Origin of the sequence: Sphingobacterium sp. MYb388 (genome assembly GCF_037479535.1) — a bacterium.
Lineage (GTDB): Bacteria > Bacteroidota > Bacteroidia > Sphingobacteriales > Sphingobacteriaceae > Sphingobacterium > Sphingobacterium anhuiense.
The window spans coordinates 1095756-1144300 of record NZ_JBBGYV010000002.1 but is presented as its reverse complement, the minus strand read 5'-3'; the positions used below and the strand labels follow the sequence as shown (position 1 = coordinate 1144300).

Genomic DNA, 48545 nt, shown 5'->3' with positions numbered 1-48545 from the left:
CTGTTTCTGCGTTTAACCTGAATTAAACCCTTCTTTTTTCAGTGCCTATCCTTTCGGATCAGCCGTTCCTCCCTTGCGGAGTGGTGCAAAGATAGGGACTTTTTATAATCACTTCCTAATCTTTTCCGGAAATAGTTTGCCGCGAAACGGTAAACAGCTTATAACCTGACCGATAAATTTACCTCTGACCTGTTCTCGGGGCTGAGAAACGGACAATCCTGGCTTTGAACTGTAAAAAAGGGTAGCGGGGGGATTGTTCGTTCTGGGCCATCTTTTATGGATGCAGTATGCTTTTACGGAATAGCCAAGTGGAAATGATATCTTTTTCGGTACAGCGGCATCATCGACACTATTACTATTACTATTACTATTACTGATAAGGTGATCCATGTCTCCTCATGCTTTCCGCCGGGCCGACATCTTTACTTTATACTATATTACTATATACTACAAAAGGGGTCCAGAGAAGTCGGGGTGTTTTACTATAGCCAGCTCCCCTCCGTACAGATACTCCGGAATAAGGCATATTATAACCTGATCCGGAACTGACAGGGAACTGATTATTATTTAAGATGGGATTTATATAGAGATTACTGAGATTTTATAGGGGGGTTCTAGGGGTTTACCTCTACTAACCCCCTGTAAACCCCCTCTTATCCCTCTGTTATACCTCCATTATATGCGAACAAGATTCCTACTTGCTTATAATATGGTATCACCCTGCTAACAACAGCAGTTTTCTCCAGATTCAATTGGTTTAAAGAGCTGCTTTATCATTATACTGACGAACACAAATCCAATCCCTATTATTAGGTCCAATTGCTGTAAGCACCTCGCCCATCTCTTGCTTACTATAAAGCTGATTTTTCACATACTCACTATCATGGTATTGAAGACCACTATACCTAATACACAAAAGTGAAATAAACCGATATATAACAAAGGTTTTGCATTTTTTTTATAACTTTAAAATCAACAAGAAATCAAAAAAGTTTTGATGGAAATTTTCAAAATATATCAAGTCGATGTAGCTGAAGCAAACCGCATCGCCCAAAGCGAAAATAATGTTCATCACCATGATTTCGAAGAGTTAATTATTGGTATTGAAGGAGAATTAGAACATTTTATTGATTTTAAATCCGAAACTTATGCAGCACCATTTATAAGTTTTGTTACCAAAGGAAAAACACATCGCGTAAAACCTACGCTAAAAGCAGGAAAATGTCTATTTTGGGTATTGCGATTCAAAAGTGAATTTATTGCCGAAACGACTTTTCAACTGTACAATCATTTTCATGACCAAGCTACATTTAGCATCACTCCATCCACTTGTTTTCAAAGGATAGTTCATATAGCTCAAATGATAGCCGATGAAATGCACGAAATCCAAAGCGATTTGGGTATCGTACGACAATTATTAAGTACCTTATTTACGATGATCGAATCCGAATATCGTAAACAGTTTCTGGAAGGCCTACCCTACTCATCGACTTCCAGTACAACATTTAAAAACTTTTTAACCATATTAGAAGAAAATTATCATCGCCCAGAATCAGTAAATTTTTATGCGGAAAAACTCTTTATGAGTGCACGTGGTCTTAATATGATCTGTCATCAAATATTACAGCAAAGTGTTTCCGAAATTATTGAAACGAGAAAATTGATAGAAGCTAAAAATTTGTTGATGAATACCGATAAAACAATTTCGGAAATTGGATTTGAATTAGGATACAGTGATAATGCCTACTTTACAAATGTATTTAAGCGAAAGTCGGGACAGACGCCTACAGAATTTAGGACTGATATAAAAGCGATCATTTCCAAATAGTACAACATTATTACCAAAAAACAATACCTATCCTCCTGTTATACTTCCGATATTTGTTTTAACTATTAAAAAGCTATCAACAAGAATATATCATCAGGAGTTAATAGCATGAATCGAAAAAAATTTATAACCGCTATGGCTGTATTACCTTTAACAGGAGCTGCTTTAAAAGTAAACTCCTTACGCAACTTATCTAAAAATTTTGAAGCAACCGAGAAGTTTCCCGTGTTATTTTTGGGACATGGAAGTCCTATGAATGCGATCGAAGAAAATGAATTTGTGGACGGATTCCGAAATATCGGTAAGACTTTTCAAAAACCAAAAGCAATATTAGTTATTTCAGCGCACTGGGAAACGCGTGGTACATTCGTTACTGCAATGGATAATCCTCCGACAATTCATGATTTTGGCGGATTTCCTCAAGCATTATTTGATGTACAGTATCCAGCTCCCGGAAGCCCTGAACTTGCACAGGAAACAAAAAGAATCATCACAAAAACTGATGTATTATTGGATGATAAATGGGGTCTTGACCACGGGGCATGGTCTGTTGTCAAGCATCTATACCCAGATGCTGAGGTTCCGGTTATTCAAATGAGTATCGATTATACGCAACCTGCGTCTTACCATTATGAATTAGCACAGGAATTAGCTTCCTTACGTCATAAAGGTGTATTGATAATAGGCAGTGGCAATATGGTCCACAACCTGCGTATGGTAGCCTGGGATAAATTAAATGAGGCGGGATTTGCATGGGACTGGGCTCAGGAAGCAAAAGAAAAAATGAAAAATTACATTTTAGATGGTAATCACAAAGCTTTGATCGACTTCCGGAATCAGGGAAAAGCATTTGATTTAGCTATACCCACACCAGAACATTATCTTCCCATGATCTACAGCCTGGCACTAAAAGATAGACAAGATGATTTACTGCTGTTTAACGACAACTCTATAGGAGGATCTCTTGCCATGACTTCATTCAAAATTGGCTGATAAACACGACAATTATCCGTATTGCTGCACAGTAAATAGTAATAGTACAGTTTAAGAATATAAAAATAAATCCCTTATATTCGCCATATAAGCTATATAGAAAGATGGATATATCAAAACCTACAATTTCAGTTGAATACTGTCCGAAATGTAACTGGATGTTACGCGCGGCCTATATGGCGCAAGAAATTTTAAGTACTTTTACAGAAGATATTCATGGTGTCTTACTGATTCCGAGTGAAATAGCGGGTAAATACTCCATTTCAATCGATCAGCAACCCATATTTGACCGTAAAGAAATGGGAAGGTTTCCTGAAATAAAGGAATTAAAACAATTGATAAGAGATCACATTAACCCGGATAAAGATTTAGGTCACTCTGAAAAGAAATAGTTATATTTTGCATTTTTAAGTATATTACAAAAACTATAAACGAACAGTATTGTTTTAGCTCTTAAAACAATACAAAAAATGCAAAAGTACATACATTAATACATCACGTTTTTAGAAATAAAACATATTATAATGAAAAAAATCTTCATAGGCTTATTCGTAATTACTGCTTCATTTACATCTTGCCAAAATCCAACACAAACAAAAGAAAAAACAGCACAAGACAGCAGTACAGTTGCTACTAAACAAGATACGGCATTTCACGATGAGCATAATACACAAAACTCTGTTGATTGGGCTGGAACCTACGAAGGAACTCTTCCATGTGCAGACTGTTCGGGCATTCATGTCATCTTAACCTTAAATATGGATGGAACTTTTGAAAAATCTGAACAGTATCTTGAAAAAGGTGGACCTTTTAAAGAAACTGGCACGTTCACATGGACTCCAGACGGCGGCTCGATTATTTTAAAGGAGAAAGATGGCGAAAGCAAATATAAAGTCGGTGAAGGTATGATGAAGAAATTAGATATGGAAGGTAAAGAAATTAAAGGAGAATTAGAAGAATTCTATAACTTCAAAAAGATAAAATAGATGCTGATCATCAGCGTCATATGACATAAAAAAAGCTCCTGAATAGTATTCAGGAGCTTTCTTTTTTAGACTTTAAGATCTATTTTGCATCTGGTAACAAAATAAATTCAAACATGCGGTCTTCTTTTAAATATTTATCAGCGACAGCTTTTACACTTTCTACAGACACTTTACTCAGGTCATCTAATTTTCTCAAGATTTCCGTTACATCCTCTTGATTTTGATAAGATCCTGATAGATAGCTAACCCAAAATCCATTCTCTTTAAGCTGTAGCTCTAATTGACGCTTTTGTTCAATAACAAATTTATCAATATCCTCTTTTACAGGTCCACTTTTCTTAATTTTAGAGACTTCATCTACAGCAGATTTTATCAGCACATCCACTTTATCCGGAGCCGTGCCAAAGCCGATACCAAAACTATAGCGTTGACGTGGCAACTTGCCGTAATTAGCAGAAGCGCCCACACTGTAAACCCCGCTTTCGGCTTCACGAAGACGTTCTAATAATTTAATGGTCAAGATACTTTCTAAGGCTTCCATATTGATATTTTCGCTTTCCGAATAAGTATAATCACCATAATAAGCTAATTGTACAGAAGCTTTATCCTCTTTCCCTTTATGAACAACAACACGCTTTCCTTGAGCTGGTTCTACTATACCTAAATCTTTATAAGACTCTTTACGTCCAAGATTCGGCAAGGCCGCTAAGTAATTTTCTAAATAAGGTTTAATTTCTTCTTCAGTAAAAGAACCTACGATGGTAAAGGTGAAGTCCGAAGCATCAGCAAATCGCTCTTTATAAATTTGAAAAGCTCGATCTTTGTCAATAGTTTTCACTAAATCGGCAGTCGCATTTTTTCTGCGGATATTATCCCCATAAAGCGTTTCTTTCACTTTATCGGAGAAAACATTTGACGGATCACTATCTCTATTTTCTAAACTTCCTACAGAACGGGCGATGATACTTTGGTAAACATCCTGATCCAGACGAGGTTCAGTAAAATAGCCATAAATCAATTCAAAAGCATTTTTTAAACCTTCTTTGTCCGAACTTCCATAGATTCCTTCATATCTTTCTGAAATATACGGTGTGATCCCGATATTTTTACCTGTGAGATACTTTTGTAATTCAACATTATTCAATTGACCCACACCACTCGCATCCACTAGACCCGCAGCATTACTCGCTGAATAATAATCTGCATCTGGATATAAAGAAGAACCACCTGGACTAAATGCCGAGATACGTATTTCATCATTCTTGAAATTGGTAGGTTTCAAAATTACTTTGACACCATTGCTTAAGGTCAATTCTTTTACATTGATCTCTTTTAATTCCTTATTGGAAACAACAGATCCTTTAACAGGTTCCTTCGATAATAATGGCAATTTAGAAACCTTATCCTCATAAGCTGTTAAGTTCTGAGACTCCACTTCCTTTATCCAATTATTGACTGTTTGTTCAGCAGGTAAAGTAGCTTTATCTTTCTCCGGCCCCATGATGATGATATCACGATTCAGATCAGTATAATATTTTGAAATCAGTGCATTAACTTCTTTCAAGGTCAATGTTGGTAATAGCTGTTTTGTTATTTTATAACTATCATCGTTACTTAATGCGGCATCATCTTTTAAGAAGTTATTCAAATAACGACCCACATAACTATCCGATTTTTTCTTGCTCTTTTCTATATAAGCAGTCTCATTACCTTTATTCATTGAAACGATGGCTCTATCCAATTCAGACTGTGTAAATCCAAATTTTTGGATGCGCTCAAATTCTGTCATCATCTTTTTAAATCCTACTTCCAATTGGTTTGGTTTAGGAACTACCATCAACGAAAACACATCTAATCCAGCAATGAAACCAGATATACTGCCTCCAGCTTGCATAAAAGGAGCATCTGCCTGTTGCATGATTTCAGAAAAACGATCGGCAACGATCGAGTTAAATGCCGAAATCAGTAACTGTTTGCGATAATCTTTTACGGTCACTGTTTTTTCCTCTTTACTTTTGATCATAATCTGAGCAACTGTATAAGGAAGTTCAGGATCTGTAATGGCAATAAATTGATTTTTATTCAATAAATCAACATTATACTTGGTACGTTCCAGCTTTTTAGCAGGAGCTTTTAAATCCGAAAATAAGGCTTTAACTCGAGCTTCCATATCTTTCACGTCGATATCACCAACAATGATGATAGACTGTAAGTCCGGTCTGTACCAGTCTTGATGAAATTTCCGGATCGTCTCCGGTTTGAAAGTTGTAATAATTTTTTCTGTTCCGATCGGTAAACGTTTAGAATAGCGAGATCCATTTAAAACAATTGGAAAATATTGATCCTGCAAACGTTGACCTACACCACGTCCGCCACGCATTTCCTGCATCACAATACCGCGTTCTTTATCAATCTCATCATCAGCAAGCAATGCATCTTGTGCCCAGTCGCGCATCACCTGTAAACCATTTTTCAACAGTTCAGGATCATCAGATGGAATGGGCAACTGATAAACCGTTTCATCAAATCCGGTATAAGCATTCAAATCGGAGCCAAAACGAACACCAGCTTTTTGTAGGTAATTGACCAACTCGTTTTTAGGAAAGTGTTTTAGACCATTAAAGTTCATGTGTTCTAAAAAGTGAGCCAAGCCTAATTGGTCATCTGTTTCTAATATAGAACCTACTTTGTTTGCTAAATACATCGTAACCCTTTTTTCTGGTTCTACATTCCGACGGATGTAGTAAGTGAAACCATTTTTAAGTTTACCTGTAAGCACCTCATTGTCAAAAGGAAGTTTTTGATTCCAACTAACGGTGTCTTGTGCTAAAATTGCTCTCGCTTCAGCACGAAGTGATGTTGCCGCAGTACTAGGGGTTGTACAATAAAGAGTTGGCAACAAAAATGTTAATGCAATTGGTTTAATAAATCTCATGTTTTTGATTTACCTTAAGTTTTTAATTTAGTTGTTTTATAAAATTAATGTTCGAAAGTACAATTAATCTATTGTATTTTTGTTATGCATGAAGGAAGAAAATAATTGGTTGCTTTTAAAACGAGAATTCGGCCGTTTTTTGAAATTTGAACGCGGTCTGTCCGATAATTCTATTGAAGCTTACCTCAATGATGTTTCCAAACTGGAAGTATACAGTGAAGAAAATAAATTGACATTGCAACAAATAACCAGTAAGGATATACAGCGCTTCCTGATCTGGATAAATGGATTTGGTATTTCTCCCTTCACGCAGTCACGCCTATTGTCAGGACTTAAAACATTTTATAATTTCCTACTCTTGGAATACGATTGGGAAAATAATCCAGTCGAATTAATTCAAGCCCCTCGAATTGCACGAAAGATACCTAGTGTGCTTAACATCCAAGAAATCGATCAACTTATCAATGCCATCGACTTATCAACTCCCGAAGGTATGCGCAACAAAACAATTCTGGAAGTGTTGTATGGATGTGGACTTCGAGTCTCGGAGCTGGTAGGTCTTAAACTATCAAATCTTTACTTAGACGTAGAATTTATCAAAGTTGAAGGAAAGGGTAATAAAGAACGTCTGATTCCAATCGGGAGCCAAGCCATTAAATACTTGAAAATTTATATCAATGAAGTCCGACCGCACATTAAAGTCAAGTCGGGGCAGGAAGATTTTGTCTTTCTAAATAAGCGTGGAGCTGCTTTATCTCGTGTTATGGTATTCATTGTCATAAAAGAGCTGGCTACAAAAATTGGTCTTCAAAAAAACATTAGCCCGCACACTTTTAGACATAGCTTTGCTTCTCATCTTGTGGAAGGTGGGGCAGATTTACGCGCCGTACAAGATATGCTGGGGCACGAAAGTATCACAACTACAGAAATCTACACCCATATCGACCGCGATTATCTACAGAGCGTGATTACCCAATATCATCCCCGTTCCTAATCGGATATTTACAACTCTAAAATCACAACCCTAATTTTTTACAGTTAACTTATTCGTTAGTTGATAACTGTACCACTTTGATTATTTGGACCAATCTCCACGGTTCAAAAAAATAAAGGGGTAATCCATTTGTACTATAAAACGGTATAAACCATGACTTTTTAAATTATATACAACATTGTTGCATTATTATTTTAATTTAATGCAACAATGTTGTATTTTTGAGGCGTAATTTAATTTAAGCATGACAAAACAGTTCAGCGTCATCTCTATATTGGCACCCGTATTCATCTCATTATGGCCTTCATACAGCCTATTTGCGCAAAAAAGACAAATAAGCGGAAAGATCATTGCGCTAGAAAACACCAGTCCCATTCATGGAGCTAACCTTCACTACGAAGGCCATAAGAAAGCGATAACTTCCAACTTTTCGGGTGAATTTCAATTTAGTACTGAACAGAACTTCCCGATAAAATTAGTGACTTCACTCGTTGGCTACGAAAATGACACTACTTATGTGAAAAATGACCGTCCCGTACTGATAAGACTAAAAAAAGACGTTAAGAGACTCGCCGAGACACAGGTTTACGGTTATCAGGTTGCCGCCAAAACACAGATTGCACAACAGGTCAATGCGACAGCTTTAACTGAAAATAAAAACCGTTCGCTAGCAGAAGTTTTAAAAAACATCTCCGGAGTCCATCTCCTACAGACCGGATCTACCATCAATAAGCCCATTATTAACGGTCTTTATGGCAATCGCTTGGCGATACTTAATGATGGTATGAAACTCGAAAGTCAGCAATGGGGTAATGACCATGCTCCAGAAATTGATGTGTACGCGGCGAATGCGATTACGGTCGTAAAGGGAGCAGAAAGCTTACGTTATGGTGGCGAAGCATTAGGTGGAGCAATTCTGCTATCCGCCAAACCCTGGAATAAAATTGATAGTCTTAGAGGGCAAGTCAGTCTAAACGGTTTCACAAATGGCAGAGGTATGCAAAGCGCATTAAACCTGGAGGGCATCACTCCCATAGCGGGACTGAAATGGTCTTTCAATGGAAACTACAGCAAAAGTGGTAATCGAAAAACTCCCGATTATTATCTGAACAATACCGGGCAGCGCATTTACAACCTAAATGCTGCAGTAAATTATCAATACAAAGACGCTAATTTTGAAGCTTCCTATAAACAATATCACAATGAAGCGGGCATTTTATCTTCTACTCATATCGGCGATATTACTTCTTTTCAGGAACGTCTAGCCTATGGGAGACCGTATCCCAGCGAACTCTTCGGATTCTCATACCAAATTGATGCTCCCCGTCAAGAGGTTAAACACGAGGTATTTCAGTTTGCTTACAGCCAGCGCTTGAGCGATGCTAAAACCTTATCCATAAAATATGCTTACCAGAACAACCACCGCCAGGAATATGATAAAAGACGTGCAGGCCGTAGCGCAATTCCAAGCATGGATATGGTTTTACGGACACATGCACTTGATGCATCTTATACTATTGAGGGCTTAAATCAAAAATTTATTACAGGCCTTCAGGGGCAGACACAAGTTAACAATAATATTGCTGGGACTTTTAATACCCCATTAATTCCTAATTACAATGCCTTTAATATCGGAGCATACGGTATATATCAATGGCAAAAAGACCGATTGGCCTACGAATTAGGAGCTCGTTATGATTTTAAGAATTTCGATGCTGCAGGGTATGACTTTTATGGTAAAGCTTATGGTGGCGACAATCAGTTTCATAACTTGTCGACCAACCTCGGTTTATCCTATACTGTCGACAACCATATGACTCTTAAATCAAACTTAGGACTTGCCTGGAGAGCTCCATCTGCACAAGAACTGTACAGCCAAAACGTACACCAAAGTACAGCACGCTATGAAAGAGGAGATGCAGCATTAAAAGCAGAGAAAGGATTAAAGTGGATCACCAGTTTAAATATCCATGAGCAGAAAAATTTCTTAAACATTGACATCTATGCTAACTACATCAATAATTACATTTACGTAAAACCGACCGAAGAATACGTACAAAATCTTTCAGGTACATTTCCGATCTGGCAGTATAGTCAAAACAATGCATTATTGGCCGGGATTGACGTACAGGGAAAATATGCCATCAGTGAACATTTAGATTACAGTGCAAACACATCATTTATCTACGCCCGTAACCTAGATGACAAAAACTATCTGCCTCTTATTCCGCCCCTATCGTATACACATGAAATCGCTTTTACAACAAAGGGAAAGACGAACTGGATGCATGACGTGAAATTTGCCTTAGGTCAAGAAATCTATGCCAAACAGTTTTTAACAACAGCAAGTATGGAGATGGCTCCCGCACCATCGGCGTATCAGCTTATCAATGGTTCCATTAGTTTAGGCTCTCTTATTGGCAACAATAAATTGCAAACTCGCCTTTTGGTAGAAAACATATTCAATAGCACCTACAAATCTTACACAGATCTATTCCGTTATTACAGTCATGGTGTAGGCCGAAATATACAGTTGACAATTAATTACACATTCTAATCATAACAAATACAGCTATCATGAAAAAAATCATTAACAGCAGCAAATTAGTACTGATCGCAGCAGTTCTCCTTTTCAACTCATGTAAAAAAGACGATCCTGTCCACGAACATGATAATGAAGAAATGAAAACCATGACTTTAAGTTTTACAGAAAAAACAACAAATGCCAAAGTCGAAGTTATCATCGATGCTACCGATACAAAACCACAGTCGCTAAACTTAAAAAAAGGCAACTATGATTTAGATATCAAATTAAAAGATTTTGATGGACATGAGGTACAACAGGAAATTTCTGACGATGCCGATGAGCATCAGTTTTTCTTCGTAGGCCCTACAAAGGAGCAGATCACCTTTACGTATTTAGATCAACAGGTAGGTTTAAAAAGCAACTGGAAAGTATTAGACAAAGCAAGTGCTATTCCAATGAAAATTGTCTTGATGCACGGTCTAAATAAAACGAAGGTTACCGCAGCAGACTGGAACAATTCAAGCTACCAAAGCATTGGTGGCGGTACTCCAGACATTTCAGTAAATGTAACTTTAAATCTTATTGACTAAAGATGAGGATGTTGGCAAGAGATTGCATTTAGCTATTTTCATTTTTCATGAAATAGTATATCTTTGCTAGCATGTCCCTGTAGTTTAATGGATAAAATTGCAGATTCCGGTTCTGTTGATATGGGTTCGACTCCCTTCGGGGACACACAAAAGCAGCGTTTAATAGTATTAAACGCTGCTTTTTTTATAATTTCTAACGCACATATTCCCCATTTCATTCCATCCAGCATCTTTAGGTAAATCCTATATTACGGTGAAACAGCCCACAGCAGCACCCTGATATTTTTTTGTGACTAAAACTAAAAAACCTCATCATCAAAAATCTAAAATCACTGCGTATTGCAAATAATAGTAAAGCAATTTGCGCAATGAACATGAATTGTCAAGCCAGTACTTTGGATATAAAAGACAATATTATTAAGTTTGACTCATCAATCAGCAGTACATCATATCAATAAAAAGAATGGTCTAGAGTAGCCCATACAATCAAAGGAAAAACATTATACCAGTATATTTTGGAAAAAATTACGTTTAGATTTGGCACCCTTCATGATATTGTTTCCCTGCAGGAACTGTTTGTCGATACTATTAAGCGCATTTGCATCCAAGATTATAGCGCAGAGCAGGTAGCGGTTTGGAGCTCCAGCAGTGAGAATATGCAACGATGGACTCAGGTGTTAACTGAGCAGTATGTACTCATAGCAGCGTTAAACAACAGTATTGTCGGCTTTTGCACCTTAGCTGAAGGTGGTTATATTGATTTATTTTTTGTTCATAAAGATTACCAGGGTCAAAAAATAGCATCCCAGCTCTACCAATATATAGAAGCAGAGGCAAGGCGACTGAACACCGATCGTTTAACGGCAGATGTAAGCAAGACGGCAAAACCATTTTTTATAAAAATGGGATTTACAACCGTAAAGGAGCAGGAAGTGATTTTAAAAAATGTACCATTTATCAATTACAAAATGGTTAAAATGATCAGGCCTAATCAAAACTCCGCATGTTTCGGATTGTAAACAGCGACAATCATGATGAAATTTGGGTATAAATTAAAATGAAAATGGAAACACAATCAAATCTCAACTACAATCGAATAGCTTCAGCTATCGAATATATTCAACATCATTTTAAGGAACAGCCAAACTTGGATGAAGTCGCTGAAAAAATTCATTTAAGCCCCGCTCATTTTCAACGGCTCTTTACTGACTGGGCAGGTACAAGTCCTAAAAAATTTTTACAGTACATCAGTTTGCAATATGCCAAGAAACTGCTTGATGACAACAAAGAACTTACACTCTTTGATGCCGCATACCATACCGGACTTTCGAGCAGCAGCCGTTTACATGATCTATTTATCAATATCGAAGGTATGACTCCTGCTGAATATAAAAATGGAGGTCAATTTCTCAAGATCAATTACCGTTATGCAGACAGTCCTTTTGGCCCAATAATTATTGCATCTACAGTCAAAGGAGTATGCTATATCGCATTTGAAAGTAATGAAGCAAAAGCTTTCACCGATTTACAGGCTAAGTTTCCAAATGCCCTATTTCAGCAACGGGATGATGATCTGCAACAAAATGCCCTCTCCATTTTTCAAAACGATTGGTCTGCTCTTTCACAGATTAAATTACATCTCAAAGGCACCGACTTTCAATTGCGTGTGTGGGAGAGTTTACTCAAAATTCCCATGGGGAAACTGGCTACATATGGAACAATAGCAGAACAGATCGGAAATCCAAAAGCAGCTAGAGCTGTTGGCACAGCTGTTGGCAGTAACCCCATTGCATTTCTTATTCCGTGCCACCGCATTATCCAATCTTCTGGCATAACAGGAGGATACATGTGGGGACCAACTCGAAAAACAGCTATTATAGGATGGGAAAGTGCCAAAACACAGCAGGAATTATAATACGAAGCACCACCATTTAAACATTATGTATGGAATTATTTGAATATCCGATTGATAGTACGAAAAATTGGCTTCCAAAGGACGGAACAGTACATTATTATGGGAAAGTAGTGGGACAGGAACGTGCAGATTACTTTTATGAAAAACTATTGACAGCCATCGAATGGCGTAACGATGAAGCCGTTATTTTTGGTAAACATATATTAACGAAAAGAAAAGTCGCTTGGTACGGTGAGAAACCTTTTGAGTATACCTATTCCAATACAACCAAGCATGCTCTTCCTTGGTCAATAGAATTACTGGAATTAAAAGAAATAGTTGAAAGAACAACGGGAGAAACGTTCAATTCTTGCTTATTAAATCTCTACCATAACGGGGATGAGGGTATGGCATGGCACAGTGATGGCGAAAAAGATTTAAAGAAAAATGGTGCTATCGGATCATTGAGTTTTGGGGCTGTCCGTAAATTTGCTTTTAAGCATAAACAAACGAAAGAAAATGTAGGATTGATCTTAGAACATGGCAGTTTATTGGTCATGAAAGATGAGACGCAATCCCATTGGCTACATCGACTGCCACCTACTAAAAAGATTCACTCTCCAAGGATTAATCTCACTTTTAGAACAATTGTCGAATAAAATACCGTTATTTCAATTGCGTGTTTCTATTTTTTATAAATTTTTATACCAAACAGCGTGTGCTGTGCTCAGCTTTTAAGATATAGTCGTTAGCATTATGCGTAAGAAAAACAGTTCCATTCCTATTAAAACAATGACTGATGCTTTCAGTTCGGGAATTATTATAGCCAAAGCATCTTTCGATGAACAGGACCTCATGAATCTGGATGATGCAAGACGATCACATCGGGATGACTATCACTCCTTCTTTCTGTTGGAAAATGGCACCACCGAAATCGAAATTGATTTTCAGCAATATACGATAACCCCCTACTCCATCCTCTATATTCACCCACATCAAGTACATCGCATTGTGGCGATGAAAAAAGTAGGTGGCAGTTTTTTGGGGATTAATAGTGAACATATAAATCCAGAATATCTGCAATTGCTGGAAGAAATGACACCATTAAAACCGCTTCGACTTTCTGAGGAAATATTTTCTATTTTGGAAACTAGCGTTTCTTTATGCATTACATTATCCGACCGTAAACAAAAGCAGTTACATCAATCCTTGCTAAAAGATAGCTGTAATACTTTGATCGGGCTCTTGACTTCGATGTACCTCGAGGGCGCTATACCTGTCGACAAACTTTCCCGATCTGAGATTATCACAAAAGCATTTAAGGCTTCCCTGCAACGTGACTTTCTCGCTATAAAAAGACCTGCTGCATATGCTATGCGTCTCAATATCTCTACCCCCTATCTGAATGAATGTGTCAAAGACGTCACCGGCTACCCTGTATCCTATCATATCCAACAGCGTATCATTTTAGAAGCCAAACGCCTGCTTTATCATTCTGACAAGTCAGTAAAAGAAATCGCCGATGCCCTAGGTTTCGAGGATTACCCCTACTTCTCGAGATTATTCAGCAAAGTCACCGGAATGTCGGCACTATCCTTTCGGAACAAAAACCGCGATTAGTCCAATACGCTCTTCCTTTGCTCCATTGTTTGCGTTACAAATTAGCTGTTTCTTTGTCATGAACAAAAAAGCAATACCATGATATCAACACTACCCAAATGGGCAGGCGGAATACTAGAGAGTCTCGTTGGCCAGCGTGCTGAAGTGATCGGCACCACTTACCTCAGCCCCCATCTTAAAAAGGTGCGTTTTCAGAGCGACCTTTCCAAAATGAATTTCCAGATTGGCTATGCGAGTGTGATCCGTGTAAACGAAATCGAATACCGGAATTATACGATTGCCTATCATGATATGCAACTGGGTATTGTGGATATTATCTTTCATATTCACAATAATGGTCCCGGAAGCAGTTATGCAGACGCTTTAAGCGTTGGTGATCATCTCTATATCAGTAGTCCGAGGGGGCATAAAGTGTATAACCCAAAATTTCAGCATCAGTTACTCTTCGGCGATGAAACTTCGCTGGGATTGGCCTGTTCGCTACTTCCCACACTCAAAAAAAACAATCATTCCTTCCAGTTCTATCTAGAACTAGACGATTCAAATCAAGAAGTTCCTGAGCTGTTGGGCTTAGAAAACTGTAGTATCTTTCCAAAAAATGGATCGTTTGCCAATGCGGAATGGATCGATGATCTCCCTATTTTTCATCATGAAAACTGGCTTCATGCCAGCTACACTTTAGTTGGCAATGTCACTTCCGTTCAAGCTTTTCGAAAGGCCCTTAAAAGAAACGGTGTAAACCGTATAACTACTCAAGGATATTGGCTAAAAGGAAAAAAAGGATTATAACAGATTGTATTAAAAATTTAAAATTAAAAACTGCATGATTTATGTATTTAAAACCTCAGTAGAAACTGAAAAAGACATTCTCATTTTAGAATATGGTTTAAATGAACACTGCACACCGGGCAGATGGAATTTCGATCTACAGGATTGCGATCGTATCTTACGCATCGATACTTTAAAGGAAAATCCACAATCTATCATTGGACTATTGCAGGATAAAGGCTTTCACTGCGAAGAGCTTCCCTATTAACAAGATCAAATATGGAATCGTGTAGCTAAACTAAATATCAACATATTTACGCTAGTTACTGATCTAGATTTTTTATCAGGATAAAGCTCTCTGTTGCAGCAACGATAAAATTGTTATAGTTCGAGCAGTATGCTGTTCTCAAATCAAAGATTTATGTAACGGAGTCAAGAATCAAATCGTAAGATCAGTTGATGAAAATTAGCAATTAGCAGGTATATGATTTTTGGAAATAAGATAGAATATCTACGAATTACAAATAAACATGCGGAATTTTGTGCTTTACATGACATCAATAAATTCACTTTGTAGATTGGTAGTTCCAACTTCGATAGGTATATTTAAAACCTCATGACAACATATGGTTTGTTTTGTAAACGTTTATCTTTTATAGATACTCCTTATGTTGCAATGCGTTCTTACGCAAGCGGTAAAACCGGCACTTGCAAGTTTTAATAATATAGGGAAGTAATACAGAAAATATGAATTTATTAATCCAACAGCTAAAAAAATACGGACCAATTCATACTGATCTTGAGGAAGAATTGATTAAGAGAACTAAATTCATGACCAAACAAAAGGGTGATTTTTTTCTTAAACAGGGTCAAGTTGTATCCAATATGTTTGTTATTGAAAAAGGAATTGTGCGCGCATTTTACAATAAAGAAGATCGGGAGATCAATGTTTGGTTTGGTATCGAAAATATGATATTAGGTTCAGTGATTCCTCTTTTCTTCAATCTTCCTTCTTTAGAGAGCATTCAGTTTTTAGAAGATTCCTCTATTTACTATATTTCCAGAGAAGATATGAATGAGCTTTATCAAAAATATCATCAAATGGAAACCATTGGGAGAAAATTAGCGGAAGAATATTGCAAAATATTAGAGGAGCGTGCCATTTCTTTACAGACTGAATCTGCTGAAGAGCGTTACAATACGCTGCTGAAGAATGAAACCGCAGCGGCACAGCGCATTTCGCTAGGACATATCGCTTCTTATCTTGGTATTACTCAGGAAACATTAAGCCGGATCAGAAAAAAATAATGATAGTTTGTATTGAAATTTTAACTGAATTTGATATATATCAAAAAAAACAATCTCAATCTACCGTTCCTTTGTATGATTATTAATCATATAAAAAATGAAATATTTATTTTTAGGCTTAGCTATTGCATTTGAATTACTTGGTAGTAGTTTTTTAAAAGTATCCAATGGGTTTTCAAAGTTAATTCCATCTATTGTCACTATTCTGGCCTTTATAGCTTGCTTTTATTTTCTTTCCCTGGCGCTTAAATTTATTCCTCTTAGTATTGCTTATGCAGCTTGGGGTGGTATCGGTATTGTTTTAACAACTGTTATCTCGGTTGTTATTTTCAAACAATCACTAGATCTTCCAGCAGTAATTGGTATTGTTTTGATTGTTGCCGGAGTCATTATAATGAATTTCTTTTCAAAAGCTGCTTCACATTAAGCGATAGCATTTGAAATATATTTTTTTTCAACCATAAAATATACCTTGAGTGGCACGATGGAGCTACCGAAAACTACTCATCGTTCTTGGTTTAATGTTAAAAAAAGGTCCTTATTACTTAAGTAATAAGGACCTTATAAAATGAAAAGGTATAACCCTTATTTCAATTTTTTTACTCTGATATTTTTAAAGAATACTTCCGAACCATGTCCTAAGAAGGCAAGATGACCCGTTGTACGTTTTAAACCGGGATGATCTTTACCATCCAAAGTACCATTTTTGCTTGCCGCTGCAATATCAGCATCAAGAATCACTGTACCATTCAAAGTAACTTTAACACGGTTACCCTTTACAACGATTTCTTCCGTATTCCACTCGCCTACTGGTTTTAAAAATCCTTTTTTTGCCGTTACAACACCATAAACCGAACCATGGTATTGGTAAGGTTTCAAATCTTTATAGATATCTGCAGTGTTATCCAACACTTGGATTTCCATACCAGCATAAGCGGCATCCCCCTCTAAAGGAGCTCTGACGCCCACACCATTGTTTGCACCTTCCGTCAATTTGAAATCAAAACGATAGATGAAATCTCCATACTCTTCTTTTGTATAAAGATTACCGCCGAATTTAGCGTCTGGCACCACCCTAAGATATCCTTCATCATTGATCACATAACCATCATTCTTCGTCCACTTATCTAAGTTTGTACCATCAAATAACACCTCAAAACCTTCTTTCTTTTCTGCGTCACTCAATTTAAATACATTTTTTCTAGCCAGCTCTTTTACGTAGATATCTCTATAAGACACCACCGTACCATGAGCCTGCAACTCAATCTGCTCGGTAGGGAAAATAGATTGATTGCGATCCCAATAATTTTCTAAAGGCACATTATCGGTAACCAATTTACCATTTAAGTAAACTGTCACCTTGTCGTCAACCATCTTAATTCTGAACGTGTTCCACTCACCAAGGGCATTATCCGCCACCAATAATGGTTTTGATTCAGCCTTTTGGTTATTATAAAGACCACCAGAACCCACTTGAGCACCATCTTTTACGCGAGAGATGTCCCAGATCTGAACCTGTGGTGTACCACGAAGATAAATCCCCGCATCACCTTCTTTACCGTTTTTATCCAGTTTCCAGTCAACCAACATCTCAAAATCGCCATATTGTTTAACCGTAGCAATGTTATCTCCCTTACCGTTGAAGATCAATTCACCATTATTAGCAGCCCATCCCTGACGCATTTGCTCATCAGCTTTTACCTGCGCAGCAGCCAATTCCTTCTCAGTCATTTGACCTCTTTTAATCGGGTTTGCGACTAGACCTTTCCAGCCCGTCAGATCCTGTCCATTAAACAGGCTTACAAAACCTTCAGATTTAGGCATTTCTGCAAGGTGCTTAACAACAGCTTCTCTTAAGTATGCACTTTCGCTTCCGCTTAAATTGTTGATCACCTCATTCAAGATGTTGCGGACGTCAGAACCTATAAAAGATTTATTATCTAAAGCAATGTTCATTGCAGTGTTAACGGCAGTACCCTTCAGTTCCGGATCTTTCAAAAACTTACCTGAAAATACAACTGCCTGGTAGGTGCCCGTACTTTGTAGAGAACCTAAAACAGTTCTTTTTTGGTTGTTATTTTTAGCAACTGCAAAAGCATCTTTCAATAAAAGGGTCTTCTGATCGTTTGTTTCGCTTGATCTATTGATATTCTTGATCAATCCAGCAAATACTCTTTCACTTAAACCACCTGATAAGTTTGTTCTTGACAACTGGATGAGCTCATTTAATGCTAAAGGAGTCGACCAGTCTGCGATCGCTAAAACAGCGGCATCACGAAGAGCAGGATTATCAGATTTCAAATAATTCGTAACCGCATTCAAAGACTCCTGATCGCCAAGTCTGGCAAAAATTGGAAAGAATTTGGTTGCACTAGGTGCTGCAGAACGGGAAATATTCGCGGCAAGTTTTTGGATATGTTGTTCTTTGTTAGGACTAGACTGGATCACATTTGCAATCGCAACCTCTAAATTCCTGCTTGAAGCCTCATCCGCTTTTGTCAATAAATTAACAAGTATTTCTAGATCTTTCTCCTGTGCAACATTTGGTAAAGCCTTGTTGATGGCTTTATTTACATCAGCATTGGTGCTATTCAAAGCCAATACAGCTTGCGAAGAATTAGCATTTGCCCTTGTGCTCAAAATGTCCAATAATTGGATTTTCTTAGCATCATCAACAGTTGCTAATGAATTGTTGATCACGTCCATTGTCTGTTCATTTTTTGAACTTAACAAAAGTGCTTTGATCGATTCATTCAGTTGCGCATCTGTAGACAAATTATCAATTAAAGCTTTCGAGTCAGCACCTTTAGAAAGGAGGTTGATCGCCGAGAGACCCGCTAATTTAGCATGTGCATCTGTAGACTTACCAACAATTTTTTCGATTGCTTTTAATTGAGTTATCGAACCGTTTTGAGCAATATAGTTCAATAATGATTCTTGCACAGTAGGGCTTGATTTCGCTGCTAATCCTAATAGTTTTTTAGTATCATTTGCATCTCCGTATTTGTGCAATAGATTTAAAGCAACGTGACGGTAGACATTATTTTCGTTTTGAGCCGCCGCAAACAAGTTTTTCTTTTGTTTTTTAGCATCCAATCCTGTCAATAAAGTTAACGATCCTACTTGTGCATTGATTGCTTTCAATTTAGAAGCCTCAGCAAACAAAGTATTTAAATAAGCAATTGCTTCTTTATTTTTTTTGTTCTCAATTAGAGATTCGGCATAGTCCAGACCTAAACCGATACCATTCAGGTTATCATAACTATAATTTGCAGTTTTAAGCTCTTTTTCAAAGATCGGAAGCGCTGCTGTTCCTCCAATTTTGCTCAGGGCAATCAAAGCAGTACGTTTGAAGCTATCCGATTTGAACTTATCGATCAAAGCGATGATAGCCGTCTCGGTATCTTGATTTTTAACATCTCCCAAAGCGGTCACGAGCGCAACTGCACATTTTTCATCTGTTACTTTCGCTAATCCTTGTGCTAATGCATCGCTTGATTCTTTCGTATTGATTGAGACCAATGTGCGTGCCGCACCATCAGCTAAATACGGTGTATTTAAATAAGTAGCTACTTTACTCACAGCAGCGTTCGTTGCACACTGACGTAAAAGACGCAATACAAAAGCTTTGTTGGTATCCTCTTTCACCGTACCCAATGCATCCAATAGACCTTGTACAAATACTTCTTTCTGTTTTTCTTTGCCTGGTTGGTTAACAAAGAAAGAATAGCTATTTGTGGCATACTCTACTTGCGCATTGTTTTGGCCCTGCGGTTTCAATTGATTTAGCATCGCCGCGATTTCACTTGATGTAAAGTTTTCCAACTCGTTCATCGCGTATAAAAACTTAGCCTTTTCTTCGGCAGGTTGTTGCCCCAGTACATCAGCTATTTTAGTAGCAGTCGTTCTATTTTGGGGTTGTTGTGCATATGCTGCCACTTGAAGTATTAATAAGGCAGATATCGTATTAAAAACTTTTTTCATTTTAGATAGATTAGAAAATTACATTGACCAAGGGCCACGCATCGGTTGATAAACTAAACGGTTTGCTGCATCGTCATTGATAAACTCATCTTTTGTAGAATCAAATTTCAATGAGCGGTTTAAACGTAAGGCGATCAAGCCCATGTTGACCAATGTACATGAACGGTATCCGTTCTCTTCATTTAATGCAAATTTCTCGCGTGTACGTACCGATTCCAAGAAATCTGTAATCTGTGGTGCTGGCTCAGGAAATTGTGCCAGTTTTCTTTCCATATCCGGTATATCAGACACAAAGCCTTTATACAGCTTCCCTTTAGGTCCCTCTATATAAGCCATGCCTTCATCTTTACCTTCACCATCTAAAATAATCTGACAGCCATCAGCATATGTATAAACAATTCTTCTCCAGGTACCGACCGCATCACTATGTTGTTGCGGCGCATCAACTTCTACCGATACAGGACTTTCGCCATCTTTTCCTAAGAAATATTGAACAGGATCCAAATAATGTTGGCCCATATCACCAAGACCACCGCCATCATAATCCCAGTATCCTCTAAAAGTTGTGTGCACGCGATGCGTACTATAAGGTTTGAAAGGTGCAGGACCTAACCATAATTCATAATCCAATTCTGCTGGTACCGGTTCAACAGGAAGGTTTTCTTTCCCTACCCAGAAAAATTTCCAGTCAAAACCAGTATGCTTGCTGATCGTTACTTTCAACGGCCAACCCAACATACCTGTATCTACCAATTTTTTAATTTTTTTAACCGGAACATTCATTCCGTAGAAATTATCGGCAAAACGGAACCAGGTATTTAATCTAAACATATTACCATGTTGTGCGATCGCTTCTTTGACACGTTTTCCTTCACCGATAGTACGTGTCATCGGCTTTTCACACCAGATATCTTTTCCTGCACGCGCTGCTTCCAAAGACATCAAACCATGCCAATGCGGAGGAGTTGCAATATGCACGATATCTACTTCAGGGTTTTTAATTAAATCACGAAAATCATGATGTTCTTTAACTCCGCCACCTAAAGCCTGTTGCGCTAGAGCCAAATGTCTTGTGTCGACATCACATATCGCCACTGTTTTTGTTCCCGCGTATCCAAAATGACCACGCCCCATTGAACCTACGCCAATGATGCCCTTCGTTAAATGGTCACTTGGAGCCAAATATCCTTGTCCCCCTAATACGAATCTAGGGACAATTGAAAATGCCGCTGCTCCTGTGATGGATTTCTTTAAGAAATCTCTTCTGGAGCTATTTTTTTCTTTCATACTTATTTAATAAATGATAGTTTGGTTGTGTTAGATTTAATAATCTGTTAAAATACAACTTTTCACTAAAAAGCAGGCCAAAAAAAAGCTTCGTCGGGTAACAAAGCTTTTACAATCAAAATAATACGGTATCCTAACCCTTAGAACGTCGGTCGTTCATATAATGTTCTCGTCGCTATTGACCTTCCTAAGGTCAATTCATCGACATATTCAAGCTCACCGCCGAAAGCAATACCACGTGCGATAGTGGTGACCTGGATATTAAATTCTTTGAGCTTACGATACAAATAAAATATCGTTGTATCTCCTTCCATCGTAGCACTTAATGCCAATATCACCTCCTTGACATCTTGCTTACGCATACGGTCGACCAAACCGTCAATCTTCAAGTCAGACGGTCCTACCCCATCCATTGGTGAAATAAGTCCCCCTAGTACATGGTAGATTCCTTGGTAAGAATTGGTATTTTCAATCGCCATCACATCACGCGTATCTTCCACGACACATATAATGGAATGATCCCGCTTTGGAGAGGTACAAATTTCACACTCATGATAGTCTGAAATATTAAAACAGATATGGCAATACTGAATTTCTTCTTTCAATTGATTAATAGTAGATGTAAATCGTGCAACTTCAGCATCCGATTGCTTTAACAGGTGTAAAACAAGTCGCAATGCAGTTTTTTGACCTACTCCAGGTAAACGTCCAAACTCGGATACAGCGTTTTCTAATAATTTAGAAGAAAAATTCATGGCACAAATTTAACAATATAATAGTTAAAGAAACTGTTCAAATTAAAAATATTCCTTATCTTGTATTCCCTTCAAATGAAAAGGAACAGTAATTTTTATAATAAGAGTATAGCATGGATATTACAAAAGACGACAAAATAAGAAGTGCCTTTGAAAACAAAACGTGGCAGGAGATAAAAGTAAAAGATTCGTGGCAAATATTTAAGATCATGTCCGAATTTGTAGATGGATTTGAAAAATTAGCTAAAATTGGTCCTTGTGTTTCCATTTTTGGATCTGCAAGAACTCCACAAGATCATAAATACTATCAAATGGCTGTCGATGTGGCAAGTTTATTAACTGCACGTGGCTATGGAATTATATCTGGAGGTGGCCCCGGTATCATGGAAGCTGCAAATAAGGGAGCTTATGAATCCGGCGGTAAATCAGTAGGATTAAATATAGAATTGCCGTTTGAACAATTTCACAACAGATATATTGACCGTGATAAACTTCTTGAATTTAACTATTTCTTTGTTAGAAAAGTCATGTTCATGAAGTATTCGCAGGGGTATATTGTTATGCCGGGCGGATTTGGAACAATGGATGAATTATTTGAAGCAATTACATTAATCCAGACAGGTAAAATCGCACGCTTCCCGATCGTGTTAGTGGGTTCCGAATATTGGTGTGGCCTTTTCGACTGGATCAAGAACACAATGCTAGGTGAACGCTACATCAGCGAAGAAGATCTAAAACTCTACCGCATCGTTGATACGGCGGAAGAAGCCGCAGATCATATTTTCAGATTCTACGACAAGTATTTATTAAAACCAAACTTTTAATAATAACCGGTATCGATATACAACGGGTTCCATACATATGTATGGAACCCTTTTTTTTTGTTATAACAAGGGATTTTGCAAAACGACCATACGCTACGCTATCACAACTTCGCAATCTTAAGCTTTAAAAAATGGGAACATGCAAAAACTCATCTCATCTCCGTGTCCGATAATTGACACTGAAAACACCTCTATTTAAACCATCCCAAATGATTAGTGGCATAGCTAAGACCCTACATCAAAATTAAGGCTAAAGCCAGTTGTTACTTTGGACTTGATCGGTGCAGTATGCCACAACCTGATAATGATAAAAAAGTAACATTATTGGCAAATATAAAGGTAGTATTTTGAAAAAATATATTGAATCTTTATATCGGTTCTAATAGTTCCAAAACTTATAACTAAACTCTAAATTCCCTACTACTGTAACCTCTCAAAATATAATGAAGATAAAAAGAAATCTAACCTGTTGTATATTATTATTAAGTTTTTCAAGTCAGGCGCAACAAAACGTCAATTCATCTCATAATATAGGCAGTCGTGCACAATCACAGCAAAAGAGAAGTTTGATAAAAAATTCTGATGCAGATAATCAATTCTTTTTAAGTAAAAAAAACTTAATGACTGCCGTCTGGAACGCACCTTTTAGCTATGAAAGTATCCGCAGTAATCATGCACCTATTGGACCTTATATAGGCAATGGTGATGTTGGTGTGGTGTGCCATACTGCTGAAAACAGCCAGACTTTCAGAATCTCAAAAGTCGATTTTGTAACAGATGGCTGGTCGGACTGGGCCGGATCCGGCCCCGCTGCCCTTCCTGTTGGCGGGGTTAAAATAACCGTAGAATCACCGATAAGCGCTGGTTTTAAGTATGAGATGGACCAACTAGGTAATGAATTGCGCATGCGTACAGCAACAACACAACCTGTGCATATGAAAAGCTGGATATCTGTTAATGAAAATCTTTTAGTCACTGAACTGGTAAATAACACAAAAACTCCAATCAAAATATCTGTAGATACTTATGCCGATAGCATATCGGCAACATATGGCACAACAGCCGATGTGAACAGTAACGTAACGCAGGTAACTAGACAAACTAAAACTACAGATGTAAGATGGGTCTCTAAAGCCGGTATATCGACTAAGGTTCTTGGCGCATCATCAATTTGCAGTAGAGAATCCCAAGCCCAGACCAATACGCACTTTACTCTTAAAGCTGGAAAAACTGTCTATGTACTGTCTTACATATCGGGTGGCGGTATGAAGAACGATGCACAGATGGAAAACGCATATAAAACACTTCATGATTTGCAAAATAACCGTTTAAATGCTTTAAGAAATACAAAAATAGCATGGTGGAAGGATATGTGGAATAGGTCATATGTGGAAACAAATGATGAATTGATCAACAGACAGTACTTAAGTTCGATCTATTTTCTAGCTTCTGCCTATAACGAACATTCCCCGGCATGTGGCGGCATGTATGGTGTCTGGAATATGGATGACAAAATGATGTATCATGGTGATATCCATTTAAATTATAATAGCCAAGCTGGATTTTATAGCGTCTTCTCCGCGAATAGACCCGAAATTGCAAAACCTTTTTACAACTTCATTGAAGCAATCTTACCTGATGGAAGAAGACGTGCGCAAAATGACATGGGAACTGTCCATCCTTCTTTAGCTGGGAAATCATTTAGAGGAGCTGTTTTCTTAGTTGGTGGACTGGGAATTGGCATACCTTACAATTATTACTGGCAACAAACGATGAATGCGCCGTTCAATGTACCACTCTTCAGCTGGTACTATGAATATACTGGTGATTTGGATTTTTTAAAAAACAGAGCTTACCCCTTTATTAAAGAATGTGGTGATTTCTATGAAGATTACCTGAAAAAGGAGCCATATGGTGATACTTATCGATACAGTATCACTACTGGCGCACATGAGAGTTCCTGGGATCTCAATCCTCCCTCCGATCTAGGTTTCGTCAAGCAAACCTTCAGCTTACTTCTCAAGTATAGTAAGTTATTGGATGTGGATGAAAACCGGAGAATGCTTTGGCAGGATATTCTCGATCACCTCCCTAAATACAAGGTAGTACAGCCGACCAAGACACCGAATAAAGGCTTGCCTGTTTTTGCAAAAAATGAAGCAGGATGGGATCTGCCAAACCACATGATACAAATGCATCCGGTCTACCCCTGCGAAGTCCTCGATTTACTTTCAGATCCAGATTCTTTACAGATAGCTAAAAATACGGTTGAATACTATGAAGTTGACCAAAATGGATTTCAAGGATCAATGAATGCGTTAGGTCTAAGCGGTTATATTATGGCTGCACGCGTTGGCTTCTCCCCTGAAATAATTATTAAAAACCTAAGCATATTGGCCAGCGGTGCTCAAAAAAACTTCTTGATTACAGATGGCCATCATGCTTCGGAAAAAACAGCCCTAGTTGAAACGGTCAACTCAATGATGCTTCAAACACTTGATAACACGTTGTACATATTTCCCAACTGGGTAAAATCAAGCGCTTCATTTACGCGCCTACGGACTAAAGGTGCCTTTTTAGTTTCTGCAGATTATGATGACACTACCATAACAAATCTGTCCATTTATAGTGAAAAAGGCACAAAATGCCAGATCCACAATCCTTGGAAAGAAAAAGAAATACAAGTGATGGAAAATGGTAAGCAAATAGCCGTAAGTAAGACAGGAGAAAGGTTTTCATTTGAAACAAAAATAGGTCGCCACTATATAATCAAGCCTATAGGTGCTTAAGCTCAATAAAATTAAATTTATGCCGGTTCATCGCCGGTATAAATTTAATTTATATAAAGCACACGATCTATAAATAATTGGGCATTAAATCTTTCGATCAGTATAAACACAAAAAAGGTCAATCTTTTTGAGATTGACCTTTTTGAGCCTCCTATCGGAATCGAACCAATGACCTACTGATTACAAGTCAGTTGCTCTACCAGCTGAGCTAAGGAGGCATCATGTGTGAAAGTTAAAAAAGAGCCTCTTATCGGAATCGAACCAATGACCTACTGATTACAAGTCAGTTGCTCTACCAGCTGAGCTAAAGAGGCTTTTTTAAATAACCCTTTCGAATTATGATGGTGCAAATATCGAAACCTTTGACAACAAAATCAAACTTTCCTGGCATTTTTTTTCATATTTTTAATAATTTTCTGAAAATCAAGCCATTTATTTTCAATTCAAATCGGAACCCATCGCGGCAAAACACACAAACATGAAATTTTGTCATTTCACAATAAAAATACAAGACATTTTTTCCGAAAAAAGAATAAAAACAGATATGGCATTTTGATTGTTATCCAATTATCAAATCAAAAAGCAAATAAAACCATGAATTTCAATAACTATACAATTAAAGCACAAGAGGCGATTCAAAAAGCTTCGGAGATTGCCACAGGCAATCAACAGCAGGCTATTGAGACCGCACATATACTTAAAGCCTTGCTAACAGTTGATGAAAATGTAATCAGTCATCTGTTAAAAAAATTAAATGTAAATATCCCTTACTTAAGTGGAGAACTGGATAAGCAAATTCAGGCATTCCCGAAAGTCAGCGGCACAAATGTCTATTTGAGTAACACCTCAAATTCGGCCTTGCAAAAAGCGCAAAGCTACTTGAAGGAGTTTAATGATGAGTTTGTATCTGTAGAGCATCTACTTCTAGGTATTCTAAATGCAGGCGATAAAACATCTAGTCTACTGAAGGATCAAGGTGTAAATGAAAAGGATCTTAAATTAGCGATCAAAGAACTACGTGGCAACACAAGAGTGACGGATCAAAATGCCGAAGCTACCTACAATGCTTTGGGAAAATATGCCCGTAATCTAAACGAGTTTGTTGAATCGGGAAAATTAGATCCTGTGATAGGCCGTGATGAAGAAATTCGTCGCGTGATGCAAATCTTATCCCGTAGAACTAAGAATAACCCCATCTTGGTGGGTGAACCAGGGGTTGGTAAAACCGCTATTGCCGAAGGTATTGCACACCGCATCATCAATGGTGATGTGCCCGAGAATTTGAAATCAAAAATCGTATTCTCTTTGGACATGGGGGCTTTAATAGCCGGTGCAAAATACAAAGGTGAGTTTGAAGAAAGATTAAAAGCTGTTGTCAAAGAGGTTGCAGACAGTAACGGTGAAATCATCCTGTTTATCGATGAGATCCACACCTTAGTTGGTGCTGGTGGTGGTGAGGGTGCAATGGATGCAGCCAATATCTTAAAACCGGCGTTAGCACGTGGAGAACTTCGTGCTATTGGTGCAACAACATTGAACGAGTATCAAAAATACTTTGAAAAGGATAAAGCATTGGAACGTCGTTTTCAAAAAGTAATGGTTGACGAGCCAACGACTCAAGATGCAATTTCAATCCTGCGCGGATTAAAAGAACGTTACGAAACGCACCATAAAGTGCGCATTCTTGACGAAGCAATCATTGCCGCTGTCGAATTGTCAACCCGCTACATCTCGGATCGTTTCTTACCAGATAAAGCGATTGACCTAATGGATGAAGCGGCTTCTAAATTACGTCTTGAAATGGACTCTGTTCCTGAAGCTGTAGATGAACTGAACCGCCGTATTATGCAACTCGAAATTGAACGGGAGGCAATAAAGCGTGAGCATGATGAAAAGAAAGTCAGTGAACTTTCTGAAACGATCGCTAATCTATCTGCCGAACGCGATTCTTTACGTGCATCCTGGCAGTCAGAAAAAACGTTGGTGGACAGTGTCAACCAGGAGATTGAAAATATAGAAAATTATAAGCAGGAAGCTGATCAGGCGGAACGTGCAGGCGATTATGGAAAGGTAGCTGAGATTCGCTACGGCCGTATCAAAGATGCGCAGGATAAGGTCGAAAAATTAAAAGCAGAATTAGCTGAAAAGCAAGATAGCAAACGGATGTTAAAAGAGGAAGTGACTTCTGAAGACATTGCTGATGTGGTATCTAAATGGACCGGCATTCCTGTAAATAAGATGATCCAGTCTGAGCGCGATAAGCTTCTTTCTCTAGAAGAGGAATTACATAAACGGGTTGCCGGACAGGAAGAGGCGATTGAAGCGATTTCTGATGCTATCCGCCGTTCAAGAGCGGGACTTAGTGATGCTAAGCGTCCCATTGGTTCTTTCATCTTTTTGGGAACTACCGGTGTGGGTAAAACGGAGTTAGCAAAAGCACTAGCTGAGTTCTTATTTGATGATGAACATGCGCTTGTCCGAATCGATATGTCCGAGTACCAAGAGCGTCACGCAGTGTCCCGACTTATCGGAGCGCCTCCAGGATATGTAGGTTATGAAGAAGGTGGACAATTGACTGAAGCTGTTCGCCGCCGTCCATATTCTGTCGTACTTTTGGATGAAATTGAAAAAGCACACCCTGATGTGTTCAACATTTTACTGCAAGTACTCGACGATGGTCACTTAACAGATAACAAAGGTAGAACGGTGAATTTCAAAAACACGATCATCATCATGACTTCCAATACCGGATCGCATATCATTCAAGAGAATTTCTCGCAGTTGAATGATAATAACAGAGATGAGGTTATTGCAAAAACAAGAGGTGAAGTCTTTGAGCTTTTACAAAAATCAATTCGCCCAGAGTTCCTGAACCGTATTGATGAAATCATCATGTTCACACCTCTAAGCAGAAATGAAATTGCAAGCATCGTACGGATGCAATTTAGCCATATTCAAAAACAATTGGCTGAGCAAAATATCTTCATCACTGCTTCGGATGATGCTATGGATTGGCTAGCGCAATTAGGATATGATCCGATCTATGGTGCAAGGCCATTGAAACGTGTTATGCAAAAACGCATCCTGAATGAACTTTCGAAAGAAATCCTTTCAGGAAAAGTAAATAAAGATGCGGTAATCCAATTGGACGTATTTGATGGTCAATTTGTCTTCTTGAATAAAAATGAGGTTGAATAAAGGTCAAAGCACCTTTTAAAATTAAAAAAGTGGCTACTCGCAAGAGTTAGCCACTTTTTTAATTTTAAAGAATAGTTGAAAACAATTTTCATTTATCCTTAACGCTGAACATGATTTTAGTTCATCAGAAAGTCATGGATAAGCCTTACTTTTTCCAGACAGTTCTTGTTGTATTTGAACTTTTATATATCGTGTAAGTAAAGTATGCGAAACCAGAAAACAATACTATAGCTAATGCAGCACTGCCCATAAAACCCAACTGCTCTGCAATAGCAGCTAAAACACTTTTGAAACCCGATCTGTTACCACTCGTATCAGGCACTTCGCCATTTTCTAATTCCCTTGCCATCATCACCAGCGAAAAACCGAAAAAAGCAATTGCAATTGTATAAAGCAAATTACGTATCCAGGTTTTGTCTTTTATAACTTCTACTGTTTCTCTAAGCCCTGATTGCTCTTCAATTGCCTGAATGGCTTCTTTCAATTGGGCTTTATTCTCAAAGTCTGCAACTACAGCTTGATAATCTTTTGGATCTAATACATCAATATCAAGCAATGGTGGCTGATTATCAAAAAGTGGTACAGCTCTTTTTATTTGACTAAAAGGGATGAAAATAATATGTTCTTCTGATTCTTCAGAATTATTTAAATATGCTGTTAAAGATGCTTCTGGCAATTCCGCTTCGGCGAAGTAAAATCCAGTTGCTGTCATCCAACGCGTTTTAAAAACTAATTCTTTATTTTGATAATACTTATCCATAATTTTTTCAGTAAAAATTCGTCAAGTTGCTAAAATAGCAGATTAATTCAATACATCTGCTACTAATTTCCGTTAGAATTTCATGTTATATTAACTATTCGCCCAAATCCCACTCCCAAACACTATGGTAGCTTTGCATGGTATCTACATATTTAATAAAATTATCATAAAACTCATGCTTACCCACAGTGGCACTATCCCCCACCACAATGAGCTTTTTCTTTGCCCTTGTCATAGCAACATTCATCCTACGCACATCGGAAAGGAAACCGATTGCCTGCTGATCATTGCTCCTTGTTAAACTGATATATATGATATCTTTTTCCTGCCCCTGAAAACTATCGATAGTGTTAATTTGGATATGATGACGAAAGGGAACAATCTGCTCATCATTTACTAATAATTCATTGAGCACTGTCGCTTGTCTCCGGTAAGGAGTAATAACTGCAATCGCCGGAAAATCACTTTCATCATAAACCTGTTCAAAAGATACCAATGATTGTTTCAAATGATTGATAACAAAACGAGCCTCCCCTACATTAAATGTTGCTGTACCATCCTGTTCTTCCTCAAAACCCGCCCCTGCAGTGTCAATAAAAACAACAGGTTCCGAATCTTCTTTGAGCGTCCAATGCTGTACATGATCTCCTGCAATGAGATGATCATCATATAGTGCCGTAGAAGGGTATTGCATAATCTTTTCATTCATCCGATACTGAACGTTTAATAAAGAAACATGTTCAGGATAACGTTTTACTAATTTTTCAAACAACGTATGATAAAGACCGATATTCATCTGGGCATTTGACTTCACCGTGGGAGGAAGCTGACAATGATCACCTGCAAGCACCACCTTATTTGCTTTTAGAATCGGAATCCAACAAGCGGGTTCTAAAGCCTGTGCTGCCTCATCGATAATAACAACCTGATATACTCTATTTCTGACTGCGTACTGATTGGATCCGACTAAAGTAGCAGTAACAACCTGTGCTTTATCCAGAATATCTGCGACCATAAAATCTTGTATATCGCCAATTTCTTTTCCTATTTTTCTAGCTTCATCAAAAAGTGCTTTACGCTGTTCCCGTTCAGATCTTCCAAAACTTCGTTTATACTTCTGAGCCATTTCGGTGTAAGCCCGTGCTTTTTTCTTGAGTAACTTGACTTCCTTGTTTGCCGGATGCTGATCCACTTGGGCATCAAGTGCTAATTCTTGTAAATGTTCTGAAATTTTGACGGGATTTCCAATACGTGTCACTAACACTCCTGCGGCATCTAATCGTTCGGTCAAAACATCAACTGCCGTATTACTCGGTGCCACAATTAAAATTTGCTTATTTTCCTTTTTCAGTAGGGCTTGTACTGCTTTGACCAAAGTTGTCGTTTTTCCTGTACCGGGAGGGCCATGTATAATGGAAATCGGATTCTCACTTAGAATATGAACTATGGCTTCATTTTGACTCTGATTTAAAGTACCGTTATCGTAATTAATTTCTTTTTTATATCCCTTTAACTCCTCCTCACCTATTATCTCGCGGATCAGTCTTCCTTCATTTAAATCTAAACGCTGTTCTTTGGCTTTCCTTAATGCTTCATGCATTTCTTTATATGAATTTTCATCAAATAAAAGATCCACCCCAAGTTTACCTCTTCTCGTCCAGTCAGGCAGTTCATCGACCCGCAATGCAATTTTCATTGTATCTCTATTCACAAAAGAAATCAGTCCTTCTGCCCGATCAACCAGGGGATCATGATTCGAGAAAAGAGCGACCGGCATACCAAAACGAAAACGATGTTCATCCTCCTGGTTATTTGTTTTGGATAATGTAATGGTCAGATAATCACCACGCCCCATCTCTTCACCTTTAATCTGAATCGGAAACCAGGTCACACCTTTTAACTTTCTTTCATTCAAGCTTGACTTTAGCAAAAGGGTTTCATATTGCTCACGATCAAAGTCTTGTTCTATATTCAAGAGCGTTTTAAGCTCATCAAAATAATTCATATTTTAAAATCCTACTCTATTATATACAGCAAAATAACCATTTTTTAATTTGAATAAGGGTGGAATATGATAAATAAAAATTAAATTGGCTATGAGAAACGATCACATTATTTATAAGCTTAAAGATCTTGGAACTATGGAAACAGTCATTCTAGCAGGAGGTACAGGAACTATTGGTCGACATTTAACAAAATTGCTTGTTAGCGAAGGGTTTCATGTCATTATATTCAGTCGAAACCCCAGCGTAAATAAAGACAGCAATCATATTGAACATTTACACTGGGATCCAGATACTAAACGTATAAACAATGATGCGATAAAACGGGCAGATTATATTATCAATCTTGCTGGAGCTGGCATTGCTGACAAGCGATGGACGAAGAAGCGTCGTCAAGAACTGATCTCCAGCCGGGTTAATAGTGGTAATTTAATCGCAGAAGCGCTACAGCAACTTCCTAACAAAATTAAAGCTGTCATTTCAACATCGGCAGTTGGCTGGTATGGAGCAGACAAAAAACCCGGACATGCTTTTACTGAAAATGAAGAACAGGGTACGGATTTTTTAAGCTGGACCTGCAAGCTATGGGAAGACAGCGTAAAACCTGTTGAATTATTGCATAAAAGAGTGGTCATTTTCAGGTTAGGCGTAGTTTTCAGTAAAGATGAGGGTGCTTTAAAAGAATTGACCAAATCATTAAAGTTTAAAAGTGCAACTTACTTAGGTTCGGGAAAACAAAAAATGAGCTGGATCCACATCGATGATTTGTGCAAGTTGTATTTAACAGCCATACGTAACAATGAAATAGTAGGAATTTACAATGCTGTATCCTCAGAAGTACTGGCACAAAAAATAATAATCGATCGTATCGCTAAACAAAAAGTAGGTTCAATCTACCTACCGATTTACGTACCTGCTTTTCTTTTAAAATTTGCTCTTGGACAAATGGGCGAAGAAGTTTTGCTGACAAGTACAACAGCGAGCAACCAAAAAATAATTGATACAGGCTTTAATTTTAAATACCCATTTCTAACTGAAGAATGCATCAAAACCCTGTAATGTGAATATAAGTATTGTGATTTAGGGCTACTTTTGATACATTTGCGCTAAAATATAGTAATATGCCTTTGTTTAATATGGCCATTACTGAATATCCATTAGCCTTTCAGGACATGTTTGAAAGGTTTTTTTGTAAGATTAGTTTTTACTATACATAAATGATAGAATTAATTAACATTTCCAAGACATTTGCAGTAAAAAATAAGTTTACGAAAGCATTGGATCAAGTAACACTTGCTATTCCAAAAGGGCAAATATTTGGTGTTATAGGTAGCTCAGGTGCAGGAAAAAGCACATTAATCCGATGCGTCAATTTATTGGAAAAACCCGACGAGGGACAAATTTTGATTCACGGTGTCGACCTGATGAAATTATCCAATCAGGATTTAATTCAGCATCGACGCAAGATCGGTATGATCTTTCAACATTTCAATTTACTTTCCTCCCGTACGGTATATCAGAATATCGCTTTTCCGCTGGAACTGACCGGCACTTCGAAAAATGATATTCAGCTAAAGGTAATGGAGCTACTGGCTTTGGTAGGACTGGAAGACAAAGCACATGACTATCCTGCAAGTTTATCTGGCGGTCAAAAACAGCGTGTTGCTATTGCTAGAGCCCTCGCAAGTGATCCTGAGATTTTGTTATGTGATGAAGCAACCAGTGCTTTGGACCCTGCTACAACTAAATCTATTTTGCAGTTGCTAAAAGCAATCAATAAAAAATTAAATTTAACCATCTTGCTGATTACACATGAGATGGAAGTGATTAAGATCATTTGTGATCAAGTTGCTGTCATTGATGGCGGAAAATTAATCGAAACTGGCACAGTGGAACAGATCTTCACATCACCTAAGCAGACATTAACAAAGCACTTCATTCAATCGTCACTTCATGCCGAATTACCGACAATCTATCAAGAGCGTCTGAAAGAGAGTGGAAATCCCATCGTCCAGATTTATCTTGCAGAACATTCTAATCAAACTTCTGTTATCAAGCATCTGCATGAGCAATATGCAATTGATGTGGCTATTATCAGTGCGCAGATTGATTATGTAGGTTCAATCAAATTTGGCATACTTAATCTGGAACTTATTGGTGATGCTGATAATATCAGCAACAGTCTCCACTATTTAAAATCAAATTACTCACAAATAGAAATCATAGGATATGTCTGATACAGTTATTGATTTATTGATAAAAGGTACTATCGAAACTATCGTCATGACTTTTCTGTCTGGCTTTTTTGGTTTTCTGATTGGCCTCCCTACTGGTATTTTTCTTTTTTTAACACGAAGAAACCAATTACATGAAAATAAATATATTCATCAATTACTTGCCATACTGGTCAATATATTTCGATCCATACCTTTTATTATCCTGATCGTTTGGATGATACCTTTTACCAGGCAGCTTGTAGGCACTTCTATTGGTGTTACTGCAGCTTTGGTACCTTTAAGTTTCGCTGCCGCACCTTTCATTGCCAGGTTAGTTGAAAACAGTCTATTAGAAATTCCGCATGGTCTAATTGAAGCTGCGCGTGCCATGGGAGCCACTACATTACAGATAATATACAAAGTTTTACTCCCCGAGTCTCTACCATCACTCGTTAATAATCTGACAATTACATTGATTACCTTAGTCGGTTATTCAGCTATGGGCGGAGCAGTAGGTGCAGGTGGACTTGGACAGATTGGATACCAATATGGTTATATCGGTTATGATACTTTTATTATGAATGCTGTATTAATTTTACTAATTTTAATTGTATTTATTCTTCAATTTACAGGAGATTACCTGTCTAAAAAAGCTAATCATCGTTAACATCTATTTTAAAAAACTATGAGATTACATTCTAAAATTTGCGTTGTAGCATTGGCTCTATTTGGCTTAACAGCTTGTAACGGAAAAAAAACAGATTCAAAAGTCCTTAAAGTAGGAATTGTCGCCGGTCCAGAGCAAGACATTGCTGAAGAGGCAAAAAAGGTGGCAAAAGAAAAATTTAATCTTGACGTCGAGCTTGTAACTTTTAACGATTATGTAGTCCCTAATGAAGCGTTGAACCAAGGTGATATTGATGTTAATTCATTTCAGCACCTTCCTTATCTTCAAGAACAATCGAGACAGCGCGGATATAAATTAGCCGCAGTCGCCAATACCTTTGTCTTTCCTATAGTTGCTTATTCTAAAAAAATCAAGTCAATCAATGAATTACAGCCAGGAGCAACAATTGTCATTCCTAATGACCCAACGAATGGGGGCAGATCGCTGTTGTTACTTCAAAAAGAAGGATTAATAAAATTAAAAGATGATGTGGGCCTTCTGCCAAAAAAGACAGATATCATAGAAAATCCGAAGAGATTAAATATTATGGAGCTTGAAGCTCCCCAATTACCACGGGTTTTAGATGACAAAGAGGTTATCATTGCTATTATTAACAATACTTTTGCTGCTCAGGCTGGTTTAGACCCTGAAAAAGAAGGTTTATTTGCTGAAGACAAAGAATCACCGTATGTGAATCTAATTGTATCGCGAGAGGATAATAGAAATGATGAGCGTATCAAACAATTTATAGAAGCTTATCAATCACCGGAAGTAGAAGCCATCGCTAAAAAAGTTTTCAAAGGCGGAGCGATCAAAGGGTGGTAATCAACTTTAATTGATTAACGATAAAAGCCAATATTCTGATGCAGAATATTGGCTTTTATTTTTTTATCCCCTTTAGGTTTGCTTCCTTTGCAGCATGTTATCCAAATCTTTACAAAAAGCGGCGCAGGACTACCGCTTTCAGATTGCTAGCTATGCGATTCTAACCTTCTACGGTTACTTCACCATTGGTCTTTCGTTAGCAGTCCTTCCTATATTCATCCATCAAACTTTGGGATTCAATACCATTATCGCTGGTGCAGTAATTGGCTCACAATATATTATGACCTTTTTTATGCGTGCTTATGCCGGGACAATTGTGGATAAAAAAGGTCCTAAGCCTGCTATCATCATCAGTATGATCTGCTTTATCCTTACAGGGATACTTTTATGGGCTGCATTCTCCAATAGCTCATCTCCGCTTCTTGCTTTAAGTTTGTTGGCTGTCTCCCGATTACTTACTGGCTGTGGAGAAGGAATGGTCGGTGCCAGTCCGATCAACTGGGCAATCTTACGTGTTGGGGAACAACATACCAGTACCGCAATTTCATACAATGGAATCTTCAATTACAGCTCAATGGCCATAGGAGCTCCGCTAGGCGTCTTAATGTCGCTGCATCTGGGCAATTGGTCTATCGCACTTTTAACTACCTTGGTCGGGCTTATTGGCCTTATTACAACCATTAATAAAAAAGCACTGTATGCTATATCGAAAGAGGTTCGGAATTCGTTTTTTTCGGTTCTCAAATCTGTTGCTCCTTTTGGGACAGGACTCGCATTGGCGGGTATAGGTTTTGGAACGATATCAACCTTCATTACCCTGTACTATAATTATAAAGGTTGGGAGAATGCTGCAATTTGTATCACCTGCTTCAGTACAATGTTTGTTTTAGGTCGATTTGTCCTCACGGGAAGCATTAATAAAATTGGAGGCGTCAAAATAGCCCTCTACTCCATGTTGATCGAAAGTGTTGGTTTATTATTAATCTCCTTTGCCCCTACACCTTTTGTAACCATCATCGGTGCGGCTATTACAGGATTGGGATTTTCAATGGTTTTTCCAGCGTTAGGAGTAGAAGCTGTAAAAAGTGCTTCGAGCGCAAACAAAGGTGCGGCCTTGGGCGCATATGGCTTGTTTATTGATATTTCACTAGGCATCTCCGGTCCACTTGTAGGATTGGTGGCAAAGCAATTTGGGATGAATTATATATTTCCTTTTAGTTTAATTCTCGTATTATCTGGAGTTGTTGTCTGCATTTTTCTACAAAAATCAAAAAGAAATTCTTAGCAAAATTTTAGCATTTATATAAATAAAATTTTTATATAAATGCTATTAAATAGCTGATAATAAGATATTAATAAATATCACGAACATCGAGATTACCTTCAAAATGCTGTTTTAATATTCGGCCATCTCCATGCAGTGTCCAGACCTCCTGTGGTTTTACCTCTTTAATAAAATACAAAATGTCATTCCAGTCCACATGATCGGATATGAAGAGCGAAAGATCATTATGTTGCTGCAACCTCTTCCATCCGGATGCAAAAGCACGGACAACGTTGGTGGCACGAATATAACTATTGAATGTCATAGGTGGCACCATATAAACCTTATTAGGTTCGCCCACTTTCATCTCCCGTCGATTATACTGCTCGTACACCAGCTTTTTAGGTCCCAGATCATCATAAATACGGTGAAGTGGCAGTATCCCATGATGAACCAGTACTCTTCGATCAGGGCAATGTTTATTAATCAGATCGGTCAACCGCTGTGCCTTCCCAAGTGCATATGTTCCTAAGAGAATATTAAAAGGTTGCTCGTTTAGTTTTTTTATTTCCGCAATGGGATCAGGATGGATAACATCTGGATCGGCAAAAGTACATTCTGTAATCAGTACATCTGCTTGTACAATCTCTATAGGCTCGCAGGTTTCATCTTCCTGCAATTTGTAATCTCCAGTATATAGATACCTCACCCCCTTGTACTCCATCAAAATTTGAGCAGATCCTAAAATATGTCCTGCTGGAATAAAGGTTAATTCAACTTGGCCAATGTGAAAACTACTTTTAAAATCTATTTTTCGGTAGCTTAATAGTGGCTGCTGCGCATAGCGATAATGCATAATAGCGCCTGTAACAGCTGTGCAGTAAATAATACCGTGACCGGGTCTTGCATGATCTCCATGACCGTGAGAGACAACATCTACCGGAACGGGTAACATTGCGTCAATATAGAAGTCACCATATTGACAATAATATCCTTCTGGTCTTCGAACCAGAAAGTCTGATAATATATTTAACATAAAAATTTATTTCTGAAATTGATGGTGCAATGCCATCACTTGTGGAATTATTGGGGTAATGCGGTCATTGATAATGACAAAATCCGCTAATTTCGTCTTTTCTTCGTCAGACATCTGATTATTCATCCGCGCAAGGACTTGCTCTCTAGTAACCTGATCGCGCTCCATTACTCTAGCAATGCGTATTTCTATCGGAGCTGTAACCAAAATACTGTAATCAACTTTTTTATAAGAGCCGCTTTCAAACAAAATAGATGCTTCTTTTAACGAATATGGAGCTGTCTGTGCATCAGCCCAATCCTCCGCTGCCTGAATGACTGCCGGATGAACGATGCGATTTAATTGCGCAAGCTTAGCAGCATCGTTAAAAACCTGAGCTGCGAGAAACGCTCGGTTTAACACGCCATTACTGTAGGCTTCATCACCGAATTCCTGCATCACTGCCAATCGCACTTGATCACTCTTATTCATGATCAATTTTGCTTCTAGATCCGCATTGTAAACGGGAATACCTAAAACCTTAAAAACATGGCATATGATTGTTTTTCCTGAACCGATACCGCCAGCTATTCCTACTTTTATTCCCATATTACTTCCGTACAAAAAAATCAACATTCTGAGGTTCTATTCTCAGAACAGAACAAAAATCAGGAACTTTAGTCAAAATAACTGGTAAATATTTGACTTTTGCTTCTTCCCAATCGTTGATATCAACAACTGCTTCAAAATCCCGGGCAGTATAATTATTATAATCTTTTACAGACATTAGAACCGTAATTGCAACCTTACTAGGCATCGTTCTTACCGACTTAAAATGTGTGTTATTTTCAACCTTTAAGGGTAGTTCTATAATTTTCTCCGTCAATTCGCCTACTGGCATCAGTACTTCAACTGAAGTTGGATACACATTGATGTTCGCCCTTTGATTCTTATTAAGATAGGCTACTGTTCTTAAATCTGTTGATACATCTTTTCCTCTGATTGTATCTGTTTCCCAATATTCAATGTTCGCCACATCCTCATAAGGACCAGAAATTGTCACATATTTGGGATTCACGAGCGTCTCCCCTATAAAACCATATTGCTTTCTAAATTGAATATCTGCCATTGCTTTTACAGGCACTTTACGTTGTGTCTGTTTTGAAAAATCAAAATAAAGGGTATCAGGACTTACGGAAACCACTAGCTGTTCATGTGGGAACTGACGATTAATGAAACCGATCTGATTGGAGAAAACGATCCAATTTTTATTTTTTAAACCGCTGATATCAACATGCACCGTCGGAATTTGCGATTTTACTTTTGAAAACAACACCTGCCAGCCGGTCATCTTTAACTTAATATTAACAGTATCCGATTGTTGCGGATGAAAAGCACGCTTTTCTGGCAAATTTACATATTCAATTCCTGCCTTAACAGTAATAACATATTCATTTGAGATGGAAAATAACAGCCAGGCAAATAAAGAAATAAGAACACACCGCGTGAATGTGATTAATTTCCTTTTTTGTGATTTACTGATACGAATAATATTTGCCATACTACAAACTTAAACATTTTGTATTTCATATCCTGATGAAATATAGGGCAATTTGAATGTGATTAAATAAGAAGGCCGATCTTATTTTAGTAAGATCGGCCTTCTGGAATTTCTGTTGTGTTATGCTTTTGCATTCAATGCTTTAGAAGCATCTAAAGCTACTGCTGATTTGTCAAAACGAATTTTAACACCAGAACCCACATCAACTAAAAACGTTGTTTCTGAAACTTCAACAATACGACCATGAATACCCGCATTTGTTACAATTTGAGAATTAACACCTAATTCTTCAATGTATTTCTTATGATCTTTTTGTTTCTTCATCTGAGGTCTAATCATAAAGAAATAAAAAACAACCACGATAAGAATCATCGGTAAGAAGCTCATTAAACTACTTCCTGAGCCCGCTGCCTGTAAAAAAACTGTGTTCATATGTATCTTTGTTATATTTTATTATTTAGCTGCCAATACTTCACCTTTCAGCTGAACTGTCGTCAACCCATTTGAAGCATTAGAGTGTATGGTAATAATTTTCTGCTGTTTACCCACCTGACCCTCACTTTTGAAAGTGACCTTTATATCTGAGGTCTTACCTGGAAGAACTGGACTTTTTGAAAACTCAGGTTGTGTACATCCACAAGAAGCTCTAACTTCTGAAATAATTAAAGGTGCATTTCCTGTATTTTTCAGCGTAAAAGTATGTGTAACCTCAGCTCCCTCTTTGATCTGTCCAAAGTCAAATGCAGGCTCTGCAAATTCGATAGTACCGATTGCACCAGCTGCAGCTTCTGTATTTACAGATGTATCTGCTGTTGCATTTACGGAATCTGAACTTGTATTTTCGCTCTTGTTACTGGTACCACATGAACTTAAAGTCCAGATACCGAATGCTAAAAGCAGTGAATAGTTCATTTTTTTCATATCAATATTTTTAATTATTCAATCCACGACCTTGTTTTTGAATACGGCCATCTTGATTTAAATCACTTAAAATTTTATCTAAAATACCATTAATAAAGGTATTACTCTTCAGTGTACTGAATACTTTTGAGATTTCAATATACTCATTAATTGTAACCTTTACCGGAATAGAAGGGAAATTCACCAATTCGCAAATAGCCATGCGCATTAATAAAGTATCGATTAATGCAATACGATCTGATTCCCAATTTTTTGTTTTCTCGGTAATCATTTTTTGATATTCATTTGTATATCGGATTGTTTTTGCAATCAGATTTAAGATGAAATCTTTATCATCGTACCAGTTCTGCGTAAGCTCTGCCAGTTTATTTTGTCTCGGTTCTTCTGAACTGAAGTTTTTAAATGTTTTGGCAATTAATGCTTGTAAAACTTCCTTATCGACCGTCCAGTTGATAAACTTCTCTTCAAAAACCTGTTCAATTACAGGGGACTTTAAAATAATTTTTTTGAAGATAAACTTAATAATATCTTTTTCCACTGCAATCGAACGATCTGATGACTGCATATAATATGCATAATCTTCAGAATGCTTCAATTGAGCGAATACTGTACGAACGATTTCAGGATCAAAGTTCCAAGAAACACCGTATTTCTTTACTCCTTCTGCGTACTGCGGATTTTGTCTTAAAGACTCGATAAAAGTATTGCTACTTAGTTTGGTGTTGTGCGATAAATCTTTTTCTGTTGGCAAAAACTTATTTGCACGACCTTCTGCATCTATCAATGCATAATCGGCCACTTCATCCAGGAGATTTAAAGTCCAAATGTACATTTCGTACACTTCATCCACATTTTGCAATAATGCCTTTTCAAAGGCTTTGATATCTTTATCTTCAGATAAACTGTACGCATAAAGCGTCTGCACTACTTTGACCCTTAGGTGTCTTCTATTTAACATAGTATTTTAAAGAACGATTTGTATGTAAGAACGATTGTTTTGTTTGTTTGTTTTCTCTATCTTTTGAGTTTTCGAATGTCAAAGATACGTTTTTCTGCGATTTGATTAGCAGCTTGGAACGAAGAAATATTTTCTTGTTTTGATTTTTGTAATACTTCGCGTGTTGCGTTGTATATATTTTTAATGACAAACTCGGTATGATCAGCGCCATAGCCCTGTATTTCGGAATAACAACTAACCAATGCTCCAGCATTAATTAAATAGTCCGGTGCATATAAAATACCTCTTTCATGCAGGATGTTGCTCGTAACCAATTCATCCTTCAATTGGTTATTTGCTGCACCAGCAATAATTTTACATTGCATTTTTGCGGCAGTTTCTGGATTAACAGTCCCCCCTAATGCACAAGGTGCATAAACATCACAGTCAAAATCAAAAACTTTATCGAAAGCAATGGTTTCAACTTTGTATTTTGCTGCTGTTTTCAACATCCGGTCTTCCGTAATATCACTTACATATACGCGCGAATTTTCATCACGTAACATTTCGATCAAACGCTCACCAACACTTCCTATACCATGCACGATAACTTTACGTCCCGCTAAACTGTCTGAACCGTATAGTTCTTTTAAGGAAGCTTTAATACCATAGAGTACGCCTTGTGCCGCAAAGACTGAAGTATCACCCCCGCCATTGATCGCTTTAGGCAAGCCTGCCACATGTGAAGTTTCTGTAAAAATATGTTCCAAATCGCGTTGACCGATACCTACATCGATCGAAGCGATGAAATTACCATTTAGGCCCTCAATAAATTGCCCTAAGCGTCTCAGCAAAACCTCAGATTTATCTATACGATGATTACCGATGATCACGGCACTACCACCACCTAGATTAAGGCCCGTGATTGCTGATTTGTAAGTTATTGCTCTAGAAAGGCGAAGAGCATCTTCGATAGCTTCTTCTGTACTGGAATATGGCAACATGCGGACACCGCCTATTGCTGGACCTAATGTAGTGTCATGAATCGCAACTATTGCTTTCAAACCAACTACTTCATCATTACAAAAAAACAAATTCTGGTGACCAAATTGTCCCAATAATTCGAAAATTGGAGTTTGAGATGCTGACATAAAATTCTGCTTCAAGTTTTATTTATGGTAATTTGGGAACAAAAGTAGAAAATATATTTCACACTAAATTTTTCTTTCAAAATAAATACAAAACTTATGAACTGTTTGTGACAGTATAAGTTCGTAAAATAGAAAATTAAATGCCGAATAAGTTTTACATTTGTATTATCATATGAAAGAGTTAGCTTATTTAAATAAATATTTTTACAAATATCGCTGGAAGCTTGTTCCTGGGGTAATTTTTGTTATAATTTCCAATTATTTCGGTATCCTTCCTGCAAAAGTAATTCGAGAAGCTTTTGATCTGGTACAAGAGAATATCTATTTATATAAACTCTACCACGGATTTGAAAGACAAGAATTGATCTATAAAGTTTTTGGATCTAGTTTGCTATTTTTCGGTGGGGTAGTTTTATTACTGTCTCTGCTTCGTGGTATTTTCTTGTTTATGATGCGCCAGACAATCATTCTGACATCTCGCCATATTGAGTATGATTTAAAAAATGAAATCTACAGACATTATCAAAAACTAGATTTTGCTTTTTTTAGAAGAAATAACACGGGAGATCTTATGAGTAGGGCTACGGAAGATGTCAACCAGGTCAGAAATTATCTCGGCCCTGCTATTATGTATGCCATCAATACCGTTGTCTTATCGATCATGGTGATTTATGCTATGTATGATGTTAATGCCCGTCTAGCGACATATGCACTTATCCCTATCCCTATTCTTTCTGCTGTTATTTTGTTTGTAAATAAGATCATTAATAAAAGAAGTGAGAAAATTCAAAAGCAACTGGCACGTTTAGCGTCTTTTGTTCAAGAAAACTTTGCAGGTATCAGAGTCATTAAAACATACAACAGAGAAAAATATAAAATGGATTCTTTTGAAGAAGAGAGTACCATCTATCGGAATACGGCTTTATCACTTGTCAAAGTACAGGCAGTCTTCTTTCCGCTAATTCTATTATTAATTGGTTTAAGCACCATAATAACCATTTATGTGGGTGGTTTGGAAGTTGCAAAAGGTACTATCACTGCGGGAAATATTGCTGAGTTTATCATTTATGTCAACCAATTGACTTTCCCTGCTATGTCTTTAGCTTGGGTAACTTCACTGGTACAGCGCGCCTCAGCATCGCAAAAACGGATCAACGAATTTTTAAATACCGAGTCTCCTATTATTAACGGCGAAATTAAAAAAGTACTTACAGGAGATCTGAAGGTTGAAAACATTTCATTCACCTATCCTGAAACGGGGATTCAAGCGATCAAGGATTTATCGTTTCATATTCCTGCAGGGAAAACACTGGCGATCATTGGTAAAACGGGATCGGGTAAATCGACTTTAGCGAATTTACTGCTTCGTATGTTTGATATCGACAAGGGGGCCATCAAATATGACGACACTGCTATCACAAAGCTAGATTTTCAGGATCTAAGGCAACAAACAGGCTTTGTGCCTCAGGAGGTTTTTCTATTTTCAGATACGATCAGTAACAATATCGCATTTGGTCTAGACCACTTTACACAGGAGCAAGTCGAGCAGGCAGCGAAAGATGCCGCAGTCTATGAAAATATAATGGGATTTGATCAAGGTTTTGAAACTTCGGTTGGGGAACGTGGAATCACGCTTTCTGGAGGACAAAAGCAACGTGTCTCCATCGCGCGGGCTTTAATTAAAGAACCTAAGATCTTGATTTTTGATGACTGTCTGTCTGCCGTAGATACCAAAACGGAAGAACAGATATTGACTTCCCTAAGCCGTATTATGAAAGGAAAGACATGTGTGTTTATAGCGCATCGTGTATCGACAATCAAAAATGCCGATAAAATCATTGTGTTGGATCAGGGAAGAATTGCGGAAGAAGGTTCTCATGATGAACTTATGAACTTAAAAGGACAATATTTTGAACTACATGAAAAACAACTTTTAGAAGCGATATAGGTTTTAATAAAGATCGCTTAATAAGACAATAAAAAAGCTCTTCATCATATGGAAGAGCTTTTTTGTTTCAAGTCTATTCATTACTTAAGAGATAACCATACATATTGAATAGTAGTCCCTTAACAACAATCAGGTAACATGATTAAGCAGGACTCAGGTCTTGCTGAAATGCCATACTTAATGCTTTGTAAAGCTCAGGATGATGATTTTTAAGCCGTTCTGGGTTCTCAAAAAAGTATTCGGAAGCAACGGCAAAAAACTCCGCCCGATTTGTAATGCCATACGGATTGATATCAGATTTACCTTCTTGAATTTTTAAAATTTCTTTACGAATCATTTCTAACCAGGCTAGACTATACGTATGATCTATCAAAAACTGCGGCAATCCATCGACTTCACCATCCGTTTTATCCAACAGGTGGACAAACTCATGAATGGCCGTGTTTTGGCCGTCCTTTGTATTTGAGAAACCAGCTTCAAGAGCCTCTTTTGATAAAATCATCTGACCGTTCATGGACCCCTCGCCTACCATTCCTAAAATATTGCGCCCCTGACTGCCTTCGAACTGGTAATCTTGATTAAAAGTATTGGGATAAAGCAGTACAGTTGTTAAATTTGTATATTTCCAATTTTTAAAAGCGAAAACAGGTATTATAGCACTTGCCGCTACTAACATATAATCTTTTAAAGAAACCTCAACACCAATTCCTTCTACAGATACATGATCTAAAAAATGTAAGCAGCGCTTTTCAAATTCAATTTTATCCGCTTCGTTCAAATTTCGATAGTACTGTACTTCTTTCAAAAGAATATCTTTTCCCTCTTTACTCAGAACACGCCTGATGGCTTTGCTATTTTTCTCCGTTTTATTTAAAAGGTAATACACGAGATATATAACAGCGGGTACCAAAATAACAATAAACAATTTCTCCATATTTTCTTATTTTACATTTATCCAATCCGGGTTACGCTCTTTCAAATATTTGAGAAAGCCTTTGTAATGCGCGGCCCCAAACATAATTAGAATTTTCTTTTGTGAAGCATCCGCCACCAAAGCTGCTAAATTTTGTTCTCTTTTTTTCATTATAAATTCCCGGTCGAAAATATTTCTAAACTTTGCTTTTATAGGTTTACAAGTATAAGGCTCATTTAAAGGAGTTTTCCAGTCACATGAATCAAGAATAATATCACCATAGCTGTATTCAAATTCGTCCAAAAGTTCATTTTTGGGAATATCTGCAATAACTGCTGTATTATAATCAACTTTAAAAAACGAATATTGGGGCTGTTGGATGATTCTACTTCCGAGATTTTTATAAAGTGGAGCCATTAATACTTTTGTTGTATCGGAAGTTTTTTCATAGACTTTGGTACTACCTATTACGTGTCCTACTAATTTTCGAAACTTTCGATCATATACATCTCTTTGTTGGGCACTATCCACTTGGTAGGCAATACTTTCATAAAATACAACAAACCCTTGATTTTGTAATGAGTCAACCATTCGCTGAATATAATCGTAATAATTACGTTTACCTAAATGCCGCATGGGAATGTAAATCAGCTCACGTTCACCATTTTTTAAGTGATGTGTCCGCGATGCATTTTGTAAAACTCCAGTCGATTGTACCATAAGGGATTCGGCACATGAGAAAAACAGAAGCGAAAAGATAATTAAAACAAAATAATAGCGCATACTAATGGAAAAATAAATTTGCAGTAATGTAATGCCCTTTACAATTATCATGCAGTTTTTAGTACTTTCAATAAAAAAGCAGTACCGAGGGTACTGCTTTTTTATTGAAAGTATTGTTATAAAAGTTATGCTACATGAGCACGTAACATCCAAGCCATCTTTTCATGCTGCGCTAGTAAACCAACAAGAAAATCTTCAGTCGCCTGATCTCCAGCTTTTTCGACCGCATCCAAATTTCCTCTAATATTCATAATAACAGATTCATGATCTGACAGTAATTCTTTGAAAAACCCTTTACTATCTGTATGTTCGTACTTCGTCTCTGTAAGGTGGGTCAATTCTAGATATTTGGCGTATGAACCTACTGCATAATGTCCGATTTGACGGATGCGTTCTGCGACTTCATCAATAATTTCTGCCAATTCATTATACTGCGATTCCAAAAATAAATGCGCGGCATGAAAATCTGGACCTTCAACATTCCAATGTGCATTTCTTGTTTTTTGATACACAATACTTTCATCCGCTAACACATTATTCAAAATAGCGGCTACCTTTGCCAAGTCTGCTTCTTTAATACCAATTTTTGCTTTCATAATGAATTATTTTACAATTTATTTAAATTATTAAAATCACTGTTACTTGATATACAATATTAATAAAATGAGGCCGTAAAGCCCATTAATTAAGAAATAATATTGTCATAAAAATAACATCATTTTTGTACTTTTGTACGCATAATGAAAACAACAATGATGAAGGGGAATTGTTTGAACGGTGATCTATACTTTCACGAATTTAATGAGGAAATCAAGGAAATACTTTTACCTACACATTTTACTTTCCCCTTCTGTTATGAACCACATGAACTGGCAAAACAAGCCTGCGCATCTGTTCAAGAATATATTCTTACTCAAACGGAATGGGTTCATAATTTTGGTCTAAACGAAAAAATGGATGGACAGGCCATTGGTAAAATGTTCGGTGTATTAATTGTCCAAGATCAAGATGGTCATATCGGATTTTTAGCTGGTTTCTCCGGTAAACTGGCTGGCAAAAATGATCATCGCTATTTTGTACCTCCGGTTTTTGATATGTTAACGGAAAATTCTTTTTTTCTGTTAGAAGAGGAACACCTCAATAACCTTAATAAGCAAATTACAGCATTAGAGCAGAGTGAAAAAGGTACGCAACTGAAAGAAAAGCTCGATGATACTAAAGTGAGGCTGGATCAGCAATTGGCCAACTTTAAAGAAAATCTGAAAATTCAAAAGAAAGAACGTAAACAACTTCGAGACAAATCAAAATTAACCCTATCAGCTGCATCATATCAACTGCTTGAAGAAGATCTGATCAAACAGAGTTTAAGAGATAAATTTGAACTGAGTGTTTTCCAAAAACAATATCACCATGATATTTCCATCGCTGAAAAACCACTAAATGATCACCTCAATATAATAGCAGATTTAAAGGAAGAGCGTAAAAAACGTTCTGCACAGTTGCAAAATCAATTATTTGCACAATACAATTTTAAAAATGCGAAAGGGGAAACTAAAAATGTCATTGACATTTTTAAAGCATACAATTTGCAACCACCTGCTGGATCTGGTGAATGTGCCGCACCAAAACTATTGCAATATGCTTATTTAAATGATTACAAGCCAATTGCACTTGCCGAATTTTGGTGGGGACAATCGCCTTCGGCTGAAGTACGAAGACACCAAAGCTACTACCCTGCATGTCGTAATAAATGTGAACCTATTCTCGGCTTTATGCTTGAGGGATTACAGGTTGATAAAAATCCGATGCTCGAAAGCCCTGATGAAAGCATTGAACTCCCGATTATTTACGAAGATGAAACCCTGGTCATTATAGATAAGCCTGAAGAATTCCTATCCGTACCTGGCATACATGTTAAAGATTCGGTCTATACACGCATGCTTAAAAAATATCCCGATGCAGGGCCTTTAATTGTTCATCGGTTAGATATGTCTACATCCGGAATTCTTGTGATAGCCAAAACTAAAGAAGCTCACAAATTTATTCAGAGTCAATTTATCAACCATACCATCGTCAAGGAATATATTGCTTTACTTGATGGCATTATCGATACCGATTCTGGAATTATATCACTACCTCTACGGGTTGATCTTGACGATAGACCTCGACAGTTAGTCTGTTATGAACATGGAAAGAAAGCAGTTACTAAATGGGAAAAAATCGAAATTATAAACGGTAAAACCAAAGTGCGATACTTTCCATTGACAGGAAGAACACATCAACTTCGCCTTCATTCTGCTC

General features: G+C 37.5%; 41 protein-coding genes and 3 tRNA genes (1 of these 44 only partly in view). 26 read left to right on the top strand and 18 right to left on the bottom strand.

Going from position 1 to position 48545, the window contains the following annotated elements; genetic code table 11:
- Positions 1-997: 997 nt before the first annotated feature.
- From WH188_RS10560 to WH188_RS10545, 4 genes are all read left to right on the top strand, one after another.
- Complete coding sequence (locus WH188_RS10560; RefSeq protein WP_339423905.1) at positions 998-1828, top strand: AraC family transcriptional regulator; 831 nt, start codon at positions 998-1000, stop codon at positions 1826-1828.
- Between the two features lie 108 nt (positions 1829-1936).
- Positions 1937-2821 (top strand): 4,5-DOPA dioxygenase extradiol, encoded by an 885-nt coding sequence (gene ygiD, locus WH188_RS10555; RefSeq protein WP_168127486.1) that lies wholly within the window; start codon positions 1937-1939, stop codon positions 2819-2821.
- Positions 2822-2925: 104 nt separating this feature from the next.
- Positions 2926-3213, top strand: coding sequence for a SelT/SelW/SelH family protein (locus tag WH188_RS10550; RefSeq protein WP_021191773.1), 288 nt, complete (start codon positions 2926-2928; stop codon positions 3211-3213).
- Between the two features lie 132 nt (positions 3214-3345).
- Positions 3346-3807, top strand: a complete 462-nt coding sequence (locus WH188_RS10545; protein WP_132772742.1) for a copper resistance protein NlpE — start codon at positions 3346-3348, stop codon at positions 3805-3807.
- 79 nt (positions 3808-3886) lie between these two features.
- On the opposite strand, the gene WH188_RS10540 is transcribed toward WH188_RS10545, so the two are convergent.
- Positions 3887-6742, bottom strand: a complete 2856-nt coding sequence (locus WH188_RS10540; RefSeq protein WP_132772741.1) for a M16 family metallopeptidase — start codon at positions 6740-6742, stop codon at positions 3887-3889.
- An 88-nt stretch (positions 6743-6830) separates the two neighbouring features.
- On the opposite strand from WH188_RS10540, the gene xerD reads away from it, so the two are divergent.
- The 12 genes from xerD to WH188_RS10480 all read left to right on the top strand — a co-directional run bounded on the left by xerD (position 6831) and on the right by WH188_RS10480 (position 16870).
- Positions 6831-7736 carry a site-specific tyrosine recombinase XerD gene (gene xerD / locus WH188_RS10535; protein ID WP_021191774.1) on the top strand — a complete coding sequence of 302 codons (906 nt, stop codon included), beginning with the start codon at positions 6831-6833 and terminating at the stop codon, positions 7734-7736.
- A 244-nt stretch (positions 7737-7980) separates the two neighbouring features.
- Entirely contained in the window at positions 7981-10293 is a 2313-nt protein-coding gene (locus WH188_RS10530; RefSeq protein ID WP_339423904.1) for a TonB-dependent receptor, read from the top strand.
- Between the two features lie 20 nt (positions 10294-10313).
- On the top strand, positions 10314-10853 hold the full coding sequence (locus WH188_RS10525; protein ID WP_021191776.1) for a hypothetical protein: 540 nt from the start codon (positions 10314-10316) through the stop codon (positions 10851-10853).
- A 73-nt stretch (positions 10854-10926) separates the two neighbouring features.
- Positions 10927-10998, top strand: a tRNA-Arg gene (locus WH188_RS10520).
- Between the two features lie 370 nt (positions 10999-11368).
- Positions 11369-11872, top strand: a complete 504-nt coding sequence (locus WH188_RS10515) for a GNAT family N-acetyltransferase (RefSeq protein ID WP_339423903.1) — start codon at positions 11369-11371, stop codon at positions 11870-11872.
- Positions 11873-11916: 44 nt separating this feature from the next.
- On the top strand, positions 11917-12768 hold the full coding sequence (locus WH188_RS10510; RefSeq protein ID WP_339423902.1) for a methylated-DNA--[protein]-cysteine S-methyltransferase: 852 nt from the start codon (positions 11917-11919) through the stop codon (positions 12766-12768).
- A gap of 29 nt (positions 12769-12797) precedes the next feature.
- Positions 12798-13406, top strand: coding sequence for an alpha-ketoglutarate-dependent dioxygenase AlkB family protein (locus WH188_RS10505; RefSeq protein ID WP_132844720.1), 609 nt, complete (start codon positions 12798-12800; stop codon positions 13404-13406).
- 97 nt (positions 13407-13503) lie between these two features.
- The gene (locus WH188_RS10500; RefSeq protein ID WP_132772735.1) at positions 13504-14367 is read left to right on the top strand and encodes an AraC family transcriptional regulator; all 864 of its coding nucleotides are present in this window, start codon (positions 13504-13506) and stop codon (positions 14365-14367) included.
- A gap of 78 nt (positions 14368-14445) precedes the next feature.
- The gene (locus WH188_RS10495) at positions 14446-15156 is read left to right on the top strand and encodes a siderophore-interacting protein (protein WP_339423901.1); all 711 of its coding nucleotides are present in this window, start codon (positions 14446-14448) and stop codon (positions 15154-15156) included.
- A 34-nt stretch (positions 15157-15190) separates the two neighbouring features.
- Positions 15191-15403 carry a hypothetical protein gene (locus WH188_RS10490; RefSeq protein ID WP_021191783.1) on the top strand — a complete coding sequence of 71 codons (213 nt, stop codon included), beginning with the start codon at positions 15191-15193 and terminating at the stop codon, positions 15401-15403.
- 479 nt (positions 15404-15882) lie between these two features.
- Positions 15883-16443, top strand: a complete 561-nt coding sequence (locus WH188_RS10485) for a Crp/Fnr family transcriptional regulator (RefSeq protein WP_132844726.1) — start codon at positions 15883-15885, stop codon at positions 16441-16443.
- 97 nt (positions 16444-16540) lie between these two features.
- Positions 16541-16870: a DMT family transporter gene (locus tag WH188_RS10480; RefSeq protein WP_132772730.1), complete on the top strand. Its 330-nt coding sequence runs from the start codon at positions 16541-16543 to the stop codon at positions 16868-16870.
- Between the two features lie 158 nt (positions 16871-17028).
- Here WH188_RS10480 and WH188_RS10475 read toward each other — a convergent pair whose 3' ends face one another.
- The 3 genes from WH188_RS10475 to recR all read right to left on the bottom strand — a co-directional run bounded on the left by WH188_RS10475 (position 17029) and on the right by recR (position 22469).
- Positions 17029-20427: a DUF1080 domain-containing protein gene (locus WH188_RS10475; RefSeq protein WP_339423900.1), complete on the bottom strand. Its 3399-nt coding sequence runs from the start codon at positions 20425-20427 to the stop codon at positions 17029-17031.
- An 18-nt stretch (positions 20428-20445) separates the two neighbouring features.
- Complete coding sequence (locus WH188_RS10470; RefSeq protein WP_132772727.1) at positions 20446-21714, bottom strand: Gfo/Idh/MocA family oxidoreductase; 1269 nt, start codon at positions 21712-21714, stop codon at positions 20446-20448.
- A 140-nt stretch (positions 21715-21854) separates the two neighbouring features.
- Positions 21855-22469, bottom strand: a complete 615-nt coding sequence (gene recR, locus WH188_RS10465) for a recombination mediator RecR (protein ID WP_021191006.1) — start codon at positions 22467-22469, stop codon at positions 21855-21857.
- Between the two features lie 119 nt (positions 22470-22588).
- Between recR and WH188_RS10460 the strand changes: the two genes are divergently transcribed.
- Both WH188_RS10460 and WH188_RS10455 read left to right on the top strand, forming a co-directional pair.
- On the top strand, positions 22589-23293 hold the full coding sequence (locus WH188_RS10460) for an LOG family protein (protein WP_037526690.1): 705 nt from the start codon (positions 22589-22591) through the stop codon (positions 23291-23293).
- A gap of 443 nt (positions 23294-23736) precedes the next feature.
- Positions 23737-26082 (top strand): glycosyl hydrolase family 95 catalytic domain-containing protein, encoded by a 2346-nt coding sequence (locus WH188_RS10455; RefSeq protein WP_339423899.1) that lies wholly within the window; start codon positions 23737-23739, stop codon positions 26080-26082.
- 145 nt (positions 26083-26227) lie between these two features.
- Here WH188_RS10455 and WH188_RS10450 read toward each other — a convergent pair.
- Both WH188_RS10450 and WH188_RS10445 read right to left on the bottom strand, forming a co-directional pair.
- Positions 26228-26300, bottom strand: a tRNA-Thr gene (locus tag WH188_RS10450).
- Between the two features lie 23 nt (positions 26301-26323).
- Positions 26324-26396, bottom strand: a tRNA-Thr gene (locus WH188_RS10445).
- A 280-nt stretch (positions 26397-26676) separates the two neighbouring features.
- On the opposite strand from WH188_RS10445, the gene clpB reads away from it, so the two are divergent.
- Entirely contained in the window at positions 26677-29280 is a 2604-nt protein-coding gene (gene clpB, locus WH188_RS10440) for an ATP-dependent chaperone ClpB (RefSeq protein WP_183912061.1), read from the top strand.
- Between the two features lie 145 nt (positions 29281-29425).
- Here the strand turns inward: clpB and WH188_RS10435 are convergent, their stop codons facing one another.
- Positions 29426-30040 (bottom strand): hypothetical protein, encoded by a 615-nt coding sequence (locus WH188_RS10435; RefSeq protein WP_021189931.1) that lies wholly within the window; start codon positions 30038-30040, stop codon positions 29426-29428.
- 94 nt (positions 30041-30134) lie between these two features.
- Positions 30135-32045, bottom strand: a complete 1911-nt coding sequence (locus tag WH188_RS10430; protein WP_183912059.1) for an AAA domain-containing protein — start codon at positions 32043-32045, stop codon at positions 30135-30137.
- A 91-nt stretch (positions 32046-32136) separates the two neighbouring features.
- Between WH188_RS10430 and WH188_RS10425 the strand changes: the two genes are divergently transcribed.
- From WH188_RS10425 to WH188_RS10405, 5 genes are all read left to right on the top strand, one after another.
- Positions 32137-33102: a TIGR01777 family oxidoreductase gene (locus WH188_RS10425; RefSeq protein WP_168127473.1), complete on the top strand. Its 966-nt coding sequence runs from the start codon at positions 32137-32139 to the stop codon at positions 33100-33102.
- A 158-nt stretch (positions 33103-33260) separates the two neighbouring features.
- Positions 33261-34280 (top strand): methionine ABC transporter ATP-binding protein, encoded by a 1020-nt coding sequence (locus WH188_RS10420; protein ID WP_132772718.1) that lies wholly within the window; start codon positions 33261-33263, stop codon positions 34278-34280.
- Complete coding sequence (gene metI / locus WH188_RS10415) at positions 34273-34926, top strand: methionine ABC transporter permease MetI (RefSeq protein WP_132772716.1); 654 nt, start codon at positions 34273-34275, stop codon at positions 34924-34926. Before WH188_RS10420 ends, metI begins: the two co-directional genes overlap by 8 nt.
- An 18-nt stretch (positions 34927-34944) precedes the next feature.
- Entirely contained in the window at positions 34945-35751 is an 807-nt protein-coding gene (metQ, locus tag WH188_RS10410) for a methionine ABC transporter substrate-binding lipoprotein MetQ (protein WP_132772714.1), read from the top strand.
- A gap of 94 nt (positions 35752-35845) precedes the next feature.
- Positions 35846-37036, top strand: a complete 1191-nt coding sequence (locus WH188_RS10405) for an MFS transporter (protein ID WP_132772712.1) — start codon at positions 35846-35848, stop codon at positions 37034-37036.
- Between the two features lie 67 nt (positions 37037-37103).
- Here WH188_RS10405 and WH188_RS10400 read toward each other — a convergent pair whose 3' ends face one another.
- From WH188_RS10400 to WH188_RS10370, 7 genes are all read right to left on the bottom strand, one after another.
- A complete protein-coding gene (locus tag WH188_RS10400) occupies positions 37104-38051 on the bottom strand; it encodes an MBL fold metallo-hydrolase (RefSeq protein WP_339423898.1) in 948 nt (315 codons plus the stop codon).
- A gap of 6 nt (positions 38052-38057) precedes the next feature.
- The gene (gene coaE, locus WH188_RS10395) at positions 38058-38639 is read right to left on the bottom strand and encodes a dephospho-CoA kinase (protein ID WP_339423897.1); all 582 of its coding nucleotides are present in this window, start codon (positions 38637-38639) and stop codon (positions 38058-38060) included.
- A gap of 1 nt (position 38640) precedes the next feature.
- A complete protein-coding gene (locus WH188_RS10390) occupies positions 38641-39591 on the bottom strand; it encodes a hypothetical protein (protein ID WP_132772709.1) in 951 nt (316 codons plus the stop codon).
- 120 nt (positions 39592-39711) lie between these two features.
- Positions 39712-40023 (bottom strand): preprotein translocase subunit YajC, encoded by a 312-nt coding sequence (yajC, locus tag WH188_RS10385; protein ID WP_021189218.1) that lies wholly within the window; start codon positions 40021-40023, stop codon positions 39712-39714.
- A 21-nt stretch (positions 40024-40044) separates the two neighbouring features.
- Positions 40045-40512, bottom strand: coding sequence for a DUF1573 domain-containing protein (locus tag WH188_RS10380; protein ID WP_021189219.1), 468 nt, complete (start codon positions 40510-40512; stop codon positions 40045-40047).
- Positions 40513-40522: 10 nt separating this feature from the next.
- Positions 40523-41470: a transcription antitermination factor NusB gene (gene nusB / locus WH188_RS10375; RefSeq protein WP_021189220.1), complete on the bottom strand. Its 948-nt coding sequence runs from the start codon at positions 41468-41470 to the stop codon at positions 40523-40525.
- Between the two features lie 56 nt (positions 41471-41526).
- Positions 41527-42600 (bottom strand): Glu/Leu/Phe/Val family dehydrogenase, encoded by a 1074-nt coding sequence (locus WH188_RS10370; protein ID WP_031287814.1) that lies wholly within the window; start codon positions 42598-42600, stop codon positions 41527-41529.
- 172 nt (positions 42601-42772) lie between these two features.
- Here WH188_RS10370 and WH188_RS10365 point away from each other — a divergent pair, with 172 nt between their 5' ends.
- Positions 42773-44548, top strand: coding sequence for an ABC transporter ATP-binding protein (locus WH188_RS10365; RefSeq protein WP_132772705.1), 1776 nt, complete (start codon positions 42773-42775; stop codon positions 44546-44548).
- Positions 44549-44690: 142 nt separating this feature from the next.
- On the opposite strand, the gene WH188_RS10360 is transcribed toward WH188_RS10365, so the two are convergent.
- From WH188_RS10360 to WH188_RS10350, 3 genes are all read right to left on the bottom strand, one after another.
- Positions 44691-45482, bottom strand: coding sequence for a M90 family metallopeptidase (locus WH188_RS10360; RefSeq protein ID WP_168127468.1), 792 nt, complete (start codon positions 45480-45482; stop codon positions 44691-44693).
- 6 nt (positions 45483-45488) lie between these two features.
- The gene (locus tag WH188_RS10355; protein ID WP_168127467.1) at positions 45489-46295 is read right to left on the bottom strand and encodes a hypothetical protein; all 807 of its coding nucleotides are present in this window, start codon (positions 46293-46295) and stop codon (positions 45489-45491) included.
- A 74-nt stretch (positions 46296-46369) separates the two neighbouring features.
- A complete protein-coding gene (locus WH188_RS10350; protein ID WP_132772702.1) occupies positions 46370-46840 on the bottom strand; it encodes a Dps family protein in 471 nt (156 codons plus the stop codon).
- Between the two features lie 156 nt (positions 46841-46996).
- Between WH188_RS10350 and WH188_RS10345 the strand changes: the two genes are divergently transcribed.
- Positions 46997-48545 carry the 5' portion of an RluA family pseudouridine synthase gene (locus WH188_RS10345; protein WP_237682807.1) on the top strand. Its footprint extends 146 nt past the window's final position, so 1549 of the gene's 1695 nt are visible here — the first part of the coding sequence; its start codon is at positions 46997-46999; its stop codon lies beyond the right edge, outside the window.

What these genes read in the sequence shown, in the direction of transcription:
- WH188_RS10500 (WP_132772735.1), top strand. Translation starts at nt 13,504, where the DNA reads ATGCGTAAGAAAAACAGTTCCATTCCTATTAAAACAATGACTGATGCT.
- WH188_RS10360 (WP_168127468.1), bottom strand. Translation starts at nt 45,482, where the DNA reads ATGGAGAAATTGTTTATTGTTATTTTGGTACCCGCTGTTATATATCTC.
- metQ (WP_132772714.1), top strand. Translation starts at nt 34,945, where the DNA reads ATGAGATTACATTCTAAAATTTGCGTTGTAGCATTGGCTCTATTTGGC.
- ygiD (WP_168127486.1), top strand. Translation starts at nt 1,937, where the DNA reads ATGAATCGAAAAAAATTTATAACCGCTATGGCTGTATTACCTTTAACA.
- WH188_RS10380 (WP_021189219.1), bottom strand. Translation starts at nt 40,512, where the DNA reads ATGAAAAAAATGAACTATTCACTGCTTTTAGCATTCGGTATCTGGACT.
- WH188_RS10390 (WP_132772709.1), bottom strand. Translation starts at nt 39,591, where the DNA reads ATGGCAAATATTATTCGTATCAGTAAATCACAAAAAAGGAAATTAATC.
- WH188_RS10530 (WP_339423904.1), top strand. Translation starts at nt 7,981, where the DNA reads ATGACAAAACAGTTCAGCGTCATCTCTATATTGGCACCCGTATTCATC.
- coaE (WP_339423897.1), bottom strand. Translation starts at nt 38,639, where the DNA reads ATGGGAATAAAAGTAGGAATAGCTGGCGGTATCGGTTCAGGAAAAACA.
- WH188_RS10435 (WP_021189931.1), bottom strand. Translation starts at nt 30,040, where the DNA reads ATGGATAAGTATTATCAAAATAAAGAATTAGTTTTTAAAACGCGTTGG.
- WH188_RS10405 (WP_132772712.1), top strand. Translation starts at nt 35,846, where the DNA reads ATGTTATCCAAATCTTTACAAAAAGCGGCGCAGGACTACCGCTTTCAG.
- WH188_RS10510 (WP_339423902.1), top strand. Translation starts at nt 11,917, where the DNA reads ATGGAAACACAATCAAATCTCAACTACAATCGAATAGCTTCAGCTATC.
- WH188_RS10545 (WP_132772742.1), top strand. Translation starts at nt 3,346, where the DNA reads ATGAAAAAAATCTTCATAGGCTTATTCGTAATTACTGCTTCATTTACA.
- WH188_RS10370 (WP_031287814.1), bottom strand. Translation starts at nt 42,600, where the DNA reads ATGTCAGCATCTCAAACTCCAATTTTCGAATTATTGGGACAATTTGGT.
- WH188_RS10355 (WP_168127467.1), bottom strand. Translation starts at nt 46,295, where the DNA reads ATGATAATTGTAAAGGGCATTACATTACTGCAAATTTATTTTTCCATT.
- WH188_RS10505 (WP_132844720.1), top strand. Translation starts at nt 12,798, where the DNA reads ATGGAATTATTTGAATATCCGATTGATAGTACGAAAAATTGGCTTCCA.
- WH188_RS10425 (WP_168127473.1), top strand. Translation starts at nt 32,137, where the DNA reads ATGAGAAACGATCACATTATTTATAAGCTTAAAGATCTTGGAACTATG.
- WH188_RS10495 (WP_339423901.1), top strand. Translation starts at nt 14,446, where the DNA reads ATGATATCAACACTACCCAAATGGGCAGGCGGAATACTAGAGAGTCTC.
- WH188_RS10560 (WP_339423905.1), top strand. Translation starts at nt 998, where the DNA reads ATGGAAATTTTCAAAATATATCAAGTCGATGTAGCTGAAGCAAACCGC.
- WH188_RS10475 (WP_339423900.1), bottom strand. Translation starts at nt 20,427, where the DNA reads ATGAAAAAAGTTTTTAATACGATATCTGCCTTATTAATACTTCAAGTG.
- WH188_RS10420 (WP_132772718.1), top strand. Translation starts at nt 33,261, where the DNA reads ATGATAGAATTAATTAACATTTCCAAGACATTTGCAGTAAAAAATAAG.
- WH188_RS10430 (WP_183912059.1), bottom strand. Translation starts at nt 32,045, where the DNA reads ATGAATTATTTTGATGAGCTTAAAACGCTCTTGAATATAGAACAAGAC.
- WH188_RS10550 (WP_021191773.1), top strand. Translation starts at nt 2,926, where the DNA reads ATGGATATATCAAAACCTACAATTTCAGTTGAATACTGTCCGAAATGT.
- yajC (WP_021189218.1), bottom strand. Translation starts at nt 40,023, where the DNA reads ATGAACACAGTTTTTTTACAGGCAGCGGGCTCAGGAAGTAGTTTAATG.
- WH188_RS10455 (WP_339423899.1), top strand. Translation starts at nt 23,737, where the DNA reads ATGAAGATAAAAAGAAATCTAACCTGTTGTATATTATTATTAAGTTTT.
- WH188_RS10400 (WP_339423898.1), bottom strand. Translation starts at nt 38,051, where the DNA reads ATGTTAAATATATTATCAGACTTTCTGGTTCGAAGACCAGAAGGATAT.
- WH188_RS10485 (WP_132844726.1), top strand. Translation starts at nt 15,883, where the DNA reads ATGAATTTATTAATCCAACAGCTAAAAAAATACGGACCAATTCATACT.
- WH188_RS10350 (WP_132772702.1), bottom strand. Translation starts at nt 46,840, where the DNA reads ATGAAAGCAAAAATTGGTATTAAAGAAGCAGACTTGGCAAAGGTAGCC.
- clpB (WP_183912061.1), top strand. Translation starts at nt 26,677, where the DNA reads ATGAATTTCAATAACTATACAATTAAAGCACAAGAGGCGATTCAAAAA.
- WH188_RS10525 (WP_021191776.1), top strand. Translation starts at nt 10,314, where the DNA reads ATGAAAAAAATCATTAACAGCAGCAAATTAGTACTGATCGCAGCAGTT.
- WH188_RS10490 (WP_021191783.1), top strand. Translation starts at nt 15,191, where the DNA reads ATGATTTATGTATTTAAAACCTCAGTAGAAACTGAAAAAGACATTCTC.
- metI (WP_132772716.1), top strand. Translation starts at nt 34,273, where the DNA reads ATGTCTGATACAGTTATTGATTTATTGATAAAAGGTACTATCGAAACT.
- recR (WP_021191006.1), bottom strand. Translation starts at nt 22,469, where the DNA reads ATGAATTTTTCTTCTAAATTATTAGAAAACGCTGTATCCGAGTTTGGA.
- xerD (WP_021191774.1), top strand. Translation starts at nt 6,831, where the DNA reads ATGAAGGAAGAAAATAATTGGTTGCTTTTAAAACGAGAATTCGGCCGT.
- WH188_RS10480 (WP_132772730.1), top strand. Translation starts at nt 16,541, where the DNA reads ATGAAATATTTATTTTTAGGCTTAGCTATTGCATTTGAATTACTTGGT.
- WH188_RS10365 (WP_132772705.1), top strand. Translation starts at nt 42,773, where the DNA reads ATGAAAGAGTTAGCTTATTTAAATAAATATTTTTACAAATATCGCTGG.
- WH188_RS10540 (WP_132772741.1), bottom strand. Translation starts at nt 6,742, where the DNA reads ATGAGATTTATTAAACCAATTGCATTAACATTTTTGTTGCCAACTCTT.
- WH188_RS10470 (WP_132772727.1), bottom strand. Translation starts at nt 21,714, where the DNA reads ATGAAAGAAAAAAATAGCTCCAGAAGAGATTTCTTAAAGAAATCCATC.
- nusB (WP_021189220.1), bottom strand. Translation starts at nt 41,470, where the DNA reads ATGTTAAATAGAAGACACCTAAGGGTCAAAGTAGTGCAGACGCTTTAT.